Below are 45,371 nucleotides of genomic sequence, written 5' to 3'. Positions count from 1 at the left end.
ATTGTAGTAGTTGCTTCTCCTGTTAATTTTAATGCTATAAAATCGCCTGGTAATAATAATTTATCTACTTTTTCAAATATTTCAGGTTCATTTTCTTTAACCCATTTTAATTTTGAAAGTGTAAAATTTCCTGGTGAGTTTAAAAGATTAGATACACATTTGTCTTCTCCTACTCCAATAAAAGCTTCGTTTCCAATTGCTACTGCTCTACTATCGCACCAAATAATTGATGGACGTAAAACTTCTTGGTTTTTATCTACCACAACCATTCCGTGCATTTGGTAAGCAATGCCTATACCTTTTATGCTGTTTGATGAAACTCCTGTTTGCGCCAATAACTTTTGGGTTACTTTACCTATATTCTGCCACCATAAATTTGGGTCTTGCTCTGCCCAACCTGGTTGCTCGGCTTCAATGGCCATTTCTGTCTCTGGATATTGTGTAATACCTACCGACTTTCCTGTTAAAGAATCTATCAATGCTGCCTTAACTGATGAACTTCCTAAATCAAATCCTATATAATACATATGAACTATTTTGAGTTCAAAATTATTCTTAGAAATTAATTTCTCGTGTAAAATATGAAGCAAACGCTATAACAAATGTACTTTTTAATACCGTTAGACGATTAAAGTATAAGACTTTAAATTTTATTTAAAGCTAATGCTTCTTTTTAATCTATTTTACCCATTAATATATATTGATTTTAATTGGTTTTCAAAATTTTTAAATTTTACTGCATATAAGTAATACTTACTACCAAAACTCAATTATTTTTAAACTTATTAAATAAAAAGCTAAAACTGTATACATTTTGAATACGATTAAATATAGCTGATGAAAATTGCTAGAAGTTACTGTTTCGGGTAAATGTATATTGAATACCTAGGAAATAAATAAAAAATAAGAGACAAAAAAAACAGCCAAATGGCTGTCCTTTTCATTCTAAATCAATCTAATTTTATTCTGTCCAATAATCCATTACAAAAGCATCTGCTATTATTGGTCCTATTTTTTTTACTAAATCTAAATGTGCTTTATGAAACAAGTAAACTTCGCGTGAATGCTCATTTTTAAATGTTAACGTAAAAGTATGGGTAAAACCTTTACTTGCGCCCTCAGTACTATCGTTAATTCCCCACTCAATATTAGCAATTTCAGGTATTTCATTCTTTAAATTTACAAATATTTTTTCAGCTTCAATAATTTGTTGTTTGGTGGCATTTGCTTTATATTTTAGATTTACAATATGCCTTAACACCTTTCCTTTTCTAGGTACTTCTGGTGCTAATTTATAACTTACAACTTTTCCAAAATCAAATCTGTTAGAACCTCCTAAAAGAAAATTCTGACCATCAATTTTATGAGATCTTAAACCATAATAAATAGAATAACCTGTTTCTAAATAATTTAATGAGCTCAAAACACCTTCTTCATCTAATTTAAGAAGTTGAATTGCAGCGTCGTCTCTTGTTCCAACTGCAAATATTGCCTCTTTTCCATTACTTGAAACAATTTCAATACGTGTTTGTCCTTGTAATTTATTGTTCTCATCGTCCTTTAAAACGAAGTGTGGTACCAAAGCTCCTTTTTTATTTATTTTAAAAACACTTACACCATCACCATGATACTTATGGTTTTTATTTTTAATAAAGTTTGGTGCATAATGATAATATTTATGATGTCTATGACCTACTACTACATAATAATTTTCTCCTAATTTTGTACCAGTTACTGGGTATGCACCAGTTAAATATCTATCTGTCGTATTATCACTAATATTATTAACATTCTTAAATTTACCATTTTCATAAACTCTAAAACTGCTTACACCATTGTCTTGAAATCCACCCGTATATAAATAGGTTTTTCCATTAATTTTATGTGTAAACATACCAATAATACCATCTGTATGAATTTTATTAGTATCTTTTATAGATTGTATGTGAGTTAGTTTTCCATCGTTATGAATTTTAAAACAAGTTAATCCTGGATCTTTTCTTTCCAAACCTCCAACAAATAAATATGATGCCTTTTTCATATGAATTACTTGTAAAGTTATTACTGTTTGTAAGTGAACCTCATCTGAATCTTTAACCATAAATACTTGCTTCAAAGATCCATCATTTAAAATTTTGAAAACCTCAACTGCATCTCCGTGTTTATTCCCTACAAATAAAAAGTCTGTTCCGTTAATATTATCAGCTACTAAACCTCTAGCAGGACCTTTTTGTTTATATAATTCGTGAGTGCTTATTGTTGTTAATGCTCCTTCTTTATCTAGGTTAAATACATCAATATTTCCAGCTCCACCAGTATATACATAGTGTGCTCCATTTTTTTCATAACTTGTTATACTAACCGTATTTTTAGCAGTTAAGCTTTTAAAATCCTGTCTGTAAATCATTAAATTATTAGCAGTTTGAGCCAAACAAATTTGTGACAAAAACAATACGCTAATAAAAATGAAACTTTTTATACTCTTCATAATTTTGATTTTCTTAGTTTTATTTTGTTAATCTATTATTGATTTTGCACCTTTAATGGCAATAGCTCTATCTTCATCTATAGTACCACCACTAACACCAATTGCTCCAATAATAATACCATTTTTATTTTTAATAGGAACACCTCCTGGAAAGCTAATTAAACCACCATTTGAGTGTTCAATATTATAAATTATTCCTCCTGGCTGTGTTAATTCTCCTAATTCTCCTGTATCAATGTTAAAATATCGTGCTGTTTTTGCTTTTTTTATAGCAACATCTATACTTCCTAAATACGATTCGTCCATACGGATAAAAGCTTTTAAATTAGCTCCAGCATCTACAACTGCAATATTTACTAACACGCCTTGCTTTTCGGCATCTACCTTTGCAGCTAAAACAGCTTTCAAAGCTTCTTCGTGAGTAATATCATTAGATGTTTGTTGTGCGTTTAACAAGCAAACATTAAAAAACAACAATAAAACTAATACTTTATTAATGGCTAATTGGTAGTTTATTTTTTTCATAATTATAGTTTTTAATTTCAGAAATCAAAAATATATTATAGAATTATAAAAAAAATTGAACAAGTTCAACTTATTAAAAATTTACTTGTTTTTAATTTTACTTAAAAATTCATGAGTAATTCCTAGGTAACTGGATATTTGTTTACCTTTTAATTTTGAAGCAATAGTAGGATACTTTTCAATAAAATGAAAATAACGCTCTTTTGCAGTTAAGCTGTGATTCTGAATAAGTCTTTTTTGCCAAGCTATTAAAGCTTTCTGACTCATTATTCGAAAAAGTTTTTCGACTATAGGTAATTGATTATATAGGTACTCTTTATCTTTTTTTTGAATTATTAAAACTTTACTATCTTCTAAAGCTTCCATATTTAAATCGGATGGTGTTTGATTCATAAAACTATCTACATCCATTAACCACCAACCTTTTCCTGCAAAATACAACGTGCTTTCATTTCCTTTTTTATCTATAGTAAAAACTCTAAAACAACCTTCTTGCACAAAGCCTTCAAACTTACAAGTTTTACCTTGCTCTAATAAAAACTCTGATTTATTAACTGTTTTAGCTTTAAAAAAAGTGCAAATTTCGGCTAAATCTGAATCAGAAATTTGAACACTACTTCTTATACTATTTTTGAAAAAACTATACGGCATTTTTGTTAGTAACGTTTATATTATCTCCTATTTTAAAAATATAAATTAGTGTATTTTGTATGCCAAATCTATATAAAATGATCTTTACAATGTTTGTTTTTCATATATTTTATTATAATAATTTTAAAATAAGCAATTTACAAACTACAATTACACCAAAGCTTGAAGGTTAATATATTTTTGCATTACTGAAATTAAATGATTTCTACTAATTGGTTTTGCTAAATAATCATTAAAACCGGCATTGAGTGTTTTTTCTTTATCACTTAAAAAAGCATTAGCTGTTTGAGCAATAATTACAACATTATTATTAATCTTTTTAATTTCTTTAATTGCTTCATACCCATTTAAAATTGGCATTTTTAAATCCATTAAAATTAAATCTATATCCAAATTAGTTTCGCATATTGTTAGGGCTTCTTTTCCATTATTGGCTAAAAGAATTTCAACATTAAAATTTTCTAGTATTATTGACAAATATTCTCTAGCACTTTCATCATCATCAACAATTAATATTTTTGTTTTCTTGTTACTAATTACTTTATCTTCAATTTGATTAGTAATAATGGAGTTATTTATTTTTGAAATTAAAACAGGTTTATATGGCAACGTAAAATAAAAAGTAGCTCCTTTTCCCTCTTCACTTTCTACCCAAATTTCTCCACCCATCATTTCTACATAAGCCTTGCTTATTGACAAACCTAAACCTGCTCCTTGCAATGCTTTTTTATCCTCAATATCTGCTTGTACAAACCTATCAAAAATAGCAGCTTGTCTATCTTTAGGAATTCCTATCCCTGTATCTTTAATAAAAAACTCAAGTACAAAATTACTTTCTCTCTTTTTTAAATTATAACCTAAACAAACACTTCCGGTATTTGTATATTTTAATGTGTTTTTTACAAGGTTTACTAATATTGCGTTTAGTTTTACTTTATCTGCTTTTACAACAGCTTCTTGGTTTGACAATGTGGTTTCGCAACTAAATTGCAAGCCTTTTTTATTTGCTTCAAGTTTAAAAAAAGTATAAATATAATCTAGCTCATTATTAATATCAACTTCTACTTCTAACATTTCTACAAGGCCTGCTTCTATTTTAGAAATATCAATAACATCATTAATTACACCTAGTAAACGCTCTCCACTCTTCTCAATTACTTCAATATACTTTAATCGTTTATCACTTTTAAGTTCAGGTTGTTTTAATAAAGTTGTAAACCCCATAATCCCATTCATAGGTGTACGAATTTCATGAGACATGTTTGCTAAAAATGCAGATTTTAAACGATCACTTTCCTCTGCTTTATTTTTTGCTTCTGTAAGCTCTAATGTTCTTTCTTCTACTAAATTTTCGAGATGATTTCTATAATTTTCTAATTCTTCTTTTTGAATGCTAATTTTACTTTGATTTTCAACTAGTAATTCATTTTTTTTCTGAAGTTCTAGAGTTCTCTGTTGTACTTTATTTTCGAGTGAAGTACTTAACTCCATCAACTCTTTATTTTGAATGTGTAATTTATGCCCTTGATTATAACTTTTTAGAGCGTGTTTTACTGTTAATATTAAATCTTTACTATCCCAAGGTTTTGAAAAATATCGATACAATCCACCGTTATTTATAGAATTTGTAACACCTTCAAGAGTTGCTTGCCCTGTTAATAAAATATTTAAGGTTAAAGGAGATTTTTTATGAAGCTTCATTAAAAACTCGTCTCCTTTCATAACTGGCATTGCATAATCTACTATAACAATAGGTATTTCAAAATTTAACTCTAACAAATTATCTATAGCTTCTAGCGCTTCAATTCCAGATTCTGCAGTTTCGATGATATAGTTTTGACCTACAGCATTTTTTAATTCGGTTTTTAAACTGTTTAAAACCATTTTTTCATCATCGATACAAAAAATAACTCCCTTACTCATAATCGCTACCTATTAACTAACTGAAAGTTCTAAAATTAAACAACTTCGAAAAACATTGTTTTTATCTTTTAACTTTATAATTTATTTTACTTTTCTTGCTTTATTGGAATATAAACTTTAAAAGTAGTTTTACCTGGTATACTTTCAACTTCTATTCTTCCTTTATGTTTTTCAACTATACGTTTAGATATATCTAATCCTAATCCCGTTCCTTCTCCAATTGGTTTTGTGGTATAAAAAGGATTAAAAATTTTATCCATCTCTTCTTTTGGTATTCCTTTTCCACTATCTGTAATAGCAACCACAATATGTTCTTTTTCTTTATAGGCCTTAATAGTTAACTTTCCATTTAAATCCATTGCATAAATGGCGTTGTGCAATATATTAGTCCAAACCTGATTTAACTCATCACTATAACATAATATTTGTGGTAACTCTTCGTATTTTTTTGAAACCTCAATACCTTGCTTTATTTGATTGCTATATAATATTAAAACATTGTCAATACCATCACAAACATTTGCCAGAACCAACTCTTCATTAGATCCAATTCTAGATAAATTTTTAAGGGCATATACTACTTTTGAAGCTTTACTAGCCGCAAACTCCACATTAAAAGTACTTCGTTGCAAACCTGTTATTTTATAAGCCACATCAATAATTTGTTCTGCATCATCTCTTTTTAACAACTCTAAATAATCTTCAACATTATCTAGAACCATCATATCTACAAAAGAATCTGCTAAAGTGTATGCATTTTCTATTTTATGTTTTTCTAAGGTTATTGTTATTTCCTTTTTAAATTCTCTTTCTTCTCTAGAGGTTAAAACTTTTTTATTTTTGAAAGATTCTTCTAATAAATTAAGAAAAGAATTTTTCAACTCAATAGGTAGTTTATTAATAAACTTAGGGTAACTTTCTAACACAAATATTAAAGATTTTTTAATACTTCCTATAGATGAATTAATTGCTCCAAGAGGTGTATTTATTTCGTGAGCAACGCCAGAAATTAACTGACCAAGCGCTGCTAATTTTTCTGAGTTTATAAGTTTTTCTTGGGTTTCTTCTAAATCTATTAAAGCTTCAGACAATTCGTTTGTTCTAAGTTTTAAGGCCTCTTCTCTTTCGTGAATTTGATTTAACATTTCATTATATTCATCAACTAGCACACCTATCTCATCATTTCCTTGTTTTTGTACACGTAATTGATAATTTCCTTCTTCAGAGATTTTTTTAGTTGCTTTTGTTAAATTTAATATTGGTTCTGAAAGAACTTTTTGCAAACGTGTTGCTATTATATAATTTAGAATAATAAGAAATAATAATAACCCAATCATTGTGAGTAAATGTTCTTGTATTCTTTCAGTAAGTTTTTGGGTAGAAACCTTTAAATAAATTGTACCTGCCAATTCTTTATCGAAAAAAATAGGATGAGACACATCTAAGTAATCATTCTCAAATTTATTCCAAGTACTATTACCTTTTGGTTTTGGTATATCTATTTTTTCTCCACTTTTATAAAATTCAGCAAAAATTTCATTTTTATCGTTGTAAACTACTCCAACTTCTACAGAAGGTATATTTTGAATTTTTTTTAAGGTTTCAACGGCATTTTCTTTAATATCAAAAACTAATGGTACTGTACAATAATCACCAATTAAAGTTGCATTTATTATGGCGTTATTTCTCATATCATCTTTATAATACGATATGTTACTATAAATTACATATGTAAAACCTATCAAAAGTGATAACAAGGATACAAACTGAATAATTAGTATCAATTTTAATTTTATTGATTGATTTTTAAATAACATTAATAATAGTTTTTTAATAAATATTAATAAAAAGTAGGTTTACTTTTAAAGATTCCAGTTTAAACCTATAAATAATTGCCTACCAATAGAGTCCGCAAAACCATACTCTGTATGCTTACCTAGTATATTTTTAAGAGTTAAATTGGTTGTTGTGTTTTTATTTATTCTAAAAGATGTTTTCGCATTCAAAACAATAGTTGAATTAATTTTCATTTGATTTAAACCACTAATGTTTTGCGATTCGTTTATTAAATAATAATAATTGATATCTTCAAACTTCTGATCGGAATAAATATAGCCATCTGTACTAAAACCCCATTTATTTGTTGGTATGTAATTTATTGAAAAACCTCCAAAAAATGTTGGAGTTACTTTATTACCCCATTCAATAGGATTCATAAAATAATTTGTTTCAGATACATAAGCTCCACCAGTTGTAACATAACTTTCTCTACCAGTTTCTTTATAATCTATATTTTTTCTTCCTGAAATATTTGTTTTTTGAATTGTTCCGAACACATTTGCTTTAAACTTATTAGAAGCTTCGTAATTTAAGGTAAACCCTGCTCCAAATTGCTCTGCCTCCAGATCATAATTTTCAAATAAAACATTTCCTTCAATATCAATAGCTGGCATTCCAACAGGTTGCCCCATATTGTCTAATTGTTGAGAAACTGTATTATTAACGTATACATTTGGGTTTACAAAATTATCTACCTGAGAGTAAAAAACTTCTATATCTAAATTAAGCTTTGAATTAATTTTTTTTCTCCATCCAATTTCTTGATTTGTTATAGTAGGATACTTTAAATCTACATTTCCAGAAACATTATACGATGAAGGCACAGATAAATAAGTAGTACCATCACCCGTTGGAACATCGTAATTTAAGTATATACTCGTGTTTAAATAACTATCGAAAAAGAAAGGCGATTTGTTAGCTCTTGAATAAACAGCTCTTAATAAATTATTTTTATTTAATCTATAAGTTCCTGCAACTTCATAATTAGCAAACCAATTTTTATTAATGTTGAACTTATCCATACGAGCGGCTCCAATTAATCTTAGTTTTGATGTTGGTTTCCATTCTGATAGCACAAATGCTGAATATACATTTGCGACCCTAGCTTCGTCTTTAAATTGATAATTAAGTTCTCCAAAATTTGAAGGCTCTTTATATGTTAACGGACTATTATATGATAAATATTTATATCCAACTCCTGGCCTTACACTAAACGACTTAAATTGTTTATTATATTCTAAGCTACCCTCAACAGTTGTAAATTTATAAGAGTTAAATTTATGATTGCTATAATTATGGCCTGAATTAACACTAAATTGACCATTTATGTTTTTATGTTTAAATCTTGAGTTTACATAAAAACTTTCAGATTCATACTCGGATAACACAGTTGCTAAATTTAAATAACCAGATTTTTGACTTTGTGCTTTTTGTGCTCCTACTGCAATATCAATATTAGATTGTTCAGAAAAATTATGCAAGAAAAATATATTTCCTCCTATTTTTCTTAAACTTAAATCTTCATCATAATACGCTCCTAGTTCTTTTTGATAATCTTTAAAGTTCCAAGATTCATTAGTTACTACATCCTTTATTGGTTGTACAGTTAATGAAAGTTCATCTATATTTGTATATGCTTTTTTATTAAAGTCATAATATTTAGTATCAAACCTTTTTCTTTCATTAAAATTACCTGAAAAAGAAAGCTTTGTTTTTCCGTTCCAATTGTAACCAACATTTACAGTTGCTTTTTTAGCTTGGTTAGTTCCAAATTTACTATTTACATTTATATTTTTACCTTTTTTATTAGCGTGAGATGTTATAATATTAATAACTCCAGTTACTGCATTTGGACCGTATAAAGCTGAGGCTGGCCCTCTAACTACTTCAATTCGTTCAACATCATTTAAGTCTATAGGAAAACTTTCCCACAAAGTACCTCCACTAAAATAACTATATACAACTCTATAATCTATCATAACTAAGGTTGTAGTATTATATGGCTGCTTCAAGTAAATGTTTTTTGTTATATTATCGTATCCTCTAATATGAACATCAAAATTACCTGGCGTAATTTCTCTAACAATTACACCTTGTGCTAAGCGCAAAGCTTCTGGAATGCTTGTAACACCAGATTTTTCTATTTCTTCCTTTTTTATAATTGTTGTAGATAAAGGTGTTTCGAACAAATCTTCTGGTTTTTTAGAAGCTGTTACTACTACATCTATATCCAATAACTCATCCAGAGTCATTTGGTTGTATACTTTATTTTTTTGTGCTGCAGTTTTAAAACTAAACACAGATGTAAAAGCTATTACCAAAAATAAAACTATTTTATTACTAAATTTCATAGCCATACCTATTTATAAATCTTTGCTATTCTTAATATATCCGACGAAAATGACTGCCCTTCTTGCTCTAGTGATGTTAAATTCACTAATATCTTCGGCTTATTATTTTCTACTCCAAATCCTAAGGAAATTTCTCCTTGCTCCACATACTGGGGTGTACCCGTTACTGATAAAACTTTATTTTTATTACATAATTTAGAAGAATCATTAATTCCTGGCATAAAATAAACAACATTAGTTTCTGAAATGTTATCTTTTAACTCTTCAGGTTTAATAGCCTTTACTTCTATAGAATTACCTACTCCTCTAATAAATTCATCTTTATTTATTTGAGTATTATTGTTATACACAACTAACATTTTAATTGAAGTTGAATCTGAAAAACCTGGATTGAATTTTAAAACTTTAGATAAAAGTGCCGCTTGTATATTCTCGGGCACAGGAACATTTTGAGCTTTCACCAAATTCCCAATACAGAGAAAAAGTAACACACAAATTATTCTTTTAAAAAAGAGCATGAAATTAGAAGAAGACTTAAATTTAATCAAAATGAATTTTGGGGATCTATTAAATTTTAAAATGTATAACTAAATTAACTTTTTTTTTAACTTTTTTTTATGATTTTTATCATACTAATGTAACTATTAGATAACTTTTATACCAAAAAAATAAAACCATTTTTCAGCTAAAAAAAATAAAACACTAACTAACAACACTTTAAGTTGTTATTTTTTAGTACTGCCATTGAAAACCAATTAAAAAAGAAGCCCCGATGTTATCTGCAAAGCCAAATTCTCTATGATCTCCTAAAATATTTTTAAATGTTAAATTTGTCATTACGTTTTTATTTATTTTGTATGTCGTTTTAGCGTTCCAAATTACATTCGCATTAATATCCATTTCAGTTCTTGCGTCTAAAATATTATCTTCATTTGTTATCTCATAATAATTATCTCTTGCATATTTGTAGTTTGAATATATGTAGCCATTTGTACTAAAATTCCATTTTTTATTAGGATTGTAATTTAACAAAAAACCACCAAAAAAAGAAGGTGTTGCTTCATCACTCCATTGCGTAAAGTTTACTGTTAAGTTTGTATATGTTGTTAAAATTTTATCTCCATTAATAGCACCTATACTTGTATCTGTTGTTTCAAAACTTATATCTTTATTTCCCAATAAATCTGTATGTTGATAGGTTCCAAACAGTTTTGCTTTAAATTGTTTATTAATTTCATAATTTAACGTAAAACCTACTCCAAATTGCTTGGCTCTTACATTATAATTTTCAAACAAAACATCTGCATGACTTTCTACTATTGGAATTGTCCAAACTATTTCACCTTGATCACTTAATTGATGAGCCGATTCTAAGAGGTAATAAACATTTGGGTTGACAAAGTTTTTAACTTTTGAATGAAATAATTCTAAATCTAAACTTAAATTTGAGTTAAATTTTGTTCTCCAACCAATATCAAAATTTGTAATTGTTGGGTATTTTAAATCTTCTTGCCCTTTTACATCAATATTAACAGGCGAAGTTATTAAAACAGGCTCTCCATTTAAATCTTTTACTTTTTGATATCTTAAAACCATACTACTATTTAAGTACGAGTCAAAAAAGAAAGGCGATTTATTTGCTTTTGAATAGGATGCTCTAATTAAATTATTTTTATTTATACGGTAAGTTGAAGCAACTTCATAATTTGTAAAATAGTTTTTATTAAAATCAAATTTATCTACTCTAACAGCGCCAATTAATCTAATTTTTGAAATTGGTTTCCATTCAGATAATACAAATGCAGAATAAGATGAAGTTTCTCTTGGAGAATCTTTAAACTGATAATTTAAGGTATTAAAACTCAAAGGCTCGTTATATGTAAAAGGACTATTACAAGACAAGAACTTATAATTAATTCCTGGTCTAATATTAAAATTTTTAAACTGTTTAAAGTACTCTAAATTTGCTTCAACATTTGTAAACTTATACGAGTTAAACTTATAATTATTCTCATCCTTACCTGAGTTTATATTAAATTGAGCATAAAGGTTGTTTAATTTTATTTTTGAATTTATATAATAGCTTGTAGATTTACTTTGAGATAATGGTGTTGATAAATTTAAAAATCCTATTTTTTGACTTTGAGATTTTTGTGCACCAACTGCAACATCAATATTAGAGTTTTCTGAGTAATTGTGAGTAAAAAAGATATTTCCTCCAAGTTTTTTTAAACTTAATTCTTCATCATAATAAGCCCCAAGTTCTTTTTGATATTCATCATATGTCCAAACCTCATAAGTATCAAAGTTTTTTATTGGTGATACAAACATTTCCAAATTATCTAAAGATGTGTACTCTCTTTTAGTAAAATCATAATACTCTTCTTCAAAACGATTTTGCCGTGCAAAATTTCCAGAAAATGATAGTTTTGTTTTATCATTCCAATTATACCCAACATTTAGACTTGTATGTTTTGTTTTATTATTGCCTAAACTAGCATTAACAACTATATTTTTTCCTTTTTTATGAGCATGTGATGTAATAATATTAATTACCCCAGTAACAGCATTTGGCCCGTATAATGCAGATGCTGGACCTCTAACAATCTCAATTCTTTCAACATCATTTAAATCAACTGGAAAAGTTTCCCAAAATGTTCCACCACCTAAATAACTATAAACAATTCTATTATCTATCATTACAAGCGTTGTGGAATTATAAGCCAATGTTAAATACACATTTTTTGTTACATCATCATAACCTCTTATATGAATATCATAATTACCTGGAGTAATTTCTCTAACAATAACACCTTGAGACAATCGCAAAGCTTCTGGAATATTAGTAACACCAGAGTTTTCGATCTCTTTTTTACTAATTATAGTTGTAGATAAAGGTGTTTCAAATAAATCTTCTGGTTTTTTTGATACAGTTACAACAACATCAATATCCAATAACTCATCAAGAGTCATTTGATTGTAAATTTTTTCCTTTTGAGCAAAGGTTTTATTACTTAGCATAGTTGCTATAAACACAAACGTAAATAAAAATATTTTAACTTTAATATTCATACTATTTTATTTAAAAATTTTTGAAATCCTCAATATATCTGAAGAGAAAAACTGTTCTTCCTTTTCTAACGAAGTTAAATTCATTACTATTCTAGGTTTATTGTTTTCAACTTTAAACCCTAATGAAATTTCTCCATTTTCTACATATTGATTGGTTCCTGTAACTGACAATACTTTATGTTTTTTACATAATATTGCCTCTTTATTCAATCCAGACATAAAATAAACTACTTTATAATCTGAAATATTTTTTTCTAATTCTATTGGTTTTATGGCCTTTACTGATATAGATTCATCTAGCCCATTAATAAAGTTATCTCTATTAATTTCTAAGTTTTTATTGTAAACAACTAATATTTTAATGTTAGCTGTTTTTTGAAGGTCTTGATTGAATTTTAAAACTTTAGAGAGTAACGCTGCCTGAATATTTTCTGGAACTTGTACAGTTTGAGCAAAAAGTGAATTCTCAATGCAAAAAAACAAAAGCACACACAAAACTCTCTTTAATATAAAAAGTAAATTATGAGGGAGCTTACAGGTAATCATCAATTAATAGGGAGTGAATTGGGATTAAATTCATACCAAGATAATTTAATTTTTAACTTTTTTTTATGATTTTTATCACATTAATTCTAAAATTAGAAACCAAATAAATACTTCTTATTCTAAATTACTAAATACAAGTATTTTAAATAAAAAAAGACACAGCATATGCTATGTCTTTTTTTTTTAACTTTTTTAGGAGAATACTTATTTCCTAAAATTTCAATTTTTCATCTTTATCCCACAACCCCCAACAAGCTCCAACATCACCTTCAGCACTTACTTTCCACGATTCATCAAAAGAGGAAAAATAGAATAAATCAATACCTTCTTCTTTAGACCATTCTTGTGAGTTGATAAAGTACTTCATAGCATTTTCATATGATGGAACAGCGCCATGAAATACTTGTCCGCTATTGGTCCAACCAGTTTCTGATATAATGACCTTTTTTCCTTTTGCTGCTTTTAAAGCTCTATTGTACATATCTTTCATATACAACAACGAATACTCCAAACTACAACCTTCCCAATAAGGATAACAATTCGCAAAAATTACATCACAAGCCTCCGTAATATTTGGGCGTTCTTCAAATTCATAATATGCATCAACATATCCAACAGGAATTTCAGGAATTTCTTTTTTCACTTCATTAATAAATGCCAAAAGTTCTTTTTCTGTTAAATCACCTCTATACATCACTTCATTTCCAACAGCTGCCAAATCTACATATCCTGCCTTAGCCAATTTAATTAAACCTGCTATTTCCTTTTTATTTATTTCATTATCATTACCAAGCCAAGCACCAACCATTGTTTTAATACCAAATTCGTGTGCAATTTTTGGAATTAGCTCATTACCATCTGTGCAAGAAAAAGAACGAATCCATTTTGTATATGGCTTAATAATTTTCATTCGTCTTCTTATTTGAGCTTCGGTAATAATATCTCCTGGTTCTTGTCCTTCTTCATAAGGGCTAAAACACAAACCGTGCATACCATTGTTTAATACTCTTTTAAATACATTTCTTAAACCTTTTGGTGTTTTATTATCCAAACCTCTTGTAGATAAGGATAATATTTTATTGCTTCTAACCGACATTTTATAATTTCTTTAAATCTTAATCTTTTCAACTACTAACAGACACTACTCTAAAAAATTTAAGCTGTTTTTACTGATGAATTATTATTTTTACGTTTATCCAATTCTGCTCTTATTTCATTAGCTCTTTCTTCAGAAACTGAATAATCATTCATTACATACATTGCTGCTACTGTACCTAACAGTGGAAAAAAACAGAAAAAAGCATGAATTCCATCTACTGCTGATTGTTGTTCAATTGTTGGTAAATCCGAATCAAATCCAACCATCCAAATAATTACACCACTAAGTGCTCCTGCTATTGCAAACCCAACTTTTACCATCCACCAATAAATAGCACCAAAAATTCCTTCTCTTCGTTTTCCAGTATTTAACTCATCAATATCAATAACATCTGCTGTCATAGACATCATTATGGTAAATAAACTTCCTATTCCAAATGAAAATAATGGCAATGCAATTATATACATCCACGGTTTCCCTGGAATAAATAGAAAGTAAAGCATAATATATCCTATAATAGAAATGCTTTGAGATAGCATGAAGGCTTTTTTCTTTCCAAATTTTTTAGATAACCAAGCCACAATAGGAATTACAATAAAAGTTGTTCCCAAAGCTCCTAAGCAACCAAATAAGGATACCCATACTCCTGATGCTTCCGTATCTCCATTAAATAATTTATATACAATCACAAAAAAAGTAAGTGATGATACAGCCATAAATGCATTATATATAAAAAAAGTAGACAAACATAACTTTCTAAATTCCTTAATTTTAAAAGCCTCAGCAAAACTGCTAAATATCTTATCCAAACTACCTTTAATATTACCAAAATTCAAAGGTTCATAATCTTTATCTAATGTAGATTCACTTTTTATAAATACTGCTGGAATAATAGCACAAATTGCACAAGGTATTGCAACCCAGATAGCTAATTCTCTTGCTGCAACATCTGCAGATGTAAACCAATTAGGATCATACATAACAACCCAAAACCACGGAGCTATTACCCAAGCCCATTGCCCAATCCATTGTGCAACTGCCATAATATTTGTGCGTTCGTGAAAATCATTACTCATTTCATAACCCATTGCTACATATGGCACACTAAAAAATGTTAGTCCAAAATAAAAAATAACAGACCACAAGAAAAAATACCAAAAATTATACTGTACAGAATTCTCCTTAAATAACTGCCACATAAAAATGTAAGCTACTCCCATAATTAATCCACCAATAAGAACGTAAGGTTTTCTTCTTCCCCATTTAGACTTGGTGTTATCGGAAATAAACCCCATAATAGGATCTGTAATTGCATCAAATAATCTTGGAAATAAATATATTAATCCCCACATTAATCCAGAAAACTTTAAATCTTCAACTAAAACAACCATAAAAATTCCAAGTATTGCTGGAAACATTTGATTTGCGAACATTCCTATTCCGAAAGCTAGTTTTTGACCGAACGGCACTTTACTTGTGTTTGTAGACATATAATCTTAGTTTAAGTTTTCAACTTCTGGAACTACAACTGTTTGAATAGCTTTAGCTCCAATTGTAAATGCAATTGTTTTTTCATTTAAGTTTAATTCTATAATTTTTTCTTTATTACCTTCATTAAATAAAACAACAGCAATTGAACCATCAGGATTTTGTGCAGCAGTAGTTAATAATTCTGTATCTGAACTTTGAAATCCAATTCTTACTGCTTCTGGTCTAATGTATTTACTAAAATGAGCCATTGTATAGTAAAGAGGTGTAAAGTATACCTCATCTTTTTCTGGGTCTACAATTACAGGTGCAATACACCAGTTTTCGAACCAGTTTGGTCCTCCTTTTTTATCTAACACCATGTTCCAATCTACCCAACCGTCTACCCAGTTGTTTAAACAGCCAATAATATCTCTAGCATATCTATTTACAGGTGCATATTTTGGGTGTAAATGTTTATCTTTTTCAGGTGCCCAAGTATATCCCCAATCTGTAGCTTCTTTTTCAAAATACCATTTATCATCCTGCCAAACAGGAGTTTCAGCATCAATACATGCTTCCGATTGAATTAATAATTTTTCTGGAGCTTTTTTATGTGCGTATTGTAATTCTTCTGGATAAACCTCATAAGTACTAGCGTACCAATGTATTGCTGTTCCATCGAAATATTTTGAAGTTTCTTCATTTTTAAATTGAGAATCAACCCATTCTTTTAAATGTTCTCTGTTTTGATCATAACCTAAAATTTTAAGATCTCCTTTTCCATCAGCTTCTAATTTTGGCCCTAAATGATTTACTACAAAATTTGTCATTTCATCAGGTGAAAAGTGCATACTTTCCCAATTGTTTCCATTTCCTAATGGTTCGTTTTCAACAGTAAAACCCCAAATATTAATACCTTCTTCTTTATAAGCATCTGCATATTTCGAGAAAAACAATGCCCAAGTGTCATAGTATTCTGGCAATAATTTACCTCCTACCCATTTGTTGTTATCTTTCATCCAAGGAACTGCTGTCCAAGGTGAACCGAAGATTTTAAAGCCATCTTTTGAAGCTGCCATTGCATCTTTTATAAATGGAATTAAATCGTCCTTATCTTCTTCAATAGAAAAATGTTCTAACTCTTTATCTCCTTCAACAGGTGTGTAAGAATAATTACTTACAGAGAAGTCACAAGAATTCATATGAGATCTTGTTAAAGAGTAATTTGCTCCTTCTTCACTAAAATAAGCGTCAATAATTTTTTTACGATTCTCTTTACTTAATTTGTTTAGCAAGTAAGCAGAAGACTCTGTAAAAGCTCCTCCAAAACCAGTAATAGTTTGAAATTTTTCTTCAGGCAATAGCTTTATTACATTTGTTTCTCCTTTCGCAGAAAAATCAGTAATTGGTGTTAACTTATTACCCGATGCTGAAGTTTCATAAACTTCAACTTTTAACTTTTCTTCTTTTTTACACGAGTATAGTGCCATAACAACTATTAATACGACGATTACTATTCTACTTGTTCTCATATATTTTGTTTTTATACTTCTGTTGAATTATATCAAATGTTAATTTCTTATTTCTGTCAATGTCAACCATACCCCAATATTCTTCATTTGGTGATCCATCATAAGGAACTCCACTACTATTTGGGGCGTGTCCGCCAGTATCTTGCACATTATTATTTCCTGCTTTCCACCATCCATCGGTAAAAGAAAATAAAGTTACTCCAGACCCTATTTCAGTGTTATTAAAAACAGCATCCAAAATTTTTGCATTTGCATCTGCTTGTGCCTTTTGATTTTCGCCAATTTCATAACCCGCTTTTGAAATAGTCATATAACTATCTCCTCCAGCTTCGGACAAATACATTGGTTTAGTGCTCACTTTTTCCCATTCAGAAAATATTGTGGAAGGATTATCCCATCTATAAACATTCATTCCCCAAACGTCAATATTGTTACTTAATGATAGCGCCAAAGAATCTGGTAAATCTCCGTGAGCAGTTGTTGTAGGATGATTTGAATCGTGTTTTTTAATTAGTTCGGCAGCATTATTCATTGCCTTGTACCAATTTTTTATATCTCCATCAAACCATTCTGGGTGGTAGTTATATTCATTCCCTAACTCCCACATTAAAATTGCCTTGTGGTTTTTATATTTATCGATGTAGTCTATAAACGAACCTGAAAGTATATCGAAATTACCATCTTGATTGTAGCCAAAACCTACAATTAATTTTATTCCTGAATTGGAAATTTTATCAAGAACAGTTTCATCATCAATTGGAGCATAAACTCTAATGGTGTTAATTCCAGCTTCAACCATTAATGCTAAATCTTGATCTATTGTTCCAAAATCAAGCTGATTGCTTCCCTTTGGAACTGGATGATAACAAATTCCCTTTATTAAAAACTGCTCATCATTAACCAATAGCATTCTATTTGAAATTGAGATTTTATCTCCTTCATTCTTGTTTTCACAAGAGATAAACAAACTAAATACGGTTAACAATATTAATTTAAACAGTTTCATATAAATTTCTATTTTTTATTCAACTTTTAGCATTTCTGTAGGAGGTACTAACACAAACTTTTTTAAAGCATCTTTGTCTCCATTAAATGATTTTGTTATTGGATTTCCATCACGAGTAAGGTCTTCAAAAATTCCTTTATCTATTAAATTCCAAATAGCATATTTTGCTTCTCCTTTTAAATTGATTAATCCAAAGTGATTCTCAGATCCTTGTGGGTTAGCAGCATCTTTCCATTGTTCGTCAAAGGCTTCAAAATAGAAAAGTGAAATATTCTCTTTATTTGTCCATTCGCGCATTAGATTATAATACGTTCCAGCTTTGTATTCATCAGCAGCTCTTGAGCCATCATCTCCATAATGATGATTCGCAAATGTTGTCCAACCAGATTCTCCAATATGAATAGTTTTTGTTGAATCGATACTTTTAACATAACTAGAAACATTGTTGAATTGTTTTTTAGCGAAATCTACCGCTCTAATTAGTGCCTTTTCAATTTTCTCTTCATCAGAAAGAGCTTGTTCATTTTCTGGAACCACCCAAAATTGCGGGTTGTAATAACTATTATGCATTGGATAGGTATGCATAGATACATAATCAACAGCTTTTACCAAAGCTTCTAAATCTGTTGTATGATAACTTGAATCTCCTCCTCCCCAAGACACATAATCATCAGAACAAGTAATCCATAAATCTTTAGGTAATTCGCCTTTTTGCTTTAAATCTTGTAATTGATTTACATATTTTAAAATAACACTCGGCTGAACAAAATAACTAGTTGCCCAACGCACCATAGCTTCGTTTCCGACAGCTAAAACCTTAACAATATCTGGATATTGATTGGCCAATTTTACAGCAGTTGCTATTTCTTTTGGGTTACGTTCACTTTCTAAATTATGATCTGGCACTAATTCTGTAAAAGCATTTTTACAATCAATCCAAGCGCCTAACATTACATACATTTCAAAAGTTGAATCTTCTTGTTTTAGTTCGCTTATTGCCTTTAATAAGTTTGAAGCTTGATCTAAATGAACATTATATGTACGCAACAGTTTAATACCCATTGCATTTAACAATTTCATATCTTCTTTCAACTCTTCTATAGTTGGCTGAACATCTCGTGTTACTGCTCTATATCCTCCATACGAAATTGCCGTATATTCAGAATTTCCTAAAATATCTTTAGCTGTTAACGCTTTCTTTTCTTGTTTTTCTGAACAACTCATCATCATCATTAAAATAAATCCTATAAATATTTTTAGTTTTAGTTTCATATTGAATATTTTATTCATTGTACTGTAATCCGTATCCAAAAGGATACAATGGCTCTATTGAATTATCCCAATAATTAGGACCATATTTACCTTTAAAATCTTTCTCAAATTTTGGCCAAGAATGTGGTAGTTTCCCTTTAAAATTGTAATTTCCAAAAAGCACTTCAGCAATTCCATTACCTTCTGAACCAGGTAACCAAGCTGCTATAAAAGCGTTTGATTTGTTAATTTGATTTGTTACCACCAATGGTCTTCCAGAAATTAATACAGTAACAACTTTTACTCCTTTTTGTGAATACGTCTTGATATAATCTTGATGTTTTTTTGAAAGTGTCAACGTCAAATTATTTGACTCGTGACCAATGTCTCCAAAAAACTCCGCATAAGGTTTTTCTCCAACAACTATAATGGCAACATCAGCATCAAAATGATTTCCAGATGCGTTTTGATCGTATACTATTTCTCCTTTGGAAGTATTTTTAATTCCCTCTAAAATGGTAGTTGCTCCTTTATAATTTTCTTTTCCTCCTTGCCAAGAAATTGTCCAACCTCCAGATTGTAACCCTGCACTATTTGCGTGTTCACCAACAACAACTATCTTTTTAGCTTGTTTGTTAAGCGGTAACACATTTTCTTCATTCTTCAATAAAACCAACGATTCTCTAACTGCTTGTTTTGCAACTTTTCTGTGCGCTGCTTTCCCTATTTGTTGAATTAGTTCTTTTGAAGGAAATGGGTTTTCAAACAATCCTAATCTAAATTTTTGGCGTAATATTCTTTTTACTGCATCATCAATCCTCTCAATAGAAACCAATGAACTATCAACTGCTTTTTTAAGGTCGGTTTGATAGAAATCTAAATCCCCATCAACAGCCATAACCATATCAATTCCAGCGTCGATTATTTTGTGATTTCCAAAACGTGAATAACCTTTCCAATCTGAAACCACAATCCCATCGAAATTCATTCCAACTTTCAACGTATCTGTAATCAACTTTTTATGTGCGTGCATTGAAATTCCTTCAAAAGAATTAAATGATGTCATTACAGCTCCAACTCCGCTTTTTACGGCTTCACGGTAAGGTGCTAATAATCGTTCTTTAACCTCTTCTCCATTTAATGAAGTTACTCCACCTTCCACACCATTATCTGTAGCTCCATCTCCAATAAAATGCTTGGCAGTTGCCATTACGGTTGTTTTATCTGAAAGATTTCCTTGATGACCTTTAATAGACGCTTTTGTTAACTCAACTGTTAAATCTGTACTTTCTGAAAATGCTTCGTAAACTCTTCCCCATCTTTCGTTATAAGGAATGGCAATACAAGGTGAAAACACCCAATTAAAACCAGTTGCTTGAGATTCTAAAGCTGTAATTCTAGCAGCTTTTTCAACCAATTCTGCATTTTGAGTTGCTCCTAAACCAATATTATGTGGAAAAATAGTTGCGCCTTCAAATGTATTTTGACCGTGAACAGCATCAACACCAAACAACAAAGGAATTCCTAATCGAGTTGCTAATGCTTCCTTTTGTAATTCAATAAATCTTGATTGCCATTCTTCTGCATTTCCTCCAGGATTTGGACCATCTGTATGAATTATTGAACCAATAAATTTTGACGTAACATCACCATTTTTAATATCCCAAAAGTGTCTCACTTGCGTCATCTGCCCAATTTTTTCTTCAAGGGTCATTAATACAAGTAATGAGTCTACTTTTTGTTCTATGATTTCGTTTTTAGTCATCTCTTTTTTTACTGGTGTTTTACACGAATTAAAAGAGAACAAACAAACGCTAATCATCAGCAAATACTTAACAAGATGTTGATAGTTAGCAATCATTTTATTCTTTTATTGATACTATTATTTTATTTATTTCTCCTGTTCTTTTAAACAATTTTGAACTTGTTTCTGCATCTAATTCAAGCGTACTGAATTGTTTTGACGATGAATCTTCAAAAATCACTTCTACTTCATTTTTCAATCCTAATTTGTATATAACTGGTACTTGACAATAGGTATAGCAAAGTGAGCCTACTTGTAGTTGAAGTTCCTTATTTTCCTTATTTATTGATTGATATTTAAATATTGAAGGAGCAATTAAAAACTCATTCTTTCTTAATAATCTTGGATTGAATCCTACTTTTCCATCTTTAACAAAAACACCTAGCTCTCCAAAACGACATATAAAATCTTCTTTTACTTGCCCAGTCATTCCTGGTTGTTGCGCTCCTTTTCCTCCCGGAGTGTGTGAGTATGGATCTGTTGGAAATGCTCCATATAATTCAGGTGATTTATGTACACCTATTCCAGCTTCTATTTCGTAATAATGATCTAATAATTTTCCAATTACTGCTTCATCTTCCTTCTCTTCAACCGCTTGTAAACAGATTTCCTGAACAGCTAATAACAGTTTAGAAACCATATGCCAGTAAATAGAACCTAAACCTTCGTAACCGAAAAATGTTCCTGAACGACCAGTAAATGCTTTATGATTAAATACCTCTTCAAAAGTTTCTAAAAGTTTTTCTGAATCTTTTTCTACTAAAGAATTGTAATCTTCTGGCAAGTTTTTTAATGCTGATTTTAAACTGTTTGCATTGTTAAAAGTTCCATTAAAATGATAGGCTCCAAATACATCTTTTTCAACAATCTGTCTGTTATTATCAGTAACTAATTGCTTTAATAATTCTGAATTCTCAACTTTTTTTGAAGGAATATTATTCTTTACATTGAAACCAGATAAATTTTTATTTGGATATAAAATATAACTGTATTGATCTGGTCTAAACAATGCGCTTGCCTTTAAAGCATCCAATAATTCCAATGCTTCTTTACCTTTTACATAACCCGAACTTAACACCGCAACTTGACCTTCTAACATTTCCGATAAGTAAGAAATTGAAACCTCCTCATCATTTTCAATGGTCATTAAATTGTATGCGTGATATAAATTATCAGCGCGTTTGTTAGCTTCAATCGTTTGGTTTATATATTTCAATGTAATTTCAACAAAACCTAATAATTCATCTTTTGAAATATTTTCTTTTTTGCTTGAAAATCCATTTGTATAAATAGTTTCTCTAAAATCACTTCCAGCTTGTCCTAAACCATCTAAAACTGTTTTTCTTTGTTTGTCTGAAATATCACTAGAAAGTATTCCTTCATTTTTAACCAACGTATCAACAACTTTTTTGAAGAAATTCGCTAATTCTGTAGAAACTTCATTCGCTTCATTTGAAGTATTTTCAACAACATTTTCAAAGAAACTTAAAAAACGTCTTAAGTAATAAAGGGTTACCATTGAAACTCCATTTCCAACCAATGCGTTGTTTGCATCGTTCCATTCTGGGCGTTGGGTATTCATCCAAATACCACCTTCAGGAATTAAATTTGAAACTTTTGCTAAAACAGTTGCTAATATTTTTTCAACAAAATTCACTTTGTAAATTCCGTTGTTTGAATCTTTTAACAAAGCGCCATCAACACCAATTAACTCACGTTCTTTTTCAATTAAATCTTGCGCTTCGTGATTAAAATCTATGGTGTCTTTTGAATTCTTTAAAATTTCAGCATAACTCTTAATTGTATAAGGCACATTGGCATAAACAAATACATTTTGAGAGAATAATTCTGCCAATTTATTTGGAAAATACTTCTCGCTAAACTCTAAAAACTTCAACAAATAAATTATTTGATGATCTCCCCAATAACCTATATAACTCCAAGGATCATCTGGTTCAATTGTTTCCCAATCGAAACCTCCTTTTGTAACTCGGTAAGGATTGTAACCATCAAAAGTTGTAGCATTTAAGAATTTATGAATCATACTTTCAATAAACTCTGGGTACGAATGTGCTAAGGCTTCCCAGTTTTGGAAAATATCGCGCCAGTTACCTTGATAATCTAATATTTTTGAGCCATCAATTTCACTTTTAGTATTGATCGAAAACTTGTTCCAAGGTCTACTTGGATCTCCGTGTCTTCTACTAAATTTTAACGGCATATATTCTAAACATAAGCGTTTAAAATCTTTGTCTTCCTGCGCTGCTAATTCTTTTAAATAAATTAGAGTAAACTCCTCTGGAAGTTGTTCTAAAGTTGTTTTTTGATTTTTGTAAACCTCTTTATTTGCGTTCGCTATATAAGGAACAAAATCTGCTTTTTCAATCTTGTAATTATCATCAAAAATTCCACCTCTCATTATGTTGAAAAGTGTATTTGCAAAATGACGTGTATTTGTTAAATCGTCTGCAGTTAATTGAATTCCATCAGCGTTTCCATTTAAAGTAACCAACTCATTAGTTCCCTCTTCAATATCTTTTTTTACTAATTCAATTAAATTTTCTTCTGTTTGAATCCAACTTTTTATTTCGTTTACTTCTGAAACTGATTTTGTAACATCAGCAATAGTAAACCAAGTTTTTTCTGTTTCAGAATCTAAACCAAACTCTGTTTGTATAAAATATGCTCCTTTTTCAGCTTTTACATCAGTTTCTTGCTGAATTTCTTTCCCTTTTCTGAAATTATCTAATTGTAACGAAGACAATAAATATGTTGGATTTTCTAACCCTAACGACCAAACTACATTAGATTTTAAAGCTTCACTAGGTTCTGCTTTATCTACAATAATTGCACTTAAAGCATAGATTCCAACGCCTTCTTTTTCATTTAATTCACTTCTTTTATAAGCATCAACCAAGTTACTCGAAGCATTTTGTAACGCATCTCCAACTCCATAAGGCAAAATATTTTGCAAGCCATCTAAAACTTCAATAGTTATATTTTTGAAAGAACTATTTTTAATAGTCGATTTTTTTACAAAACCATATTTTTCAGAAGAATTCCAACTGTATTGAAATGACACTCCTAAATCTTCATTAATTTCTTCAAAAATTACTTTGTTACCATAGTTATTCTTGAACAAATTTCTTTTGATTTTATAAGCTCCTTCAAATCTATTTGAAAAAGGCTCCCATAAATATGTTTTGTTGTCTAATTGAACTTTTAAAATAGTTTTGCTTCCTGTTATTTCTACAAACTCTGTTATTTTATCATCTGTGTAATATGGAAATAACGCAAACTGTGCATTTTTACGCCCAGCAGTTAAACCTCCGTTACTTGATAAAAACATCCAGTGATTTGAGTAACTTACAATACTCATAAAAAACGGACGCATTTCGTTTACATTCGAAATTTTATAATAATTCTCACCACCTATAACAACTTGTTTCCCTTTTACTTCATTTTCTTCAAAAGAAACTTTTGTACTACCTATAAACATTGAATTTTGCTTATTCATTTTTTTAAATTATTTAAAAACCAATTCTTGGCTATCTAATTTTTAACTTACTACGTTATTTTTTTTGCTTTATATTTTACACAACAATACTTTTTCAATTAAGATTTAGGCAATTCTAAATCATATATTGATACTTTGTTTGTTACAAACTTTGCTAAGTTAAATTGCTGTGTTTTTTGCTTTTTTAATTAATTTGATAGAAAGGTTGGCTGCTCAAACCAACCTTTCGAATTCAAATTTTTACCCAAACTCAATTTATTGGTAAACTCGTATATAATCTATTTCCATTGTATCTTCAGTAAACGCAGGATCAATTGTACCTCCTAAAGTACCACCCATTGCAATATTTAGAATTACAAAAAAGTTGTCGTTAAATGGTAGATCTCCACTGTTGTTCATTGAGAAAAACTCTACATCGTCAACATATATTTTCAAAGAGGTCTCGTCCCAGTCTAAAGAGTATACGTGAAACTCGGTAGAAGCATTTTCTACAGAAGTTGTAGTTCCGTAACTAGCGTTACTTGAACTTGCATCATCCCACCAGTGTAAAGTACCTAATGAAGTAGCCTTATCTTGACCTTTTTGTTCCATAATATCTATTTCTCCACATTTTGGCCATCCAACAGTAGAAAAACTATCTCCTAACATCCAAATTGCTGGCCAAGTACCTTGAGAAGCTGGTAACTTTGCTTTTACATCAATTCTACCATATTTAAAACTTTGTAAACCTTGAGATTTTAACCTTGTTGAAGTATAACCTCCACTACCGTCAGCTTTTGCAGTAATTTTTAAAACTCCATCTTCAACAATTACATTTTCTGCATTGTTGGTATAGGTTTGAGCTTCTCCATTACCCCAGCCACCTGCACCAAGATCATACGTCCAGTTTGCAGTATCAGGAGCTCCTGCAGTATCAAACTCATCAGACCAAACTAATGTTTGAGTAGCTTCAACAGGTTTTGTTGATGTAAATAATTGATACCAAGCAGCTCCAGAACCTGTAGCTGTATTTTCAATTACTCTAACCCTCATATAATTTTCATCAATTGAAATAATATCATATGTACTAGAACCGGCATACCATCCCATAAAACCACCATCAGAAATTTCAAATGAAGTTCCTGTATAAGGCTCATCATTATAAGTTCCTTCTAAAGCCGCTTTTGAAGTTGAAGGCATAAAAGCTAATGTTTTAACACCAAACATAGTTGTAGCAACAGTTTCATCGTGACAAACATCTCCGTCTACACCAATATATCCAGCATACGTACCAGGAATAAAAGCAGGTCCTTGAGTTTGCTCAAAAGTTAAACCTTCATCAGTTCTTGTAAAAACAAACTCGTTGTTATACATACAAGCTTTTTCTTCGTCCCATGCACCAATTCCACTCCACCAAGATTCGAAGGCAAATTCTCCACCTCCATAATCATCAAAAGCAGTTCCCATACCTACATGCAAAGGCAAATCAGCTGCCCAATACCATTTTTTGCTATCACCAACATTAGCTCCACTTAAAATGTTTTCTGTTTCAACATCTGAAAAAGCACTATAAACCTCAACTTCCATAGAAGTAGTTGAAGAAACTCCTCCAGTACCAATTGCATTTACAGTAGCTATGTATGTATTTACACCTTGATCTGTATATTGTTTAATATACTCGCCAACTGGTGCTAAATCATTTTTTCCGTCTCCAAAATAAATTTGGTACGTAATTGCATTGTCTGCAGAAACTGTAAATTTTACTTTTCCAGATCCATCTCCATACATTAATTCTGGGTCATTTAAATCTTGACCAATTAACTCTGCAGATATCATTAAGTTTGATGGAGCAATGATATCTCCTAATTCATAATCTTTTTCTTCGCAACTTGTAAAAAATACAAGTGCGATAAAAAGACCTAGTATATTATTTAATTTTTTCATTATTGTATATTTTAATTATTGATAAATATTACATCATCAAAGTAATACGTTTTCTCACCTGCAGTTGCTCCATCTGTTCCAAAATTGAAAAAGATAGATGCTTTGTTATAAACCCAACCATTATCTAAACCTACACTTAAAAGCTCCGTTCCTGTCGCTTGATTTGTAAAGTCAAATTCTATTGTTTCCCAACCTCCTGCTACAGTAGTATTTACTTCTGTTTCACAAGTATGAGTTGCATCATTTGCATCTTCTATTTTTAAACGAATTGGAGCACCAGCATCTGGAGACCAAACACGAACTGTAATTATAGAATTAGTTAACGAGATAGGAATATTTGTTGCAAAACCAGTATCAGTACCAATTGTAGTACCTGCCCAAGTTGTTGCAGCTGCAGTTTTCACTACTTTTGCGACTGTATTACTTGCATTAGTAGGATCTTCAACTATAGAAGATAAATTTTCACCAAAATCGGTTAAAGTATAATCGATAGTTGCACTCTCAAAATCAACTGGTAAATCTATTTGTGTACCACTTGATGTTCCACCACCAGTTCCAGATCCTCCACCTGTAGAAGTTCCTTCTTTTACCATTTTAAATCTCCACCAAGCGTCTCCACCAACCCAAATATCAACAGTCATTTCTGAATCGTTGTTTGCTAGTGTTACATCATATGTTATTGAAGCTGGTGCATCTGCTGGAGAAGCCAATTCCCCTTCATTATATGCTTTAGGAATACCTAAATATGCTCCAATACCATTTAATGTTAATTTACCTGCAGCTTCATCATAAGTATACGTTGCTGGATTCATTCCATCGTGCGGTGCTACAGGAACTCCACAAGCGTCAGTTCCACCTTGCCATCCTTCAATCCAAGTATCTGCACCTAAAACATTCATAAAAGAACCATCAGCTCCAAATACAAATGTATCATCGAAGAAACAAGCTCTTTGAGTTACTCCTGCCGCATCAATAGTCCACCAAGAAGTATCTCCTTGACCAGGACCTACACCTAATGAACCTGCTTCTGGTGCAACAACCCAAGTACCTTCTAAAGGCGAATAAGCTGGAGCTCCATCTTTAACTAATTCAAAAGTCCAATATCCACTTCCAATATTAACAACAACAGTCATTGCACTATCATTATTAGAAAGTGTAACATCATAATTTATTGCTGAAGGAGCATCTGCAGGGCTTCCTAACTCGCCACCATCATAGGCTTTAGGAATACCTAAATAAGCACCTAAACCATTTAACGTTACTTTACCTGCCGCTTCATCATAAACAAATGTTGCTGGATTTGATCCATCGTGCGGTGCTACTGGAGTTGCACAAGAATCTGAACCTCCTTGCCATCCTTCGACCCAAGTACTTCCGTCTAAAATATTTTTAAACGTTCCGTCAGCTCCAAACACATAAGAATCGTCAAATAAACAATCTCTACCTGTAACATCTTCAGCTGAATTAGCCCACCAGCTACCATCATTTGGATTTGGACCTACTTTTAAGGCTCCTGCAATTGGTGCTAATTTCCAAACACCTACAATTCCTTCAGAAACTGTTGTTGGTTGTTTGTAGAAATAGAAGTTGTCTATAAATACCGTTACTCCGTTTGAAACAAATAAGAATTGAGTTACTCCAGACATATTTGTTGTAAAATCAGATAAAGGTATTTCTACACTTACCCACTCACCTGCTGTAATATCTCCTACTGCTATTTCAGATTCTTTTTCTGGCGTACCATCAGCTTGACTTGTGTTCACTATTTTAAGTGATAAACTTTCAGCATCATTTGTCCAATAATCAAAATGAACAAATTCCATTTGAGCAAGATTTGTTGGATTGTCATAATCCGTTACAATACCTGTATAGTTTAAAAAATCGTATTTTAAAATATTATCTCCATCAACTTCAAAATCAGTTAATGTTGTAGATTGTCCCCAACCTGGATTCCATTCATTTACAGTAATATTTGTATATGCATCACTAAAAATAGACACTACGTCTACTTCATTTCTATAAGGAGGTGTTGGTGCTTTTTCAAGTGGCTCTTCAATTTCAGTTACTTCAAACTCTTCTATATATTCTGTAGTCTCTATAGCTGCTCCTTTTGCAACTACTTTAATTGTGTAAATACCAGGTTCTGGATACACATAAGAAACTGTTTCACCAATAACACCTGTAATTGGCTCTGTTACACCTTCTACTCCAAAATAAACATCGAAATTAATAGCATTATCTGCCGTTGCAGTAACATTAACTTGTTTTGATACAGCTTCATCATTTAAAATTTCTACCACTAAATTTTCTGGTGCTTTAAATGATACTACTAAAGGAAGTGTTACGGAAGTTGTTAAACCTGTTACTCCTATAGCTGTTATTTTAACTTGATATTCACCTTCAGCAAAAATGTTTTTAATACTTTCTCCTTGCTTAAGGGTTATTGGATCTGAACCATCACCTAAATCTACAGTATAAGTTACTGCTCCTTGACTTGTTGGTGCAATTGTAACCAACCCTGTATTATCTTGAGTTACATTAAACATTGCCGAAACTTCTGTTGGAGCAACTATTGTATCTACAAAATCAGCGTTACCTAATTCATCTTCTGTACAACTCCAAACAGCTGCAAAAAGAAAAATAGCACTTATTAAATATTTTATTTGTTTCATAATTAAGTTTTTAAATTATTAGTATCCCGCATTTTGAGATAAGCCTGAAACTTCAATTTCACTTTGTGGAATTGGGAAAAGTCCGTTTGTAGCTGCGTTATAACCACTTCCTAATATACTAGAAGCTTGTCCTGTTCTTACTAAATCGAAAAAACGATCACCTTCCATTGCTAACTCTAAGCGTCTTTCGTCCCAAACTGCTTGTACTGTAGCTGTAACTCTGTGGTCTTCATCTCCAAAAGCTCTATCACGTACCATATCTAAATAAGCTTGTGCTTTTGCTTGGTTAACTGCGGCTCCTCTTAAATTTGCTTCGGCAGCCATTAACAACACATCTGAATATCTAATTGTACGTTGATTGTTTTCGTAATTCAACTCAACTTGTCCGCTTGTTTGTCCTTTTCTTGGCAAATACTTTTTATTGTATAAACCTGTATTTTTATAAGGTGCTTCTTGAAACGTTATTCCAAAACTTGGATTGTTATTAGCGTAAGCAGCAACATCAAAAACTGTAGCGTTTTTTCTTTGATCACCTTCTTCATAAGCAGCAGCTAAATCTTGAGTTGGTAAATTAGTACTCCAACCTGCGTTATAAGGCATATCTGCACTTCCGCTAAATCCTCTAACACCACACTGTTGTACAGCATAATTACCTTGACCTCTTGTTTGACCTCCCCAATTGTAATAAGGTTGACCATTTGAGTATTGAACTTCGTAAACAGATTCTGTTCCGTTTTCTCCAGCTAATAAAAAGATATCGTCAAAATTTTCTACCAAAGTAAATGGTCCGTTTACAACATTTTCTAACATTGCAGCAGACTCTGAGAATTTTTCTTCATATAAATAAACTTTTCCAAGTAAAGCCTGTGCAGCATATTTTGTAATTCGCCCTTGTTGCGCTGCAGTTGTTGGTAACACACTAATTGCGTTTAACAAATCTGCCTCAATTTGTGCGTAAACATCTTCCTTTGGAGATCTTTGTAAAGAACCAAAATCTTCTAATCCTAATTTACGATCCGTAAAAAGAACAACGTCTCCAAACATTTTTACTAAATTGAAATAGTAATATGCTCTTAAAAAATAAACTTCACCAAAAAGAGCTTCTTTACCTTCAAACTCAATAGTTTCTCCTGCAAGATTTACATCTTTATAGGCAATTAAATAGTTGGTTCTATTTATACCTTCATAAGCAGAAAGATATAAGTCTTCAAGCGTACTATTGTTTGTTAACACTTCAAAATCATCTATTTGCTGTAAGGCAATAACATCTGAAGCATTTTCTCCTCCTGCAACTGCATTATCTGAAGCAATATCTCCAACCACAACTATTTGGTTTAACCATTGTGTTGGTGTGTAACAACTAACAGCCATAGTTTCGTAATCATCTGCTGTTTTTAAATAATCTAACTCCGTTACATTATATTCGTCATGCGGATCGAAATCAACTACATCTGAACAACCCATAAAGATTGAAAGTATGATGATTAATCCAATACTATTTTTTATACTTTTCATACTGTATTATTTTATGGTTATTAAAATTTAAGGTCTAATCCAACTAAAAATGTTCTAGCTTGTGGGTAAGAACCTCTATCTACACCTGTATCTAAAATTCCTCCCGAAATTTCTGGGTCGTAACCTGTGTAATCTGTAAGTGTTAATAAATTTTTAGCTTGTCCGTAAACACGTACTTTACTAAAGAATGAAGAAGAAGATTCTGGTAATGTATACCCTAAAATTAAACTCTTAACTTTTATAAAACTTCCGTCTTCAACATATCTATCTGATGGTCTAATATTACTATTAGAGTCTGAAAAAGAATAACGAGGGTTATTAGCATCGTTTGTAGTTCCTTCACCTGTCCATCTATCTAAAATATTTCTAAATTTATTTGTGTATTGTGCGTTACGTTCATAAGCTCTGTAAATATCATTACCTACTGAAGCATATGTAAACATACCGAAATCGAAGTTTTTATAATTTAAATTAAGGTTCCATCCTATTGTAAACTCTGGAAATGGATCTCCAATTTCAGTTTTATCTTCATCATCAATAACTCCATCGTTATTAAAATCAACATAACGAATATCTCCAGGTTGTGCACCATCTTGAGAAGCGTGCGCATCAATTTCAGATTGATTTTGGAATAATCCATCAGTAATATATCCATAAAAATAACCTGGTGTATATCCTTTTTGGAAACGTGTTGCATCGTGGCTTTGACCGTTGAAGTAAGAACCTCCTGATACAAATGCGGTACCATCACTATTTGTTTCTGTAACTTCGTTTTTAGAAGATGTAAACGTAACTGATGTATTGAATTTTAATTCGTTACTTCTAGCATTTTTATATCCTAAAGTAAAATCAAAACCTTTACTTTCTGTACTACCAATATTAGATGTTACTGGCTCTGAGGTACCTGCGTATAATGGTGGCGCATCTGTAAATAACAATCCTTCTACAGATTTGTTAAAGTAATCTGCTGTTATTGAAATATTTTCGAATATAGTTGCATCGAAACCAATATTGTATTGTGTTTGTTCCTCCCAACTAAGTGTTGTATTGCTAAATGAATTTACAGTTGCTCCAGAAACAAACTCAGTTCCAAATGTATATCCATTACTATTTGCTGTTGAATTATAACTTGGACCTCCAATTGTAATACTTACATATTGTGGGTCTACGTTTTCGTTACCAACAGTACCATAACTACCTCTTACTTTTAAGAAATCTATTACATCTGAATTAAAATAATCTTCGCTAGAAACAACCCAACCTAAAGATCCTGCATAAAAATTAGCAAACTTGTTATCGTTACCAAAAGCTATAGAACCATCTCGTCTTGCTGAAAATGAAGCTAAATATTTTCCTTCATAATCATAATTAATTCTACTAAAGTAAGATACGTTTCTACGCTCTAAATTTTGGTAGCTATAACCTGTATAAGCATCCGTATTTAATTCTGTATTAACTCCTGTTGCGGCACTTATATCTGCCCAATTCCAAGAATTATCTCTTACATCTTGTCTTGTAGTTCCAAAACCATCTCCTGTAGATTTACTTCTAGAAATACCTAAAACAACATCAAAATTATGTTTTTCATTTATATCAAAATTGTAACTAGCAAAAGTTTCAAAAGTATAATTAAAACTGGATTCTGTACTTTCTGTTACACTATTATGGAATGATGGAATAACACTTGTTGTTCCGTCTCCATTATCTACTTCTTGTGTTTTAACTGTACCATCTGAATAATAATCACTCGATACGTTATTTGGTCCATAATATGCAAGTGGTGTAAAACTTTTTCCTACTTGATCCCATTTAGTATAACCAAAACGAGAAGTTATTTTAAGGTTTTCTAAAATATCATATTGCAATTCGAATTTACCATAAAATTTATCTCCATTACTCTCATTATAAGTATCTTCTAAACGTTGAACTGGGTTAAAAATTTCTGATAACAATAAGTTACTATAACCATAAGTTGCAAAATCATTTGCATCGTTATTATAAACAGATACCGTAGGATCGAAATTTAATGCGTTACCTAAAATAGAGTTGAATGAGTTTTCTGCAACTGATTTACTTTTAATATTTGCATAACTAGAGTTAAGTATAAATTTTAATTTTGGTGTTAATTGAAAATCTACATTTGCTGTAAAATTCATTCTGTTGAAGTTAGATTTATCTTCACCTCCAACAATACCACCTTGACTTAAATAACCTGTAGAAAAGAAATACCCTATTTTTTCTGTTCCACCTCTTGCAGATAATGTATAAGAAGTTACTGGAGCATCTTTAAAAACTTGATCTTGCCAATCTGTTCCTAATCCTAAACCAGAAATATTTGGAAAAATTAATTCTCCACCAGCAGCTGCACTACCTTCATTAAGCATTGTTGCATATTCTGTTGCGTTTAAAACTCCTACTTTTTTATAAACAGACTGTACACCTGTATAGGTATTAAATGAAAATTCTGCTTTTTCATTTGTTTTTCCTCCTTTAGTAGTTACTACAATAACACCATTACCACCTTTTACACCATAAATAGCTGTAGAGGCTGCATCTTTTAAAATATTAAGAGATTCGATGTCTGCAGAACTAATTGAGTTCAAATCATCTAATGTTTGAGGTACACCATCAATAATTACTACTGGATCTACACCTGAGAATGAAGGAATACCACGTACTAATACAGTTGGTTTACTTCCAGGAGCACCACCTTGAATTACTGAAACTCCAGATGCACTACCTTGTAATGCTTCTTCAACTCTTAGAGGTTTCAATTTTTCGATAGAAGCTGCTTTTACTGTTGAAATAGCACCAGAAACTTTAGTTACTTTTTGAGTACCATAACCAATTACAACAACCTCATCTAAGCTTTGAGTGTCTTCAGCTAATTGTACATTTAATTTGTTTGAGTTTTCGACAACAATTTCTTTATTTGAAAAACCAATGTAGGAGAAAACAAGTGTTTCACCTTTATTTACATTAGCAATAATAAAGTTTCCGTCAAAATCTGTAGATGCTCCTTTAGATGTGTCTTTCACAACTATAGTTACGCCTGGAAGAGGCATTCCGGTAGCATCAGTTACGGTTCCTTTTAATTCATAAGTTTGGGCGGATACATACAAGCCCATAAAACTTAGAATAAATGTTATAATAAATGATTTCATATAATGAATAATTAAGTTTAGTTAAATTTACTTCTAAACTTTATCCATTTTATAAAACACACCTATACAAAAATCATACAGCTACAATTATTTTTAAATGTAAATTTTACACATTTACTTGTTAATTTAGCATACTTTCCAATAATAACAAGGGCTTCAATACTCGTTTTAACTTTTATTTTTTTGTTATTAAAGTGTTAAATTATTTTCACTATAACCTTATAGTTTGCTATATGTTGTGGTAATGTATAGGTGTTTTTTTACTTTGTAGCAGTGCTTAAATTTCTAAAATATACTCTACAAGGCTTTTTTCGTGAGGTAACTCAATTTTTTTTCGCAATCTGTAACGTTTTATCTCAACACTTCGAGGTGAAATATTTAATAAAGGAGCTATTTCTTTAGAAGAAAGATTTAAACGCAAATAAGCACACAATCTTAAATCGTTTGGAGTTAAATTTGGATGAATCTCTTTTATTTTCTTTAAAAAATCAGTGTCGGCATTATTAAATGCTTCTTCAAACATTTCCCAATCACTATTTGGTGAAAGATTTTTATTTATAATTTTTATAACAGGTGTTATTTCTTTATTGCTTTTTAACACTAGTAATTCTTTTTTTATAGTGTTAAGTAATTCATTCTTTTTAATAATACTCATTGTTGAAACAGATAATTCTCTGGTTTTACTATCTACTTCATTTTTTAACTTTTCATTCTTCAACTTCATTATAACCTTATCACTCTCTAATTGAGAAACTGCAAACTCTCTTTGCTTCTTTTTTACTAGTGCTAATTTTTGCTTATTAAAATAACGCTTATACAAATTATGAACTAATAAAAATAGTAGAATAAAAGTAATAGAATACAATACTATAGCTATGTTAGATAAATACCATGGTCTTTCTATTCTAAATGAATATGTTGCAATATTTTCTGAAATCTTATTTCCTATTTTCGCTTTTACTTCAAAATTATAAGTTCCAAAAGGTAAGTTTTTAAATGAAGTACTAGATTCATTAGACCAGCTTCCCCATTCATCGTAAAAACCTTTTAATCTGTATTGGTAATTAACCTCTGTATTTTTATCGTATACAGGCACGCTAAAAGCAATGTATACATTATTTTCAGTTGCCTTTAAGCTATTTGTTTTGTTTAGAGCTAATTGTTGTTTATTATAATTTAACTCTTGCTTGTATACTGAATTTATTGCTACGTTATAAGAGTTGGTTTTTATTCTATCTGTATTTAAAACAGTAAAACCACTTGAATTACCAACTAAATATTCTTCATTTTGTATATGCCTTAAATTTTCGAAACCAGCAATAACCATACTTGAATTGTATGATTTTTCTACAGGAATATTAATTCTTTTAGGTTTATTATTAAAAGCATCTTGTTTTACAAAAACAATATTATTATTTGAAAACCCCCATAATTTATTGGTATTATCCGAGATTAAATTTCCTTTAATCGGATTATTCTCTGAATATAATAATGAAGATAAAATGGTGTCCTTCACAAAATCGTTCTTCTTTTTGCTAAATTTAAAAACACCGTTATTTGAAGCGTGTAAAATAGTATTATTAAAAACTACTAAACTAGATTCTTCACCAAAAGGTTTTGATTTTATTTTAGAAATTACTTTAGTTAATTCATTATTAAACTTAATTCTAAAAACACCTTTATACTCGTGATTAATTAATAATTCAGTAGGAGCTATAAATTCAAAAAATCGACTAGAAATATCAAAACCTTCAATTTTATTTCTAAATTTCCATTTAGTATTTACTTTTTCTAAAACACAAATTCCATTATAATTCCCTTGCAATAACAAGTTTTCTTGTCCTTCTATTTTTTTAACATCCCAAGCTCCAGGAAAATCTGATATTTTAGTTGCTTTATTATCTTTTATTGTAAAAGTTCCAGTATTATGACCGCAGAATAATGTATTATCTACCACTTTTAAAAACCATACTTGTCCTTGCGTATTTTTAATAAAAACTGGCTCTTTATTAGAGTTTAGCGTAGTATAAAACAAACCTTGATTGGTACCCAAGTAGAGTTTATTTTTATAAATTACAGATGCATAAACCGAACCTAAATTCCCCTTAACATCATTATACACATTAAAAGGTGAATTTAAATTTATAGTACAAACACCATTATCTAAACCTAACCATACGTTTTTGTCTATATCCTCATAAACACACAATACAGTATTGTTTAAAAGACCATTTTCTTTATTAATATTTTTAAGTAATCCACCTTTTGAATCTATATGATACAGCCCATTGGAAACAGTACCCAATACAAAACTTCCGTCAGACAATTGTAAACTACTATATATATTACGGTTCTTTAACTCTTCTTCAGAATTTACATTCCATTTTACAACCTTATTGTCTTCAAAAAAATAAAACTTGCCATTGTTTGTTATAAAAAGAGGTTTTTTATCTACAAAAAAAGCTCCAATAATTTCTTGATTTTTAACTACCTCATTATCCGACACTAAAACTGCTTTTCCATTTTCAATCCTAAAAATTCCTTCGTTAGATTTTTGAAAGTAAACATAATCTCCTACTTTAAATAACACAGCTCTTTTAGATGGTGCTTCAATTACCTTAAAAGTTTCGTCTTTTACACTATAAATGTAGATTCTACTTAGCGATTGAAATAAAACATACTCTTCAAAATTTAAAATATTCCAGAATGTTTCATCTTCTAATAAAGGTTTATCTAGCTTATTTATTAATGAAATGTAACATAAATTTCCAAAGTCATTTTTTAACCAATAACCAAAATCCATATAACAACCTGTAAAAATTTTATTCTTAATAATTTTTACGGCTCTTATACTTGAATTATTTTTGGTTGGGTACAAACTCCAATTTGCTCCATTATATTCCAACAAGCCACTGTTATTACCAATATATAAATAACCTTCTGAAGATTGATCTATTTTCCAATTTTGATTTCTTCCTGAATAATCTTGAGGTGTATAATTAACTATAGGAGGTAATTCTTGTGCTTTTATAACTGTTACACTAAAAAAGATAAAAAATATGTAGGTAGATTTAATAAAATTCACGTAAATGTAATATTTAAATACTTATACAATAATACAATATTATTACTCAAAATACCACATATTATACGCTTCTGTTTACTTATTAAACTACAATAAACTATACTTCAAACAATTTATTTTATGTTTAACTTTATAAATTCACCATTCATCGACAGTTATTTTCTAGTAAACTAATTTTAAGTTTTAGGCTGTTACCTAGCTATATATTTGCATCGTAATCAACAACAAAGTTGGACAATTATTTAACAAAATATATAAAACCTTAAATTATGAAAATTACTAAATTATTATTCGCAACAGTATTATTTATAGCAACTTCAAGTGCATTTGCACAAGACACTGAAAAAGATGCACACTTATTATCTATAGGAATTCCACAAGTAGCTTTATTAGATATTGAATCTACAGCAGCTAAAGCAATTTCATTAAAAGCAACTGCACCAACAGAAGCAGGAGAAAAAGTAGAATTCAACCAATCTAATAGTGATTTATGGTTAAACTACTCTTCAATAGTTGGTAATGAATCTTCAAGAGCAATTACAGTTCAAATTACAGATGGTGATGTACCTAACGGAATTGACTTAACTGTATCTGCTAATAAATACGAAGGAGATGGCGAAGGAACAATGGGAGAAATTGCTGAAAATTCAATTGTATTAAACAACAAAAAAGCAACAAACATTATTAAAGGAATAGGAAGTGCTTATACTGGAAACGGTGCTAAAAAAGGACATAACCTTACTTACAGAATTACTCAAAGCGATAATAAAGATGCGTATGCTAACCTAAATTTCGACGAGTCCACAACATTAACTATCACATACACATTATCTGATAACTAATTGTACCGAGTAAAACAATAGCCCAAAAAAGCCCTTACAATTGTAAGGGCTTTTTTAACTATTATTCTTATTGACTATAGAATTTTAAACTTATTAATAATATAATTACTAAAAAATTTGTTTTTATAAACAATAATTTTTGTGAAGCTTATTCTATTTTTTTGGTTTAAATACTCTAAACCAGTCAACTTTCATTGTGTTTTTATCTTTATTTTTTAAATCAGCATCCGTTGGTGTTCTACCTGCTTTTACATGCCAATCTTGAGATTCTAAGTTTATAATTATATTTAATGGTTTTGTAAATCCTTTTCCTCCTTGATATTCATACGGATCAATAATACTTACTGATGATGCTGCACTTGCTTTTTTTAATTCTTCAAAAGAATAAACATCTAGTGTACTAAACTTTTTAATTTTTTGCTTTCCATACTCAACATCTAATTTACCATTTGTCATTGTTGGATAACCATACTCCCACTTACCATTTATTGTTCTTGTAACTAATGCTTTATCATATAAAACACGCACCAACTCACCTTCAATATAATGTTCAAAATGTATAGGGCTTTTCCAATAAACTCCAGTTCTTACATATTTTCTATCACTATTATTCCAACAGTATTCACCCCAACCAGAAACATCTTTTTGCTGATACCAAGCCCCTTTATCTCTTGGCTGATAATCTGTAAATGGTTTTCTAATAAAAGAATGATGACTTATATGTATAGATTTAGCAAAATACTCATTACCAGGCTCTTTACCTCCGTAACACTCCATAATATCAATTTCTTGAGTAGCATCTGGACTTAACAACCAAACATCTGAAGCCAATACAATATCTGCTACACTTGATTTTGATTCAATAAAAATAGGATATAAAACTTGCTTGTTAGACGTAATACAACCAGCACTAACTCCTTCATTAGGCTTGTTCATTTTATTAGACTGAAATGCAACTGGTGCATCTTCATTATCGCCATCCCAACGCGATGAAGTTATTAATAAATCATTCCCATCTACAGATACGTGATTGTATTTCCAGTAAGTTGTTCCAGGGCCATCCCATTTACTTTGGTAAAAATTATACCACTTGCCGTTTCCAAAATTTGTTTTTTCGTTACTCGGAGCAAATTTGTAGTTAAAATCATCAGACAAATCAGATTGAAACTCCCAAACAGTTCCATCATTTAAATTATCCGGTAAAGCAATTGTTTCAATATGATCTTTACTTTGTAAAACAGGTTCTTTTTCTACAGTCGGTACCGAACCGCAAGAAAAAAGACTTATACCTATTAGGGCTATGGAAATATTTTTTAGTGTCATAATATTTATTTTAAATTCAAAAATACTCAACACCTTTAATCTAAAGCAAAATTATAATCCAAAATAGTATAACTATTAATTTATATTTTAAACAAATAACTACTTAAACTATCTTCTCTAACTAGACACGTTATCTTTCTAATTCTAGACTAAGTCATATGTACACTATGAAGAGATATTCCAAGTATATACTACATTTCTTTACTATAGAAATTGAGTTTTATAAGTACACAAACTTTTAAATCATTAGGAGTTAATATAAAATGTAACTTTTATAATTGCATATAACACTAATTGTTTGCTTGGATAAATCTAAGGTAAAAATTATCCCCTATTTTTTTATTTCGTTGCTTAAAAGTACTACTTAGTGTTTTGTTTTTTCAGGTAAATTATTTCTTAACAACTTAGCATTTTAATATTAATGCCTTTGGGCTGTATAACATATGTTTAAATATGTACAAATAAAGTTATAATGTAAGCGTATTTAACAATAGTATAGTTTTAATATAGATGGTTTAAAATTTATTTTTATAGTTTAACACTAAATTTGAAAGTAAGTATTTAACATAACTAAACTTTTTAACATGATTAAAAACACATTATTCGTTTCATTTTTAATATTAATTGTTAGTTGCTCCCCAAAACAAACAGAAAATAAAATTACTACAGCCAATACAAAAAAAGAAAAACCCAACGTAATAATTATTTTAGCAGATGATTTAGGCTGGGCAGATGTTGGTTTTAATGGAAGTACAGATATTCCTACACCAAATTTAGATGCCTTAGCAAACCAAGGTGTTTCATTTACAAACGGCTATGCATCACATTCTTATTGTGGGCCAAGTCGTTCTGGATTATTAGCTGGTAGGTATCAGCAACGCTTTGGGTGTGAAAACAACATTGGGAAAGGTTTTGACGGACCAATTCCAGGAGTTCCATTAGATGAAAAAATGATTTCAGAAGTACTTCAAGAAAATGGTTATCAAACTTGTGCTATTGGAAAATGGCATTTAGGAAACACTCCAGAATATTGGCCAAACGGAAGAGGTTTTGACGACTGGTTTGGTTTTGCTGGTGGTTCAAGAAATTTTTGGGGAAAATCTTGGGGAAAGGGTTTTAATACTTGGCATCAAATTATGCGTAATGGTAAACCTGAACCTTTAGAAAATTTAAGTTATTTAACCGATGATTTTTCTAACGCGGCAGTTGAATATATAAACAATTATAGCAAATCAGAAAAACCATTCTTTATGTATTTGGCATACAATGCGCCTCACGCTCCAATTCAAGCTACAAAAGAATATCTTAAAACTGTAGATCATATAGAACAAGGAGAAAGAGCTGCTTATGGAGCAATGGTTTCTGGAATGGATGTTGGTATTGGAAAAGTAATTGAACAATTGAAAAAAACGGGCGAATATGAGAATACTTTAATCTTTTTCTACAGCGATAATGGTGGTCACGGAAAAGGTTCTGACCAAAGTCCTTATCGTGGACAAAAAGGTTTGTTGTTTGAAGGTGGTATTCGAGTTCCTTTTTTAATGTCTTGGCCTGCAGGGTTTGAAGGTGGTAATAAAATGGATGAACCAGTAATAGCTTATGATATATTTTCAACGGTTATGAAAGCTGCCAACATTAATCCTAAAAAAGACCTTGATGGAGTCGATTTAATTCCGTTTGTAAAAGGTGAAGCAACTAATAAAACAACTCACGAAAAGCTGTTTTGGCGCTATAGTGATGGAGCTGGATTTGCCGTTAGAAAAGGTGATTACAAATTAGTAAAAGAAGCTGTTAGAGATGAGTTATTTCTTTTCAATTTAAAAGAAGATCCATATGAGCAAAAGAATTTAGTTACTACTTTACCTAAAAAAGTAAAAGAACTAAAATCTGATTACGATAATTGGAATAAAGACAATGTTAAAAACCATTGGCCAGATGCACATTTACCTAACATTGGTAAAATGAAAAAAGCTCGTGAGGTTATTATGAAAAAAACTAGTGCTGGAGAAGTAAATTCAAAAAAATAATAATTAGTGTTTTTTGAAGCAAAAACACTTTTAAAAAATATTAACAGCTAAAACTAATGAAAAATACACTCTTAATACTTTTGTCCATAATTTTATTGTCGTGCAGTAAAACACCAACAAAAAACACCAAAGAAAACTTTGATTTTGATTGGAAATTTTACGCTGGAGATATTGAAAATGTTGAAAAATCTAACTTTGATGACTCCAAATGGAGAACAGTAAATCTTCCACACGATTGGAGTATTGAAGGAAATTTCAGTAAAAATAATCCATCATTTTCTCGTGGTGGATGGCTTCCAACAGGAAAAGTAGCTTATAGAAAAACGTTTACAGTACCTTCAACAGATAAAAACAAACGAATTGTTATTTATTTTGATGGTGCTTACCGAAATTCTGAAGTATATATCAATGGAAAATTATTAGGAAAACGACCATTTGGTTACATTGCTTTTTATTATGATATGACTGAGCATATAAACTTTGGAAAAGAAAACGTAATTACAGTAAAATTGGATAATTCTAAGCAACCAGGCTCACGTTGGTACACGGGAACAGGAATTTATCGTCACGTTCATTTAATTACAACCAATAAATTATACATTCCAGTTTGGGGTAACTACATTGTAGCTAATAAAATTAAAAATAGCAAAGCTGAAATTAATGTTGAAACAACTGTAAAAAATGATTTTGACACTAATGAAAATATCGATATTTCTGTTTCTATTTTTAATGAAGCAGGAAAATTAATTACTTCAAAAAAAGAGTCTAAAGCAATTTCTAAGAACGAATCCATTAAACATAAATCCATTTTAACGGTTGAAAATCCAACTTTATGGGATATAAATAATCCATATCAATATTCAATAAGAACAGAAATAATTCAGAATAATAAAATAGTTTATACCGAAACAACTAAAACTGGTATTAGAACTTTAACATTCAACCATACTGAAGGTTTCAAATTAAATGGTAAAACTGTTAAATTAAAAGGAGTTTGTTTACATCACGATGGTGGCCCTTTAGGCGCAGCAGTTCATAAAAGAACCATTGAACGCCAGTTAGAAAAATTACGCGAAATGGGTTGTAACTCTGTACGTACAGCTCACAATCCTTTTTCTGAAGAATTTTTAAATATTTGTGATGAAATGGGGTTTTTGGTAATGAATGAAGCCTTTGATGAATGGGAACGACCAAAACAACCTGCAACTACACAAAACGGAAAAAAACAAAAGATTACTGTTCACAAATACGCACATTTATTCAAAAAATGGGCAGCTAAAGATCTAGAAGACTTTATCCTTCGCGACAGAAATCATCCATCTGTAATTATGTGGAGTATTGGTAATGAAATTGATCAAATGCGAGACGAAACAGGAATTGCCATTGGAAAGCGTTTGGTGGATATAGTTCATAAATTTGATTATCGCCCAGCAACAAATGGTGTTCACGGTTACTGGGATATGAAACGTCCAAATCAAGAAGCTGCTGCAACAAGTGATATTTATGGGTATAATTACATTAAACAAGACCGTATGGATTGGGAAAGAGAACAATTTCCTAATGTAATGGCAGTAATAACAGAACACGAGTCTGCACAATCATTTTATCCTCGTTCTACTTATTTATATGGAAAACAAAAAGAACAATGGTGGAATAAATTGAACTATAAATACGATGATGCTTATAAGTGGGTTGAAAAAAGAGATATACGTGGTGAAGCTGGAATGGAAGCTTGGAGATTGGTAAAAGAATCGCCTTTTTTAATGGGAATGTTTATTTGGACAGGTTGGGATTATATTGGAGAAACTATTCCGTTTGGTTGGCCTGCACGTTCATCTTCTTTTGCTCCTATTGATTTAGCAGGATTTCCAAAAGATGGTTACTATTTTTATCAAAGTCAGTGGTCTAATAAACCGATGGTTCATATATTCCCTCATTGGAATTTAGAAGGAATGGAAGGAAAAAAAGTTTCAGTCTATAGTTATACAAATGGAGATGAGGTTGAATTATTTCAAGATGGAAAATCTTTAGGTAAACAAAAGAATAATACTGAAAAGGTAGAATACCAAACTTGGAATGTTGTGTACAAACCTGGAGAACTAAAAGCAATTTCTTACAAAAACGGAAAAATTATTGCCGAAAAAATGGTTAAAACTGCAGGTAAACCTTCAAAAATTAAAATTGAAACTCGAAGAACAAAAATGAATGCTAACGGTCAAGATTTAATTTATGTTGAATGTACTATTTTAGATAAAAATGGAAATGAAGTACCAACTGCTAACAATTTATTGAAATTTAATGTTGAAGGGGCTGCAATAATTTCTGGTGTTGCAAATGGTGATAATATGGGCTTGGAACCGTTTAAAGCAAAGCAACGCACTGCTTTTAATGGTAAATGTTTAGCTATTATTCAATCTACACAAAAAGCTGGAAATATTAAGTTATCTATAACCTCGAAAGGTTTAGAATCAACCACAATTAATTTTAAAAGTAATTAAACATTCAAATAATACTTCTAAAAAAGCTGTAAAATTGAATTAAACATCATAAAAAAATAATAATGAAAAATTTTATTTCTATAGTTCTTCTTATTTTTTCCATAGGAAATTCTTATTATACAATAGCTCAAACTTCAAAAAAGGATAAAAAATACGAAGCAAATTGGTCTTCATTAAGAAAACACAACACACCTGAATGGTTTGATGGACTAAAATTTGGAATTTATTGTCATTGGGGGCCTCAAACAGTTGAGCGCTTACCTGGCAATGAAAATATTACAAGAATAGAAGCCATTGAAAAATGGAAAGGAGAAAAATTTGACGCAAAAGAATGGGTAGATTTATTTGAAGCTGCTGGTGCTCAATTTGGAGGTCCTGTTGCTTGGCACGGAAGTGGTTTGTTAAATTGGAATAGTAAACTTACAGATTGGAATTCGGTAAATAAAGGCCCCAAAGTAGATATATATGGTTCTCTTGCTAAAGAACTTCGTAAAAGAGGTATGCCTGTTATTTCTTCATTTCATACAGGAGATTTTTGGAGTAGAATGTGGGGACAATTATCTTGGAAAAATAAAACAAACCTTGATCCAAATAAAGATAATTCTGTTTATGCAACTTCTAATAATGGTAGAATTTCAGAAGCTATTTTCGATGCTTGGTTTGACCGTATTACAGAAGCTATTAACAATTACAAACCAGATATGATTTGGTTTGACACTGGTTTTGGAGGTACTGTACCTGCTGAATTAAAAGGACACGCTAGCAATGGGCGATTGTTACCTGAAGGTAATAATGAGTTAAGAAGTGCTCCTGAAAAGTATCAACAAAAAATGATTAGCCACTTTTTTAATAAAGGTATTGAGTGGAATAAAGGTGTTGAAGTTATTTATAAAACACACGATATTCCAACAGGTATTGGCGTAAGAGATATTGAAGATGGAAATTTAATTGGTTTACAATACGATCCTTGGATGTCTGACGTAAATATGCAACGCCATTTTGAATGGAAAACAACTTGGTTTTATAATCCCGTAAATAAAGTTAAACCTGCAGCAACACTTATTGATATGCTAATTGATATGACTAGTAAAAATGGACGAATGCTATTAAATGTTCCGCCAATGGCTGATGGTACTTTTCCGGAAGAAACAAAAAAAGAATTGTATGCAATGGGTGCTTGGTTAAAAATAAATGGTGAAGCTATCTATAATACAATTCCGTGGGTGTTTTTTGGTGAAGGACCAACGG

The 45,371-nt window shown here is 30.5% G+C and carries 27 protein-coding genes (1 of these 27 only partly in view); 4 read left to right on the top strand and 23 right to left on the bottom strand.

Features of this window, described 5'->3' with window-relative positions; genetic code table 11:
* The 22 genes from BLU40_RS15835 to BLU40_RS15730 form a co-directional block, all read right to left on the bottom strand.
* Positions 1 to 527: FGGY family carbohydrate kinase (locus BLU40_RS15835; RefSeq protein ID WP_245729965.1), on the bottom strand; the 527-nt coding region annotated here is incomplete at its 3' end.
* Positions 528 to 961: 434 nt separating this feature from the next.
* Positions 962 to 2,488: a Dabb family protein gene (locus BLU40_RS15830; RefSeq protein ID WP_175454819.1), complete on the bottom strand. Its 1,527-nt coding sequence runs from the start codon at positions 2,486 to 2,488 to the stop codon at positions 962 to 964.
* Between the two features lie 27 nt (positions 2,489 to 2,515).
* Positions 2,516 to 3,013, bottom strand: coding sequence for a GlcG/HbpS family heme-binding protein (locus BLU40_RS15825; protein ID WP_090125918.1), 498 nt, complete (start codon positions 3,011 to 3,013; stop codon positions 2,516 to 2,518).
* Between the two features lie 81 nt (positions 3,014 to 3,094).
* A complete protein-coding gene (locus BLU40_RS15820; RefSeq protein ID WP_090125915.1) occupies positions 3,095 to 3,664 on the bottom strand; it encodes a Crp/Fnr family transcriptional regulator in 570 nt (189 codons plus the stop codon).
* A gap of 150 nt (positions 3,665 to 3,814) precedes the next feature.
* A complete protein-coding gene (locus BLU40_RS15815) occupies positions 3,815 to 5,587 on the bottom strand; it encodes a response regulator (RefSeq protein WP_090125912.1) in 1,773 nt (590 codons plus the stop codon).
* An 86-nt stretch (positions 5,588 to 5,673) separates the two neighbouring features.
* Positions 5,674 to 7,278 (bottom strand): ATP-binding protein, encoded by a 1,605-nt coding sequence (locus tag BLU40_RS15810; protein WP_175454818.1) that lies wholly within the window; start codon positions 7,276 to 7,278, stop codon positions 5,674 to 5,676.
* Between the two features lie 171 nt (positions 7,279 to 7,449).
* Positions 7,450 to 9,777, bottom strand: coding sequence for a TonB-dependent receptor plug domain-containing protein (locus BLU40_RS15805; protein ID WP_175454817.1), 2,328 nt, complete (start codon positions 9,775 to 9,777; stop codon positions 7,450 to 7,452).
* Between the two features lie 8 nt (positions 9,778 to 9,785).
* Positions 9,786 to 10,217 carry a YfiR family protein gene (locus BLU40_RS15800; protein WP_175454816.1) on the bottom strand — a complete coding sequence of 144 codons (432 nt, stop codon included), beginning with the start codon at positions 10,215 to 10,217 and terminating at the stop codon, positions 9,786 to 9,788.
* 292 nt (positions 10,218 to 10,509) lie between these two features.
* Positions 10,510 to 12,849 (bottom strand): TonB-dependent receptor plug domain-containing protein, encoded by a 2,340-nt coding sequence (locus BLU40_RS15795; protein ID WP_090125899.1) that lies wholly within the window; start codon positions 12,847 to 12,849, stop codon positions 10,510 to 10,512.
* 6 nt (positions 12,850 to 12,855) lie between these two features.
* Positions 12,856 to 13,338 (bottom strand): YfiR/HmsC family protein, encoded by a 483-nt coding sequence (locus tag BLU40_RS15790; RefSeq protein WP_175454815.1) that lies wholly within the window; start codon positions 13,336 to 13,338, stop codon positions 12,856 to 12,858.
* Positions 13,339 to 13,606: 268 nt separating this feature from the next.
* Entirely contained in the window at positions 13,607 to 14,491 is an 885-nt protein-coding gene (locus tag BLU40_RS15785) for a glycoside hydrolase family 17 protein (protein WP_090125893.1), read from the bottom strand.
* Positions 14,492 to 14,550: 59 nt separating this feature from the next.
* Entirely contained in the window at positions 14,551 to 15,984 is a 1,434-nt protein-coding gene (locus BLU40_RS15780; protein ID WP_090125889.1) for an MFS transporter, read from the bottom strand.
* A 6-nt stretch (positions 15,985 to 15,990) separates the two neighbouring features.
* A complete protein-coding gene (locus BLU40_RS15775) occupies positions 15,991 to 17,496 on the bottom strand; it encodes a glycoside hydrolase family 30 protein (protein WP_090125887.1) in 1,506 nt (501 codons plus the stop codon).
* On the bottom strand, positions 17,483 to 18,502 hold the full coding sequence (locus BLU40_RS15770) for a glycoside hydrolase family 2 TIM barrel-domain containing protein (RefSeq protein WP_090125884.1): 1,020 nt from the start codon (positions 18,500 to 18,502) through the stop codon (positions 17,483 to 17,485). The genes BLU40_RS15775 and BLU40_RS15770 overlap by 14 nt, the downstream gene beginning before the upstream one ends.
* 15 nt (positions 18,503 to 18,517) lie before the next feature.
* The gene (locus BLU40_RS15765) at positions 18,518 to 19,774 is read right to left on the bottom strand and encodes a glycoside hydrolase family 17 protein (RefSeq protein WP_090125932.1); all 1,257 of its coding nucleotides are present in this window, start codon (positions 19,772 to 19,774) and stop codon (positions 18,518 to 18,520) included.
* A 10-nt stretch (positions 19,775 to 19,784) separates the two neighbouring features.
* On the bottom strand, positions 19,785 to 21,518 hold the full coding sequence (locus tag BLU40_RS15760) for a glycoside hydrolase family 3 protein (RefSeq protein WP_245729964.1): 1,734 nt from the start codon (positions 21,516 to 21,518) through the stop codon (positions 19,785 to 19,787).
* 97 nt (positions 21,519 to 21,615) lie between these two features.
* Entirely contained in the window at positions 21,616 to 25,074 is a 3,459-nt protein-coding gene (locus tag BLU40_RS15755; protein ID WP_090125877.1) for a hypothetical protein, read from the bottom strand.
* 255 nt (positions 25,075 to 25,329) lie between these two features.
* A complete protein-coding gene (locus BLU40_RS15750; protein WP_090125874.1) occupies positions 25,330 to 26,997 on the bottom strand; it encodes a glycoside hydrolase family 16 protein in 1,668 nt (555 codons plus the stop codon).
* Between the two features lie 11 nt (positions 26,998 to 27,008).
* On the bottom strand, positions 27,009 to 29,669 hold the full coding sequence (locus BLU40_RS15745) for a hypothetical protein (RefSeq protein WP_090125871.1): 2,661 nt from the start codon (positions 29,667 to 29,669) through the stop codon (positions 27,009 to 27,011).
* A gap of 18 nt (positions 29,670 to 29,687) precedes the next feature.
* Positions 29,688 to 31,184 (bottom strand): RagB/SusD family nutrient uptake outer membrane protein, encoded by a 1,497-nt coding sequence (locus BLU40_RS15740; protein ID WP_090125868.1) that lies wholly within the window; start codon positions 31,182 to 31,184, stop codon positions 29,688 to 29,690.
* Between the two features lie 20 nt (positions 31,185 to 31,204).
* Positions 31,205 to 34,348: a SusC/RagA family TonB-linked outer membrane protein gene (locus tag BLU40_RS15735; RefSeq protein ID WP_090125865.1), complete on the bottom strand. Its 3,144-nt coding sequence runs from the start codon at positions 34,346 to 34,348 to the stop codon at positions 31,205 to 31,207.
* Between the two features lie 277 nt (positions 34,349 to 34,625).
* Positions 34,626 to 37,433 (bottom strand): helix-turn-helix and ligand-binding sensor domain-containing protein, encoded by a 2,808-nt coding sequence (locus BLU40_RS15730; protein ID WP_245729963.1) that lies wholly within the window; start codon positions 37,431 to 37,433, stop codon positions 34,626 to 34,628.
* 269 nt (positions 37,434 to 37,702) lie between these two features.
* On the opposite strand from BLU40_RS15730, the gene BLU40_RS15725 reads away from it, so the two are divergent.
* Positions 37,703 to 38,275: a hypothetical protein gene (locus BLU40_RS15725; RefSeq protein ID WP_090125863.1), complete on the top strand. Its 573-nt coding sequence runs from the start codon at positions 37,703 to 37,705 to the stop codon at positions 38,273 to 38,275.
* A 153-nt stretch (positions 38,276 to 38,428) separates the two neighbouring features.
* On the opposite strand, the gene BLU40_RS15720 is transcribed toward BLU40_RS15725, so the two are convergent.
* The gene (locus BLU40_RS15720; RefSeq protein WP_090125859.1) at positions 38,429 to 39,598 is read right to left on the bottom strand and encodes a LamG domain-containing protein; all 1,170 of its coding nucleotides are present in this window, start codon (positions 39,596 to 39,598) and stop codon (positions 38,429 to 38,431) included.
* A 584-nt stretch (positions 39,599 to 40,182) separates the two neighbouring features.
* Here BLU40_RS15720 and BLU40_RS15715 point away from each other — a divergent pair.
* From BLU40_RS15715 to BLU40_RS15705, 3 genes are all read left to right on the top strand, one after another.
* Entirely contained in the window at positions 40,183 to 41,625 is a 1,443-nt protein-coding gene (locus BLU40_RS15715; RefSeq protein WP_090125856.1) for a sulfatase family protein, read from the top strand.
* Between the two features lie 56 nt (positions 41,626 to 41,681).
* Positions 41,682 to 44,123: a glycoside hydrolase family 2 TIM barrel-domain containing protein gene (locus tag BLU40_RS15710; protein WP_090125853.1), complete on the top strand. Its 2,442-nt coding sequence runs from the start codon at positions 41,682 to 41,684 to the stop codon at positions 44,121 to 44,123.
* Between the two features lie 62 nt (positions 44,124 to 44,185).
* On the top strand, positions 44,186 to 45,371 hold the 5' portion of the coding sequence (locus BLU40_RS15705; protein WP_090125851.1) for an alpha-L-fucosidase. 317 nt of this gene lie beyond the right edge of the window; the window shows 1,186 of its 1,503 coding nt (coding positions 1-1,186); the start codon lies at positions 44,186 to 44,188; its stop codon lies beyond the right edge, outside the window.

This window comes from Lutibacter oricola, from assembly GCF_900106565.1.
Lineage (GTDB): Bacteria > Bacteroidota > Bacteroidia > Flavobacteriales > Flavobacteriaceae > Lutibacter > Lutibacter oricola.
The sequence above is the reverse complement of the archived record's forward strand: the minus strand, read 5'-3'. Positions and strand labels throughout refer to the sequence as shown.

What these genes read in the sequence shown, in the direction of transcription:
- BLU40_RS15830 (WP_175454819.1), bottom strand. Translation starts at nt 2,488, where the DNA reads ATGAAGAGTATAAAAAGTTTCATTTTTATTAGCGTATTGTTTTTGTCA.
- BLU40_RS15825 (WP_090125918.1), bottom strand. Translation starts at nt 3,013, where the DNA reads ATGAAAAAAATAAACTACCAATTAGCCATTAATAAAGTATTAGTTTTA.
- BLU40_RS15820 (WP_090125915.1), bottom strand. Translation starts at nt 3,664, where the DNA reads ATGCCGTATAGTTTTTTCAAAAATAGTATAAGAAGTAGTGTTCAAATT.
- BLU40_RS15815 (WP_090125912.1), bottom strand. Translation starts at nt 5,587, where the DNA reads ATGAGTAAGGGAGTTATTTTTTGTATCGATGATGAAAAAATGGTTTTA.
- BLU40_RS15810 (WP_175454818.1), bottom strand. Translation starts at nt 7,278, where the DNA reads ATGAGAAATAACGCCATAATAAATGCAACTTTAATTGGTGATTATTGT.
- BLU40_RS15805 (WP_175454817.1), bottom strand. Translation starts at nt 9,777, where the DNA reads ATGAAATTTAGTAATAAAATAGTTTTATTTTTGGTAATAGCTTTTACA.
- BLU40_RS15795 (WP_090125899.1), bottom strand. Translation starts at nt 12,849, where the DNA reads ATGAATATTAAAGTTAAAATATTTTTATTTACGTTTGTGTTTATAGCA.
- BLU40_RS15785 (WP_090125893.1), bottom strand. Translation starts at nt 14,491, where the DNA reads ATGTCGGTTAGAAGCAATAAAATATTATCCTTATCTACAAGAGGTTTG.
- BLU40_RS15780 (WP_090125889.1), bottom strand. Translation starts at nt 15,984, where the DNA reads ATGTCTACAAACACAAGTAAAGTGCCGTTCGGTCAAAAACTAGCTTTC.
- BLU40_RS15775 (WP_090125887.1), bottom strand. Translation starts at nt 17,496, where the DNA reads ATGAGAACAAGTAGAATAGTAATCGTCGTATTAATAGTTGTTATGGCA.
- BLU40_RS15770 (WP_090125884.1), bottom strand. Translation starts at nt 18,502, where the DNA reads ATGAAACTGTTTAAATTAATATTGTTAACCGTATTTAGTTTGTTTATC.
- BLU40_RS15765 (WP_090125932.1), bottom strand. Translation starts at nt 19,774, where the DNA reads ATGAAACTAAAACTAAAAATATTTATAGGATTTATTTTAATGATGATG.
- BLU40_RS15760 (WP_245729964.1), bottom strand. Translation starts at nt 21,518, where the DNA reads ATGACTAAAAACGAAATCATAGAACAAAAAGTAGACTCATTACTTGTA.
- BLU40_RS15755 (WP_090125877.1), bottom strand. Translation starts at nt 25,074, where the DNA reads ATGAATAAGCAAAATTCAATGTTTATAGGTAGTACAAAAGTTTCTTTT.
- BLU40_RS15750 (WP_090125874.1), bottom strand. Translation starts at nt 26,997, where the DNA reads ATGAAAAAATTAAATAATATACTAGGTCTTTTTATCGCACTTGTATTT.
- BLU40_RS15745 (WP_090125871.1), bottom strand. Translation starts at nt 29,669, where the DNA reads ATGAAACAAATAAAATATTTAATAAGTGCTATTTTTCTTTTTGCAGCT.
- BLU40_RS15740 (WP_090125868.1), bottom strand. Translation starts at nt 31,184, where the DNA reads ATGAAAAGTATAAAAAATAGTATTGGATTAATCATCATACTTTCAATC.
- BLU40_RS15735 (WP_090125865.1), bottom strand. Translation starts at nt 34,348, where the DNA reads ATGAAATCATTTATTATAACATTTATTCTAAGTTTTATGGGCTTGTAT.
- BLU40_RS15725 (WP_090125863.1), top strand. Translation starts at nt 37,703, where the DNA reads ATGAAAATTACTAAATTATTATTCGCAACAGTATTATTTATAGCAACT.
- BLU40_RS15720 (WP_090125859.1), bottom strand. Translation starts at nt 39,598, where the DNA reads ATGACACTAAAAAATATTTCCATAGCCCTAATAGGTATAAGTCTTTTT.
- BLU40_RS15715 (WP_090125856.1), top strand. Translation starts at nt 40,183, where the DNA reads ATGATTAAAAACACATTATTCGTTTCATTTTTAATATTAATTGTTAGT.
- BLU40_RS15710 (WP_090125853.1), top strand. Translation starts at nt 41,682, where the DNA reads ATGAAAAATACACTCTTAATACTTTTGTCCATAATTTTATTGTCGTGC.